The sequence below is a fragment of the Streptomyces sp. NPDC004732 genome (assembly GCF_040609235.1).
Lineage (GTDB): Bacteria > Actinomycetota > Actinomycetes > Streptomycetales > Streptomycetaceae > Streptomyces.
In genome coordinates, this window is record NZ_JBEXJR010000003.1 from 112,741 (window position 1) to 169,190 (window position 56,450).

Here is a 56,450-nt window from a genome sequence, read left to right on the forward strand (position 1 = left end):
CGACACGCAACTGGAGGCCCTCACTCTCGCGGTCGCCGCCGACCTCCCCGTACTCCTGTGGGGGGAGCCGGGCATCGGCAAGACCGCAGCTCTGACGCAGCTCTCCACTGCCCTGGACCTCCCGCTGACCACGGTGATCGCCAGCGTGCACGAGCCGTCCGACTTCTCCGGGCTGCCCATCGTGGGGGACGACCCGGCGGTGCAGGGCGTCCCGATGGCGCCCCCGGACTGGGCCGTGCGCCTGGTCAGGGCGGGTCGGGGGCTCCTGTTCCTCGACGAGCTGTCCACCGCGCCTCCGGCGGTCCAGGCCGCCCTGCTCCGCGTCGTCCTCGAACGGCGCATCGGCGCCCTCCAACTCCCGCCCGGCGTACGCATCGTGGCCGCCGCCAACCCGCGTTCCTCCGCGGCCGACGGCTGGGAGCTCAGCCCGCCCCTCGCCAACCGGTTCGTCCATGTGCAGTGGGCCCACGACCACGACGTGGTCGTACGTGGCCTCGGCGGGACCTGGCCGCGGGCCACGCTGCCACAGCTCGCACCAGACAGGCTGTCGGAGGCCGTGGACTTCGCCCGCCGCGGTGTGTGCGGGCTGCTGGCCGCCCGCCCGAAACTCGTGCACCAACTGCCCGGCAGCGAAGCGCGTCGCGGCGGCGCCTGGCCGTCGCCGCGCAGTTGGGAGATGGCGCTGCGCCTGACCGCCTTCGCGACCGCCGCCGGTTCCTCCCGTGACGTGCTCTCCCTGCTGGTCAGGGGAACCGTGGGAGACGGGCCGGGCCTTGAGCTGCTGGCCGCACTGGACCGGATGGACCTGCCCGACCCCGAGGTACTCCTCGCCGACCCCGCGCACGCCGACCTGCCGCAGCGTGGCGATCTGCGCCAGGCCGTGCTCGACGCCGTGGTGGAGGCGGTCAGGAACCGCCCGGAGAAGCCGCGTTGGGACGCGGCGTGGGCGCTCCTGGTCCGCGCGGTGGAGACCGGCGCCCCCGACCTGGTCGTCGTTCCCGCCAGCACGCTCGCCTCGCTGCGCCGGGAGGACTGGGACGTACCGGCCTCGATCGAGGGTCTGGCCGGGACCGTGTCCCTGTCCCGGCGTGCGGACCGTTCGGTCGCCCGTGTCCGCGCCACCGCCCAGGCGGGCCTGCGACCGCGGCGACCTCGGCGGCCCCCAAGTCCCCGGCGCACGCCTTGGACCGGGACAAGCTCTTCGCCGCCCGCCTCCACGCGGCCCGCGCCCGCCCCTACCTGGCCACCGCCCTGTTCGCCCTGCACACCGTGGCGTCACGGCAGGTGCCGACGATGGCCGTCGACCGGCACTGGCGGTGCTACGTCTCGCCGGGGTTCGTGGACCGCACGCCCGTGGAGGAACTGGCGGGCGTGTGGGTGCACGAGGTCTCCCACCTGCTGCGGGACCACCACGGGCGCAGTGACCGGGTCGCCAGGGAGCGCGGGCTGAGCGGCCCCGGCGAGCGGCTGCGGATGAACATCGCCGCGGACTGCGAGATCAACGACGACGTGTTCGGGGACGGTCTGGTACGGCCCGAAGGCGCCGTGGACCCCGAGACCTTGGGGCTGCCCGAGGGGGAGCTCATGGAGGACTACCTGCGCCAGTTCCGGCTCGGGCCGAGGACGCAGAGCATGTCCTGGCTGGACTGCGGAAGCGGCGCCGACGGGCTGCGACGGGCGTGGGAGCTCGGCCCGGACGGTGCGCACGGGCTCAGCGAACAGGAGAGGGACGCGGTCCGCTTCCGGGTGGCCCAGGGCATCACCGCCCGGCCGGGCAGCGCGCCGAAGGGGTGGCAACGGTGGGCGGAAGAGGCGTTCCATCCGCCGCAGCCGTGGCGGGATCTGCTGGGTGCGGCCGTCCGCTCCGCCGCGTCGGGTCCCGGCGCGGGCGAGGACTACACGTACGGCCGACCGGCGCGGCGCTCCGCCGGGGTGCCTGGGGTCGTCCTGCCGAGCCTGCGGCGCAGGCCGCCCCGGGTCTGCGTGGTCATCGACACGTCGGGTTCGGTGAGCGATGCCGAACTGGGCAGTGCGCTCCTCGAAGTGACCGCGATCTCCCGTGCGGTGGGCGGCCGCCGCGATCTGGTCACGGTGCTGCCGTGCGACGCGGCTGCCCCAGCCGTGCACACACTGTGCCGGGCGGAGGGGATCCCGCTGGTGGGCGGCGGGGGTACGGATCTGCGGGCGGGCTTCGCCAGGGCCCTGCGGGCGCGGCCCGCGCCCGACGTCGTCGTGGTCCTGACCGACGGCCAGACGCCGTGGCCGAGCACGCGGCCCTCGTGCCGGACGGTGGTCGGGCTCTTCCCCCGGCAGGGGTCGGCCGGGTCCTGGGACGAGGACGACCCCGACTACGTACCGGACACGCCGCCCGACTGGGCCCGCGTGGTGGAGATCGGGTAGGCGGCGCGTCCAGGTCGGCCCACTCACCTGGACGCGCCGGTCACCCGGCGTGTGTCACGCGATGTCGAACCGGTCGAGGTTCATGACCTTGACCCACGCCGCGACGAAGTCCTGCACGAACTTCTTCTTCGCGTCGTCGCTCGCGTAGACCTCGGCGAGCGCGCGCAGCTCGGAGTTGGACCCGAAGACCAGGTCGGCCCGGCTGCCGGTCCACTTGACCGCGCCGGAGGCGTCGCGGCCCTCGAACGTGTCCTGGGCCTCGGACGTCGACTTCCACTCCGTGCCCAGGTCGAGCAGGTTGACGAAGAAGTCGTTGGTGAGGGTCCCGGGGCTCGTGGTGAGGACGCCGAGCTTCGAGCCCTGGTGGTTCGCGCCGAGGACGCGCAAACCGCCGACGAGGACCGTCAGCTCCGGGGCGCTCAGGGTGAGCAGGTTCGCCTTGTCGAGCAGCAGGTACTCGGCGGGCAGGCGGTTGCCCTTGCCCGCGTAGTTGCGGAACCCGTCGGCGGACGGCTCGATCTCGGCGAACGACTCGACGTCGGTCTGCTCCTGCGACGCGTCGACGCGGCCCGGGGTGAAGGCCACCTCGACGTCGAAGCCCCCGTCCTTGGCGGCCTGCTCGACGGCCGCACTGCCCGCGAGCACGATCAGGTCGGCGAGCGATACCTGCTTGCCGTCCGTGCGGGACGAGTTGAAGGACTCCTGGATGCCCTCCAGGGCACGCAGCACCGTCGCCAGCTCGTCGGGGTTGTTGACCTCCCAGCCGCGCTGCGGCTCCAGGCGGATCCGCGCGCCGTTGGCTCCGCCGCGCTTGTCGCTGCCGCGGAACGACGACGCGGCCGCCCACGCGGTGGACACGAGCTGGGACACCGACAGGTCCGAGGCGAGGATCTGCGCCTTGAGCGCGGTGACGTCCGCGGCGTCGATGGTCTCGTACGACACCTGGGGCAGCGGGTCCTGCCACACCAGCGTCTCGCTCGGGACCTCGGGGCCGAGGTAGCGCACGATCGGGCCCATGTCGCGGTGGGTCAGCTTGAACCAGGCGCGGGCGAACGCGTCCGCGAACGCGTCCGGGTCGTCCTTGAAGCGACGCGAGATCTGCTCGTAGACCGGGTCGAGGCGGAGCGACAGGTCGGTCGTCAGCATCGTCGGGGCGTGGGTCTTCGAGGAGTCGAAGGCGTCGGGGACGGTGCCCGCGCCCGCGCCGTCCTTCGGCCGCCACTGGTGCGCGCCCGCGGGGCTCTTGAAGAGCTCCCACTCGTAGCCGAAGAGGATCTCGAAGAAGCTGTTGTCCCACGTCGTGGGCGTGTCGGTCCAGATGCCCTCAAGACCACTGGTGATCGCGTCGGCGCCCACGCCGGTGCCGTGCGTGCTCCGCCAGCCCAGGCCCATCTGCTCCATCGGGGCAGCCTCGGGGTCGTCGCCGACCGCGTCGGCAGGACCGGCGCCGTGGGTCTTGCCGAAGGTGTGGCCGCCCGCGATCAGGGCGACGGTCTCCTCGTCGTTCATCGCCATCCGGCGGAACGTCTCACGGATGTCGCGGGCCGCGGCGATCGGGTCCGGGGTGCCGTTCGGGCCCTCGGGGTTGACGTAGATGAGGCCCATCTGGACCGCGCCGAGCGGGTTCTCCAGCTCACGGTCGCCGGTGTAGCGCTCGTCGCCGAGCCAGTCGGTCTCGGGGCCCCAGTAGACGTCCTCGTCGGGCTCCCACACGTCGGCGCGGCCGCCGCCGAAGCCGAAGGTCTTGAAGCCCATCGACTCCAGGGCGACGTTGCCGGTGAGGATGAGGAGGTCGGCCCACGAAAGCGCCTGGCCGTACTTCTTCTTGACCGGCCACAGCAGACGGCGGGCCTTGTCGAGGCTGGCGTTGTCCGGCCAGCTGTTGAGCGGGGCGAAGCGCTGCTGTCCGGCACCGGCGCCGCCACGCCCGTCGCTGATCCGGTAGGTGCCCGCACTGTGCCACGCCATGCGGATCATGAACGGGCCGTAGTTGCCGAAGTCCGCGGGCCACCAGTCCTGGGAGGTCGTGAGCGTCTCGGCGATGTCCCGCTTCACGGACGGCAGGTCGAGGGTCTTGAACGCCTCGGCGTAGTCGAACTCCTCGCCCAGCGGGTTGGCCACGGCGGGGTTCTTGGCCAGGATCTTCAGGTTGAGACGCTCCGGCCACCACTGCCGGTTTCCACCGCCCTGGGTCGGGTGCGCCGCGCGGTGCACGACCGGGCAGCCGCCCGTTTCATCCGGCTCGGGGTCGGTGACGATTGCGTCGTGGTTCTCAGTCATGGGAATCCTTCCGGAGAGGGCGGATCGCGGTGCTCAAGAGCTGAGGGTGATGGAGCAGGTGCACGCGCGGGTCGGAAGGCGATCCGGTGAAGCCGTGTGTCGTTCCCTGCCGTTGCCCTGACCCTTGGCTGTCAGCCAGATCCGATCCTACGATGGACGAAATCCAAGTCAATACGACAGACAGGCGCACGCACATTCATTCGTAAGGACTATGCACAGTGAGGGTTGGTGGTCATGAGTGACCTGCTGCAACGGCTTCGCGGACGCGGCTGGCGGATGACCGCCCAGCGCCGCGTGGTCGCCGAGGTGCTCGCCGGTGAACACGTCCACCTGACCGCCGACGAGGTGCTCGCCCAGGCCACCCTCCGACTGCCGGAGATATCCCGCGCCACCGTCTACAACACCCTCGGCGAACTCGTCCTGCTCGGCGAGGTGATCGAGGTGGCCACGGACGGCCGCGCCAAGCGCTACGACCCCAACGCCCACCGGCCCCACCAGCACCTGGTCTGCTCGGGCTGCGGCGCGATCCGCGACGTCCACCCCGTCGGCGACCCCCTGACCGACCTGCCGCACTCCGAGCGGTACGGCTTCACCGTCTCCGCGGCCGAGGTGACCTACCGGGGCCGGTGCCCCGAGTGCGTGGCCGCCTGACCTGGGCCCTCACCAGGGCGTGACAAACCGTCACCCGAGGTCCGTCACCCGAGGAACGACAACCGCACCTGCCTCCGCGGGTTGTCCCTGTTCGTATCGACCAGGCACACCGACTGCCACGTACCCAGCTCCAGGCGGCCGTCGACGACCGGCAGCGTCGCGTGCGGCGGGACCAGGGCGGGCAGGACGTGGTCGCGGCCGTGGCCCGGGCTGCCGTGGCGGTGCTGCCAGCGGTCGTCCGCGGGGAGCAGGGTGTGCAGCGCGGCGAGCAGGTCGTCGTCGCTGCCCGCCCCCGTCTCCAGTACGGCGATTCCCGCGGTGGCGTGCGGGACGAAGACGTTGAGGAGGCCGTCGCGGCCGTCGGCCACTGCACGCAGGAAGGCCTCGCAGTCGGCGGTGAGGTCGTGGACCACCTCCGTCGATCCGGTCGTGACCTGCAGGACTCGGGTGGTGAACGCATCGGGCATACGTCCATCCTCCCCCACCCCGCCTTCCATCCGCTGATACCGGATGTCCGCCTTTCGAGACGCCATTGACCGTGTGTGGACGAAGTGGCTACGTTCTGCGGCATGTTGCGTTCAGCCCTGCTCACCACGCGCGGTCACATCGACCTGCTGCGGGTGGCCTCGTCCGCGTGTCGACGCGGCTGCTGACGCCCTTCTCCCGCTTTCGCTTTTCCTCTTTCACCGGTTCCGGCCAGTAGGCACCCGGCACTGCTCCCGCATGTCCGCGAGCCCGGATTCCCGTACACCCGCATGTGTGACGTGAGCCCAAGCCCGGCCTCAGGGTCGGGCCCTCGCCTGCGCCCCGGCTGCCGGTAACCCCTTCACACCCCCTTTCCTCCCTCCCGCCCCTCTCCCCGTGGAGCGCCTGTGAGCATCAGCCATGCCCCACCGCATTCACCTGCATCCGACATATCCCCTAAGTCATCTTCTGCTCCTGAGTCGGAACCCGGACCAGAACCCGGACCGGGACCCGAGCTCGAAGCCCTCGTGCCCTCCTCCAGCCGCCGCGCACGCGTCCCCCGCTGGCTGCGCCGCACCTCGGGACCGCTCGCGCTGCTCGCGCTCTGGCAGACCCTCAGCGCCACCGGCGCACTGACCAGTGACGTGCTCGCCTCCCCCGGAACCGTCGCCCGGGTCGCAGGCGATCTCATCGGGAACGGGTCCCTGCAGAACGCCATGGGGGTGTCCCTGCAGCGCGTCGCCCTCGGGCTGGTGTTCGGCACCGTCGTCGGAACGGCGCTCGCGCTCGTCTCCGGGCTCTTCCGCATCGGCGAGGACCTCGTGGACGCCAGCGTGCAGATGCTGCGCACCGTGCCGTTCGTCGGGCTGATCCCGCTGTTCATCATCTGGTTCGGCATCGGCGAGGCACCCAAGATCGCCATCATCACGCTCGGCGTCTCCTTCCCGCTCTATCTGAACGTGTACGCCGGTATCCGGGGCGTCGACGCCCAGTTGATCGAGGCCGGGGAGTCGCTCGGCCTGTCGCGGTGGGGGCTCGTGCGGCACGTCATCCTGCCGGGCGCGCTGCCCGGCGCCATGACGGGACTGCGCTACTCGCTCGGCATCTCCTGGCTCGCCCTCGTCTTCGCCGAGCAGGTCAACGCGGACACGGGCCTCGGCTTCCTCATGGTCCAGGCCCGCGACTTCCTGCGCACCGACGTGATCGTCGTCTGCCTGGTCGTCTACGCCTTCCTCGGCCTGACGGCCGACTTCGTCGTACGAACCCTCGAAAGGCTGCTGCTGCAATGGCGACCGACGTTCACCGGCCGGTGACCACGACCGTGTCCACCACGAAGTCAACCAAGCCGTCCGCCGTCCGCGTCGACGGGCTGACCCGCACCTTCGACGGGCGTGCCGTCATCGACGATCTGCAACTGGACGTGCGTCCGGGCGAGTTCGTGGCACTCCTTGGCCGCAGCGGCTGCGGCAAGTCGACGCTGCTCCGCATCCTGGCGGGGCTCGACCGCGACATCGAGGGCACCGTGCTCGTGCCGCGCCGGAAGGCCGTCGCGTTCCAGGCTCCCCGGCTGATGCCGTGGAAGCGGGTGTGGCGCAACGTGCTGCTCGGGCTGCCCGGCAAACCCGACCGGGAGGTCGCCGAGCAGGCCCTGACCGAGGTGGGCCTCAAGCACCGCACGAACGCCTGGCCCAAGACCCTCTCCGGCGGCGAGGCCCAGCGCGCCTCACTCGCCCGGGCCCTGGTGCGCGAGCCCGATCTGCTGCTGCTCGACGAACCGTTCGGCGCGCTCGACGCGCTGACCCGCATCAAGGCCCAGCGTCTCGTCGACGAGCTGTGGCAGCGGCGCGGCTGCGCGGTCCTGCTCGTCACACACGACGTCGAGGAAGCGGTACTCCTCGCCGACCGGGTCCTCGTCATGGACGACGGCGTCATCGCGTACGAGACGGAGATCGACCTGGAGCGGCCGCGCGGCATCTCCGACCCCCGCTTCGGTGAGCTCCGCGCGGAGCTGCTCCAGCGGCTCGGCGTCGAGGCGCCGCCCGAGGCTGCCGCCGCCTGAACAACCGGCTCCTCCCTCGTCCCTACAAGCCCCGCTCACCGCCAGCCCCGGCCCCCGTCCCCACGTATCGAAGCGAACGGAACCACCATGCGACGACCACGCCCCGCCCCCGCCGCCGCCCTGCTGCTCCCCCTGGCCCTGCTGCTCGCCGCCTGCTCCGGCACCTCGTCCGCCGACGGTTCCATCGGCGGCTCGGGCGGCGGCACCGACGGCAAGGGGTCCCTGACCCTCAACGTCGGCGATCAGAAGGGTGGTTCCGAGGCCGTGCTGCGCGCGGCCGGGGAGCTCGACGACCTCGACTACAAGATCCGCTGGTCGACCTTCACCTCCGGCCCGCCGCTCCTGGAGGCCATCAACGCCAAGGCCGTCGACATCGGCGGCATCGGCAACACCCCGCCCGTCTTCGCGGCGGGCGCGGGCTCGAAGATCTCCGTGGTGGCCGCGAGCCACGGCGCCGCGGCCGGGGACACGATCCTGGTGCCCAACGACTCCGGGCTGAAGAAGCCCCAGGAGCTGAAGGGCAAGTCCGTTGCCGTGGCGCAGGGTTCGTCGGCGCACTACCAGCTGATCGCCTCTCTCAAGAAGGCCGGGCTCGACTTCAAGGACGTCCAGGTCAAGTATCTGCAACCGGCCGATGCGCTCGCCGCGTTCAGCAGCGGCAAGGTGGACGCCTGGGCCGTCTGGGACCCGTACACCTCGCAGGTCCTGCGGTCCAAGAAGGGGCGCGTCCTGACCGACGGCGACGGGCTGGTGAACGGCCTCGCCTTCCAGGCGGCGGCGCCGGGCGCCCTCGCCGACAAGAAGAAGACCGCGGCGATCTCCGATTACCTGGAGCGGCTCCGCCGGGCCCAGGACTGGGTCTACAAGCACCCGAAGGCCTGGGCGAAGGTCTGGGCGAAGGACACCGGCCTCCCCTACGAGGTCGCGCTCGACGCGGTCAAGCGCACCAACGGCACCCGGGTCCAGGTGGCCGTGGACAAGAACGTGATCGCCTCCGAGCAGGAGATCGCGGACACGTTCACCGATCTCGAACTGATCCCGCGCCGCATCGACTTCGGCGACTTCGTCGACCCCCGCTTCAACGGCGATCTGCCGCCGTCCACCACCGAGCCGCGCTCGTACCGCAAGGAGTCCTGACCATGAACGTCCACCTGCACTGGTTCCTGCCGACCGGCGGCGACGGCCGCACCCTCGTCGACCGGCACGCCTACACCGACGGCGGCATCACGCGCTCCCGCGTCACTCCGGTGAGCGGCGTGCGCGCGCCCGACATCGAGTATCTGGCCCAGATCGCCAAGGCCGCCGAGCAGTTGGGTTTCGAGGCGGTGCTCACGCCGACCGGCACGTGGTGCGAGGACGCCTGGCTGACGACGGTCGCACTCGCCCAGCACACCGAGCGGCTGAAGTTCCTCGTCGCCTTCCGCCCCGGCGTGATCTCCCCGGTGCTCGCCGCGCAGATGGCGGCGACGTATCAGCGCATCACCCGCGGCCGACTGCTGCTGAACGTGGTGACGGGCGGCGACTCGACCGAGCAGCGGCGGTTCGGCGACCACTTGGACCACGACCGCCGCTACTCCCGCACGGACGAGTTCCTCTCGGTCGTACGAGGAGTGTGGGGCGGCACGCCGTTCGACTTCCACGGGGAGCACTTCCAGGTCGACGGCGGGCTCACCGCGCTGCCGCCGGATCCACTGCCGGAGATCTTCTTCGGCGGCTCGTCGGCCGCGGCGGGTCCCGTCGCGGCGCGGCACTCGGACGTCTACCTGACCTGGGGCGAACCGCCGGAGCAGGTGAAGCAGAAGATCGACTGGATTCGCGGGCTCGCCGAGAAGGAGGGCCGCACGGTCCGTTTCGGCATCCGGCTGCACACGATCTCCCGCGATTCGTCCGCCGAGGCATGGGCGACCGCGAACCGGCTGCTCGACGACCTCGACCCGGACACGATCGCCGCCGCCCAGGAGGCGCTCGGCCGCAGTGAGTCGGTGGGCCAGCAGCGGATGCTCGCGCTGCACGGCGGCTCGCGGGACAAGCTGGAGATCTCCCCGAACCTGTGGGCCGGTGTCGGTCTGGTGCGGGGCGGGGCGGGCACCGCCCTGGTCGGCAGCCACGCCGATGTCGCCGACCGGATCGAGGAGTACCACGCGCTCGGTGTGGAGCACTTCGTGCTGTCCGGTTACCCGCACCTGGAAGAGGCGTACTGGTTCGGCGAGGGCGTCATCCCCGACCTGGCCGCGCGCGGGCTGCTGCCGCGGATCCCGGCGTCGCCGCTGTCCGGTGTGCCCGCGGCGAACGGCCGCCCGGCCTCCGCCCCGGGCGGCGCGCCCCTCCTGGTCGCGGGCGGGCGCTGATGGTCGCGGATGGGCGCTGATGGTCGCGGGCGGGCGCTGAGAGATCCGGCCCGCCGGGAAGATCCTGGACCCCGATGAAGTTAGTAGAAACGTGAACGACATCGGGGTACGAGACGCGGCCGCCTCAGCGGCGGTACAGAACGTGGACGTGGTCGTCATCGGCGCCGGGCAGGCGGGCCTGTCCAGCGCCTACCACCTGCGGCGGGTCGGCTTCGAGCCGGACCGGGACTTCGTGGTCCTCGACCACGCGCCCCGGCCCGGCGGCGCCTGGCAGTTCCGGTGGCCTTCCCTGACGTACGGGAAGGTGCACGGGATGCACTCGCTCCCCGGCATGGAACTGACGGGTGCGGACCCCGCGCGCCCGTCGTCGGAGGTCATCGGGGCGTACTTCGAGGAGTACGAGCACCGCTTCGACCTGCGGGTTCGACGCCCCGTCGACGTGCGCGGAGTCCGCGAGGGCGACGGCGGCAGGCTGCTCGTCGAGACATCGGCGGGCACCTGGTCGACGCGGGCTCTCATCAACGCGACGGGCACCTGGGACCGGCCGTTCTGGCCCCGCTACCCGGGCCAGGACACGTTCCGTGGGCGGCAGTTGCACACCGCGATCTATCCCGGTCCCGAGGCCTTCAAGGGGCAGCGTGTGATCGTCGTCGGCGGCGGCGCGTCCGGCACGCAGCACCTCATGGAGATCGCCCCGTACGCGGCCGAAACCACCTGGGTCACTCGCACCGAGCCGGTGTTCCGCGAAGGGCCCTTCACCGAGGACTGGGGCCGCGAGGCCGTCGCCATGGTCGAGGAGCGCGTCCGTCAGGGCCTGCCGCCGCGGAGCGTGGTGTCGGTGACGGGCCTGCCCGTGAACGACGCGATCCGGCAGGCGCGGGCCGACGGCGTCCTCGACCGGCTCCCGATGTTCGACCGGATCACACCGACCGGCGTCGAGTGGGACGACGGCCGCCGCGTGGACGCCGACGTCATCCTCTGGGCGACCGGTTTCCGTCCTGCCGTCGACCACCTGGCCCCGCTGCGGCTGCGCGAGCCGGGCGGCGGCATCCGGGTGGAGGGCACCGGGGCCGCCGCGGACCCCCGCATCCACTTGGTGGGCTACGGCCCTTCGGCCAGCACGATCGGCGCCAACCGCGCGGGGCGCGCGGCGGTACGCGATGTCCAGCGGCTGCTGGCCGGGGCTTCGGTTCCGAGCTCCTAGGGCCCTGGGGACCTACAGTCCTACGGCCCTAAGCACCCGCCTAGGGCAGGTAGAGCGTGTAGAGCAGCTTGTCCGGCGTGACGGGCGGGCTGCCCTGCAGCACCCCCGTCGTGGCATTGTCGACAAGGCCCTTCTTCACCTGCGCCGGAGTGTCCGTGGGACGGAAGCCGAGATGCAGCGCCGCGGCACCGGCCGCATGCGCGGCGGCCATCGACGTGCCGCTGAGGGTGGCCGTCGCGGTGTCGCTGTCCTTCCACGCGGAGGGAATCTGGACACCCGGCGCGAACAGGGACACGCAGGAGCCGTGGTTGGAGGAGGACGCCCGGCGGTCGCCGCGGTCACTGGCCCCGACGCTGATGGTCTCCGCCACCCGGGAGGGCGAGGTGGTGCAGGCACCACCGGCCTGGCCCGAGCTGCCCGCCGCGACCGTGTACGTGACGCCGGAGCGGATGGAGCGCCGCACCGCGCTGTCGAGGACGTCGCTGGCCGAGCCGCCGAGGCTCATGTTCGCGACCGCCGGCTTGGCGGCCTTCGCCGTCACCCAGTCGATGCCCGCGACGACCCCCGAGGTGGTGCCCGAGCCCTGGCAGTCGAGGACGCGCACCGCGATCGGCCGGGCCTCCTTGGCGACCCCGTACGTCTTCCCCGCCGCGATGCCGCCCACGTGGGTGCCGTGGCCGTTGCAGTCGTCGCCGTTCCGGCCGTCGCCCACGGTGTCGGTCCCGACCGAGGCACGGCCGCCGAACTCCGCGTGCGTGGTCCGCAGTCCGGTGTCGATGATGTAGATGCTCACGCCGGGGGCGGTGGTGCGGTAGGTGTACGTGGTGGACAGCGGGAGACGCCGCTGGTCGATACGGTCCAGTCCCCAGGGCGCATTGGGCTGGGTCTGCTCCTGCGGGGCGTCGATCCGGACCCGGGTGTCCTGGCGGACGTACGCGACACGGGGATCGGCGGTGAGCCGGGCCGCCTGCGCCCGGCCCATCCGGGCGGAGAAGCCGTGCAGCGCCGCCCGGTACACGTGCCCGAGCCGCGCTCCTTCGGCCCGGCCGACGAGTTCACGCGCCACTCCGGGGACGGCGGAGGAGGCGACCGCGTGGCCCGCACCCGGCTCTTTCAGAACGACGATCCAGCCGTCCGGCACGGCGGCTTCGGAGCCGCCCGCGAGCCGCAGGTCCCCGGCCCCGGCCTCTGCGGAGGAGCCGGACGCCGCGTGGGTGGCGGGAGTGACGCCGAGCAGGCCGGTGGCCGTCAGTGCGGTGGACAGCAGCACCGCTGCCTGCCGCCGACGGGAGGACATTCTCATTCCCGGTGCACCTGAACCTTTCATCGACTGACCAGGGGTGGGGTCGGGCCATGTGCGGTGCGGTGCAGTTCATGCGATGCGGTGCGCGGTGCGGTCGTTACCGGTGGTGCGGCGCCGAGCGCATGCCAGCCTCTCGCGCCGCTCAACGCGGCACAAGAGGCCGGACCGGTCCTGCGGGAGTGCTGAAGCCGCGGTTCAGGGCGCGGCGACGTTCACCAGGCTCCTGTACGGGAGGTAGCGCGGCACGCTGGGCTGGGTGGGAGCCGGAGTGACACCCTCCAGGCCGTCGATCATCATGCCCAGCTCGACGGTGCCGCCGCTCTCGGCGAAGCGCCGCCAGGCAGACATGTCCCTCCACTCCGCGTGGTTGAGGACCCTGCGGCCGTCCTTGCTCGTGTGGAAGTGGGCCGAGAGCAGCCCCGGTGGCCTGGTCCGCTCCAGGATCGCCACGACGCCGTCGATGAACGCGCGCTGGCTGTCGGGTCCCTCGGTCTCGAACATGGGGGTGACGAGCGCCCCGGGGGTGCTTTCCGTTCCCTCGTCGGTCGCATAACTCCGGTAGAGCGAATAGCTCACCTCACCCGGCCGCTCAATGCCCAGGACCATCCGGTCGACCCTGCTGATGTCCTCGGAACGCTGGGCCGCGCGCGCCCACTCCCGGTGGGAATCGTCGTCCGTCCACTGCGCGTAGTTGAGGACCTCACGGCCGTTCTCGCTGAGGAACGTGGTGAACGAGAGCATGCCCGCCGGGCGTTCCAGGTGTTCCCATTCCTCGATCACCAGGTCCGCGGCCTGCTTCTGGACCCCCGGGGCCGGCAGGGTCCAGGAGCTGACGAGGATCGTCCCGGCGTCCGCCCGCCGGACGTCGGGAAAGGCATGTGATATCGGTGCGGCCATGGTCGGCTCCTCCTGCATACTGAGCGGTACGTTCAGAGAAAAGCGTTGTACCTGAACCACGGTTGAGGTCAAGGCGAAGCAGGCATGGCGACCGATCGGACCCCCCTGGCCCATTTGCCACTTCCGGCCACCTGCTACTTCGCCTTGTTGAACTCCCCCACGTTCTTCTGGTGTTCCTCAAAACTGGATGTGAAACGCGTGTCCCCCGGTTTCACTGTGACGAAATACAGCCAGTCCCCCGGAGTCGGGTTGGTCGCCGCCCGCATGGCTTCCTCCCCGGGGTTGCCGATCGGCGTGGGCGGCAGGCCCATACGCGCATAGGTGTTGTACGGGCTGTTGATCTTCGTGTCACGCTCGCTGGTGGCGAGCGTGGAGCGGTTGAGCGCGTAGTTGATGGTGGAGTCCATCTGCAGGGGCATGCCCTGGTCGAGGCGGTTGTAGATGACCCTGGCGACCTTGCCCATTTCCTCCTTGGAACCGGCTTCGGCCTCGATCATGCTCGCAATGGTGACGCTCTGGTAGACGTTCACGGCATTCCGGTCCGCTCCCGCCGCGACTTGGCCGACACCGAACTTCTTGCCGGCCGTGTTCACCATGTACGACAGCACGGAGGCAGGGGTCGACTGGGAGCTGAGCGGATACGTCGCAGGGAAGAGGTATCCCTCAGGATTGCCACCCGCGTCTTTGGGGAGTTTGAGGTCGGCCTTCGGCAGGGCCTTCTTCGTAGTGCCTGCGGGCACATCCAGGGCCTTGTCCACGGCCTCGTACACCTGGCCGGAACGCCACCCCTCAGGGATGGTCAGCGTTTCGGCCCTCGTGTCGTCGTCGGGCAGCAGCAGCGGCACCGCCACGGCGGCGGCCACGGCGGCGGCTCCGGTCGCGATCAGGGCGATCCGGCCCCGTCGCGTCAGTCGAATCGTGCCCCGTCTCGGAGTCTTGGTCTGCATGCGGGCACGGTAACCCGCAAATGGTCGCATTCCTGGCATATCTTCATGTCGCGGGCTCCAGTTGGGCGTCTCTGCGCACGAGGGCGGCGTAACGGCCGTCGCGCTCCAGGAGCTCCTCGTGGGTGCCGCGCTCCGCGGTGCGCCCTGCCTCCAGGACCACGATCTGGTCGGCGCCCCGGACGGTGGAGAGCCGGTGGGCGATGGTGAGGGTGGTCCGGCCCGCGGACAGCGCGTCGATCGCTTCCTGCACGGCCCGCTCCGTGCGGGTGTCCAGGGCGCTGGTCGCCTCGTCGAGGATGAGGACCGGCGGATCGCGCAGGATGGTGCGGGCGATGGCCAGACGCTGCTTCTCGCCGCCGGAGAAGCGGTGGCCGCGCTCTCCGACGACCGTGTCGTACCCGTCCGCGAGCGACGCGATGTGGTCGTGGATCTGGGCGGCGCGGGCGGCGGTGACGAGCTCCTCGTCGGTGGCGTCGGGCTTGGCGAAGCGAAGGTTCTCCGCGACCGAGGCATGGAAGAGATACGTCTCCTGGGAGACCACGCCGACGGCGCGCGCGAGCGTGTCGAAGTCGAGGTCGCGCACATCGACTCCGTCGAGGGTGACGCGGCCGCCCGTGACGTCGTAGAGGCGGGGCACGAGATGACTGAGCGTCGACTTGCCGGAGCCGGTGGACCCGACGACGGCGAGGCTGCCGCCCGCGGGTATCTCGATGGAGATGTCCTGGAGCGTGGGGCCCGCCTTCTCCTCGTACCGGAACTCGACGTCCTCGAAGCGGACCTCGCCCTTGATCTTGTCGAGGTGCACCGGCTTCTCGGGCTCGGTGATGTCGATGGGCAGGTCGAGGTACTCGAAGATGCGCTGGAAGAGCGCGAGCGAGGTCTGGATCTGCACGCCGGTCGAGAGCAGGCTCACGGTGGGCCGGAAGAGGCCCTGCTGGAGCGAGACGAAGGCGACGAGTGTCCCGATCGACACGGTCGGGCCGCCCATCTGGAAGGCGATGCCCGCGGTCCAGTAGATGACGGCGGGCATGGCGGCCATCACGATCGTGATGACGGCCATGCGCCAGCGGCCCGCCATGTTGGACCTGATCTCCAGGTCGACCAGCTGCTCGGACTCGTCGGAGAACGACTTGGTGAGGGAGTCGGCGCGCCCCATCGTGCGGCCGAGGACGATGCCGCTCACGGAGAGGGATTCGGTGACCGTCGCGGCCATCACGGCCATCTGCTTCTGGCGTTGCGTGGCGATCTTCTTGCGTTCACGGCCGACGCGGCGGCTGATCCACACGAACACCGGGAGCAGCAGCAGCGAGACGACGGTGAGCCGCCAGTCCAGGGCGAGCATGGCGACGACGGTGGCGATGACGCTGGTGAGGTTCGAGACCAGGGACGTGGCGGTGGAGGTGACCGTCGCCTGCATGCCGCCGATGTCGTTGGCGATCCGGGACTGGACCTCGCCCGTGCGGGTGCGGGTGAAGAAGGCCAGGGACATGCTCTGCAGCCGCCCGTAGACCGCGGTGCGCAGGTCGTGCATGACGCGCTGGCCCACGGAAGTGCTGATCAGGGTCTGCAGGACACCGAAGACACTCGTGACGACCGCGCTGAGGATCATGCCGAGCGCGAGCAGGCTCAGCAGGCCGGTGCGCCCCTGCGGCAGGGCGGTGTCGAGGATCTCCTTCAGCAGGAACGGGGTCGCGACCGAGACGAGCGAGGCGGCGCAGACCAGCAGGCCCACGATCGCGAGGCGGCCTCGGTACGGCCGGAAGAGGCGAAGGATGCGGCGCATCTGGCGCGGCTGGGGCTCCTCGCCGGGGGCAGGGGGCTGCGGCGTCCAGGTGGTTCCGTCGTGACGCATGGGCTCCTACGGGTTCTCGGACGACAATGACTCAGGGAGCATAGCTCACTGTTACCTATACTCACAATGCACAATGTCCTGGTAATGTTCCCGCATGAACACCCCGGACCCCGACGGCCTGCTCTCCGAACAGTTGCTGCGGCTGACCCGCAGGCTGCAGCGGATCCAGAAGCGCCATCTGGTGCCGATCGGCATCACGCCCGCGCAGTCCCGCCTCCTGCGCACCCTCGCGCACTACGAGACACCGCCGCGCATGGCGGACCTCGCCGAGCGCCTCGAGGTCGTGCCCCGCGCCGTGACCACGCTGGTCGACGGCCTGGAGGCGGCCGATCTCGTGCGGCGCGCGCCCGACCCCACCAATCGCCGGGTGATCCGCATCGAGCTCACCGACGCGGGGCTGAAGGCCCTGGGCGAGCTGCGCGGCGCGCGCCGGGCCGCCGCAGAGGACATCCTGGCTCCATTGGACGCCGAGCAGCGCGCGCAGCTGGGCGTCCTGCTGAACGCGCTGTTCGACGTGCCGGACGTCCGCCGCTGCTGAGGCACTGACGAACGGCCGCCGGGCCCGTGAGTGCGCCGCCGCAACCGCCGAGGAGAGCTCATGCCACTGCTGGAGCCCGAGCCGGACGCCCTGCGCCCCGGTGCCGCGTCGCGCACGGACGGCCCTTCCCACGACCGCGTGCCGGACGGGCGGAGCAGCGGCACCCCTGAGCCGCTCCGCTCGGAGCTGACCGCGCTGCTCGGTGCGGACAAGGTCCTGACGAAGGTCTCCGACCTGGTCCGGTACGCATCGGACGCCAGCCCCTACCGCTTCGTGCCGCAGGTCGTGGTCGTCCCCGAGGACATCGACGACGTGTCGGCCGTCCTGTCGTACGCGCACGGCAAGGGCCGCGAAGTCGTCTTCCGCGCGGCGGGGACGTCACTGAACGGCCAGGCCCAGGGCGAGGACATCCTCGTCGACGTGCGCAAGCACTGGTCGGGCGTGGAGGTGCTCGGCGACGGCGAGCGGGTTCGCATCGGCCCCGGCACGACGGTCGTGCGCGCCAACGTGACGCTCTCCCGGTTCGGCCGGGTGCTCGGTCCCGACCCGGCGAGCGCGATCGCCTGCACGGTCGGGGGTGTCGTCGCGAACAACGCGTCGGGCATGACGGCGGGCACCACCCGCAATTCCTACCGCACGGTTGCCTCGCTCACCGTCGTCCTGCCCTCCGGGACGGTCGTGGACACGGCCGAGCCGGACGCGGACGAGCAACTGGCACACGCACAGCCCGACCTGTGCGAAGGCCTGCTGGCGATCAAGTACGAAATCGAGGCCGACCCGCAGCTGGTGGCCCGCATCCGCGGCAAGTACGAGATCAAGAACACCAACGGCTACCGCCTCGACGCCTTCCTCGACGGCGCGACGCCCGTGGAGATCCTGCGGGGCCTGATGGTCGGCTCCGAGGGCACCTTCGGCTTCATCTCGGAGATCGTCTTCGACACACTGCCGCTGGACCGGCACACGTCCACGGCGCTGCTCTTCTTCCCCTCGCTGCCCGCGGCCGCCGCCGCGGTGCCGCTGTTCAACACCGCGGGCGCGCTGGCCGTCGAGCTGATGGACGGCAACACCCTGCGGGCCTCGGTCAGCGTTCAGGGGGTGCCCGCCGACTGGGCGGGGCTGCCGAAGTCGACGGCCGCGCTCCTGGTCGAGTTCCGCGCCCCGGACGAGACGGCACAGGAGGCGTGCGAAGCGGCGGCGGCGAAGGCCCTCGAAGGGCTGGAGCTGATCGCGCCCGTGCCGTCGGTGACCAATGCGTTCACGCGCGACGCCGGGACGATCGGCGGCTACTGGAAGGCGCGCAAGGCATTCGTCACCGCAGTCGGCGGCTCCCGCCCCTCGGGGACGACACTGATCACCGAGGACTTCGCGGTCCCGCCCAGCCGCCTCGCCGAGGCCTGCGAAGCGCTGCTGGACCTCCAGACCCGGCACGGCTTCGACGCCGCCGTCGCGGGCCACGCGGCCCACGGCAACCTGCACTTCCTGCTCGCCTTCGACGCGGCGATCCCCGCCGACGTCGAGCGCTACGCCGCCTTCATGGACGATTTCTGCCGCCAGACCGTGGAGCGTTTCGACGGCTCCCTGAAGGCCGAGCACGCCACGGGCCGCAACATCGCGCCGTTCCTGGAGCTGGAGTGGGGCCCGAAGGCGACCGAGCTGATGTGGCGCACGAAGCAGGTCATCGACCCGGACGGCGTGCTCGCCCCCCGGATCGTCCTCGACCGGGACCCGAAGGCGCATCTGCGGGGGCTGAAGACCATCCCCCGGGTGGAGCCGATCGCCGACCCGTGCATCGAGTGCGGCTTCTGCGAACCGACCTGCCCCAGCGAGGACTTGACCACGACACCACGCCAGCGCATCGTGCTGCGCCGCGAAATGATGCGCCAGCCCGCGGGTTCCCCGGTGGAGGACGGTCTCGTAGAGGCGTACGGCTACGACGCCGTGGATACCTGCGCAGGTGACTCGACGTGCCGCATCGCCTGCCCGGTGGGCATCGACACGGGCGCCCTGATGAAGGAGTTCCGTCACGCGCGGCACTCGCCGCGCGAGGAGAAGGCGGCCGCTCTCGCCGCGAAGAACTTCAAGGCCGTCGAGGCGTCGGCGCGGCTCGCGGTGGCCGCCGCCGACCGGATCAGCGACCGGCTGCTCACCAAGGTCACCCGCACCGCCCGCAAGGCCGTGCGCCCGGACCTCGTCCCGGAATGGCTGCCCCAGATCCCCGGGGCCGCGGCGCGCAAGCTGCCGCGCACCGCGCGCGTGGGAGCCTCCGCCGTCTACTACCCGGCATGCGTCAACCGCATCTTCGGCGGCCCGGGCGACCGCTCCCTGGCGGAGGCCGTCGTCGCCGTCTCCGCGCGCGCGGAGAAGCCGGTCTGGATTCCGGACGATGTCGCGGGGACGTGCTGCGCGACGATCTGGCATTCCAAGGGGTACGACGCCGGGAACCGGGTCATGGCCAATCGCATCGTCGAAGCGGTCTGGGGCTGGACGGCGGGCGGCCGCCTGCCCCTGGTCGTCGACGCCTCGTCCTGCACGCTCGGCATCGCCCACGAGGTCGTGCCGTATCTCACCGCGGACAACCGGGAGTTGCACCGGGAGCTCACGATCGTCGACTCGATCGTCTGGGCCGCCGACGATCTACTCCCCCACCTGACGGTGCACCGCACGATCGGCTCCGCCGTCCTGCACCCCACCTGCTCCATGCAGCACCTCGGCGACGAGGCGCAGCTCCGTGCCGTCGCCGAGGCGTGCGCGGACGAAGTGGTCGTCCCGGACGACGCGGGGTGCTGCGCCTTCGCGGGCGACCGCGGCATGCTCCACAAGGAGCTCACGGAATCGGCCACGCGCAAGGAGGCCGCGGAGGTCACGTCCCGCCCTTTCGACGCACACCTCTCGGCGAACCGCATGTGCGAGGTGGGCATGGACCACGCGACGGGCCGCGGCTATTACTCCGTGCTCCTGGAACTGGAGCGCGCGACCCGTCCGTGAGGGTCCGTTGCCCACCACGGTCTGCCCCCAGCGATAAATCCAACTCTTCGGCACCTCCAGTCTCTTGCGCCCCGGTCCCACCCCCGACCAGGGTGGCTTCCGCCCCAGTGGTAGAGACCAGCCGCCATTCAGCTACGGAGGTCCGATGCAGGACGAGAACGTCACACCGAACCCTGAAGGCACCACCCCGGACGACGGCACCGAGAACAGGGCGGGTGACGGCCATTCACGTCGCACGGTGCTCCGCACGGCGGGCCTCGCCGGCGCGGGGCTCGGAGTCGGCGCCTTCGCGAGCGGCACGGCGCACGCCGACGCCCCCGACTCCGCGGCCACCGGAGCCGCCGCCACGACCGACACGGCCAAGGCGCCCGCGCGCAAGGGCGACACCATGATCGGCGTGCCGTTCCAGCGCCGCTCGACGGTCCGGGTCGGGATCATCGGCCTCGGCAACCGCGGCGGCAGCATGATCGACCTGTTCCTGGCGATCCCCGGCGTGCGCGTCGTCGCGCTCTGTGACCCGGTCAAGGACAAGACCGCGGCCGCCGCGAAGAAGGTCACGGCCGCGGGCCAGCCCGCCCCGGCGACGTACACCAAGGGCGAGCACGACTACGAGAACCTGTGCAAGCGCGGGGACATCGACTTCGTGTACGTGGCGACGCCCTGGGACTTCCACTTCGCCATGGCGAAGTCCGCGATGCTGAACGGCAAGCACGTGGGCGTGGAGTGTCCCATCGCACTGCGCCTCGAAGAGCTGTGGGAGCTGGTCGACCTCTCCGAGCGCACCCGCAGGCACTGCATGCAGTTGGAGAACTGCTGTTACGGCAAGAACGAGATGCGTGTCCTGCGGATGGCGCACGCGGGCAAGTTCGGTGACCTGCTGCACGGCGCGGGCGCGTACAACCACGATCTGCGCGGTCTGATGTTCGATCCCGACTACTACGAGGGTCCGTGGCGGCGCCTGTGGCACACCCGGCTGCGCGGCGACCTCTACCCCAACCACGGCTTCGGTCCGGTCGCCAACTACATGGACGTCAACCGTGGTGACCGCGCCACGCACATATCCAGCTTCGGCACGCCCTCCCTCGGCCTCGCCGAGTACCGCAAGGAGCACATGCCCGCGGGCGACCCGAGCTGGAAGGAGACGTACATCGAGAGCGACCGCACCATCAGCCTCGTCCAGACGGCGAAGGGCCGGGTGATCCGCCTCGAACACGACGTCTCGACTCCGCACCCGTACAGCCGCATCAACAGCCTGGGCGGCACGCGGGGCGTCTTCGAGGACTATCCGGAGCGCATCTACATCGAGCCGGACCACACGAACGACGAGTGGGGCGACTTCGCCAAGTACGCCGACTTCGACCACTGGCTGTGGAAGGAGCACGCCAACCCGCCCGGCGGGCACGGCGGCATGGACTACATCATGATCTTCCGTCTGATGCAGACCATGCAGCTCGGCCTGGTACCCGACTTCGACGTGTACGACGCCGCCACGTGGACGGCCCCCGTGCCGCTGAGCCATCTGTCGATCAAGGCGAAGGGGGCGCCGCAGGCGATCCCCGACTTCACACGGGGCCTGTGGAAGAAGGAGCGGCCGGGAATGGACTCGGAGAAGCCCAAGGCGTAAGGGGCTAACCCGTAAGAGGTTAAGCCGTAAGAGACTTGGGGCGGGCTCGGTGGTGGCCTTCGCGTCACCACCGAGCCCTTCCCGGCCAGCAGCGCCGACGGTCCTCCGTCAGGGTTCCCTGCACGGTGGCGATCGACCGGTCGTAGCAGCCGGTGTCGCCGGTCAGCCGGTAGCGCTCGCGCGATGTGCCCACGGCGTGCCGCTGATCGCGGGGGACGTTTGACGTGTACGTCGCGTCGCCGTCGTAACGGTCGTCCAGCACGGACCAGCCAGTGCGCCGACCGCCGTTCTTCGTGACGCTCTCGGCGCGGTCGCCGAGGGAGATCTCGGTGCGCAGCCGGTCACCGGCGCCGAGGGTCGTGGTGCCGTCCATGGTGTACGTCCGGTCGGTGCGCACGGCGCGGTGGCCCGTCGTGACCGTCTCCCGGTCCGTCCACCCGGCCTTGAGCGCGTCCATCGACTCGCCCTCGGTCCAGCGGTGGACGGACGTGTTCTGGAGGCTTCGGGTCACGGTCGTCGCAACCCGGCCGTGCGAGGTGTTCACGTACCCCGAGACGCTGAGCCGGTGGCCGCCCTCCGTGTCCAGCCGGTGCGCCTGATCCCCCGTGCCGGGCGTGTACTTGGACGTGTTGGCGGGCGCGCCCTCCTGGTGGCTGGTCAGTCGGCCCGTGACGTGGTCGCTCTTCTCGTCCTGCCAGACCAGCACGTTGACCGGCGCGCTCCAGCCAGCCTGCGCCTCGGGGACACCGACTACGGAGAATTCCACCTGATGCGGGCGGCCGTCGTTGAGGACGCTCGCGAAGGGGGTCAGGTCGTACTCGATGGGCTTGATGTCGAAGGCGCGGGGCCCCGGAATGACGTACCAGAGGAAGGGGTTGGACCAGCCGCCGGTCCAGACGGTCGGGAACGGCGCGGCGATGCCCGCCAGTTGTCCGTCGACCTTGACCTGCACCTCACGGTAGGGGCCGTGGTCGGCCTTGCAGGAGTAGGGCGCGGCGTCCGGCACGGTCAGATACCAGTACTCCTCGCAGCCGCCGCCGGAGCCGGTGGCGTACACCTCGGCGATGATGCGTTCGCTGTTGCGCGGGGTCGTGAGGGTGGCGCTGCCCCCGGTGTCCCCGAGGGGGATGACGCGGTCGGGCGTGTGCGCGGCCTTCTCCGACTCGTAGAACGTCAGCGTCGCCTTGACGTCGATGATGCCGGTGTACGTGTCGTTGACTACGTTCCCGATGAGCATCTCGACCTGCTGACCGCGGCTCAGCGTCTCGCGGTAGCGGGTGACGTCCTTCTCCACGGACCAGGTGATGCCGTCGACCGACGGCTCCGGGGTCGATGTGCGCAGAACTTCGACCCCGCCGATGCGGAGGTATCCGAGACGGTCGTACTGCCGCCCCTTGACCTTCCCGTCGAGGCGCAGGACCACCTTGCCCCAGTGGCCCTTGCCGCACTTCGTCGGAGGCGTGTAGTCGCCTTTGTACGGCGTGAAGTCCTTGAACTGCGCTTCGGCGACGGTCACTTCGCAGGACTTGGTGTGCGGTTTCGGTAGGGGCGGCGCGGCGGTGACCGGGTCGTGCCAGTCGTCACCGAACTCCGCCGGGGGCGTTGCGGCGGAGGGCGTTGCGGCGGCGGCCGTGGCGTTGGCGAGAGCGGCATCGGAGGGTGTGTCGGCCGTTGCCGGTCCGGTACCGAGGAGGGTGCTCGCCGCGAGGGTCGCTCCGGCGAGCATGGACATGACGCGTCTTCTCATGGGGGATTTCTATGGGCAGTTGCCGATCACCGCAATGGCGTCGATGGCAACGGCGCTCCCCGGCGGCTCACGCGTCCAGATTCGCCTTGTCACCCATGACCACGACCGGATGCTGCTTGGGATCGAGCGTGCGCAACAGGTACTCCATGCCCGGCTTGGACAGGCTCACACAGCCCGACGTACCGCTCCCATGGTCCATGTGCAGCCAGATGCTGCCGCCCTTGGCCTGGCCCTGCGGGCGCGTCGGATCGTTCGGCGGGGTGCCCTTGGCACGGTTGTAGTCGATGGCGATGACGTAGTCGAAGTCGTGCCAGTGCGTCTTGGGCCAGTAGTGCGGGGCCTGAATGGACGCCGACTTCGTATACGGGAGCTTGGCACCCGGGTCCGCGAGGACGCCCCCCGCGTCGGTGAGCGTGAACACGCCGACCGGGCTGCGCTTGTCGTTCTCGCGGTGGTCGGTCGTCCAGCCCTTCTTGCCGTTGTGCGCGGGCCAGCTGCGGGCCTTGTCCCAGGTGGCGTCCTTCGCCCCCGACTTCGTGTAGAGCACGACGGTCGACTTCGCCGAGTCCTCACCGTCGCCGTAGACCGCCACGACCTGACGGGCTTCCTTGGGGATCTTGGACTGCAGCCGGTCGCCCACGTCGGGGATGCGCCGGAGGTCGACGGACCCGGCCTGGGCGCTCTTGCCGGGACCGGCACCCGCATCGTCCTTCTTCGAACCGTCGTCACTCCCGCTCGCGCAGGACGTCAGAAGGGCACCGCAGGCCGCTGCCGCGACCACCACTCGCGCCGCACGTGCTATTCGCATCCGCCCATGGTCGCACCCGGCCCGCGGAACCCTCGCCAAGCACCGCGGCACACGCCGGGACAGGGCCGATTCTTTACCTCAGGGCGGAAAATCGTTTGCTTCGGACCACCGCGCGAGGCGAACCTTTCACGGTTTGTTACCGCCGTTCGCTCCCGCCGCCACCTCGCCGGAGCGACGGCCGCCGCACCGATTCCTGGGACGTCATGCAGATTCGCGACCTTCCGTTTCCCGACCCCGGTGTCCCCGATGCCCGGTCGGGGCCACGCTTCCTGCTGTGGCTGGGCCGCAACCAGCTCGGCGGACAGCTCAAGTCCCTCGCCTGGGGCCTGCTGCACTTCGGCGCCATCGCGGGCCTGCCCTACATGGTCGGCGTCGCCGTCGAGGCCGTGCTCGACCGTTCCGGCGGACGGCTCGCCCTCGCGGGCGCGCTGCTCGTCCTCCTCGGCATCGCCATCGCGGTCGGCGACACGATGCTGCACCGCACCGCGGTCACCAACTGGATCACGGCCGCGGCCCGCGTGCAGCAGCTCCTCGCGCGCAAGACCGCGGCGCTCGGCTCCGCGCTCACCCGTCGCGTCGCCGCCGGAGAGGTCGTGGCCGTCTCCACCGGCGACGTCGAGAAGATCGGCTGGTTCGTGGAGGCCCTGTCGCGGTTCGCGGCAGCCGCGCTGACCGTCGTCCTCGTCTGCATCGGCCTCGTCGTGTACCAGCCCGCCCTCGGCGTCATCGTCGCCGTGGGCATCCCGGCGCTCGCCCTCGCCGTCCTTCCGCTGCTGCCACGCGCCACACGCCGGGCGGACTTCCAGCGCGAGAAGGCGGGCCGGGCCACCGAACTGGCGTCGGACACCGTCGCCGGGCTGCGGGTGCTGCGCGGCATCGGCGGCGAGGAACTCTTCCTCGACCGCTACCGCAGCGCATCCCAGGAAGTCCGCACGGCCGCCGTGCGCAGCGCCAGGATGTGGGCGGTGATCTCGGCCATCCAGGTCCTGATGCCGGGACTGCTGCTCATCGCCGTCGTCTGGCAGGGCGTGCACCTCGCCCGCGAGGGGCGGGTCACGGTGGGCGAGCTCGTCACCGTCTACAGCGCCATCATGATGCTCAATTACCCGCTGCGGCACTTCGAGGAGATCGCCATGGCGTACTCCTTCTCGCGCCCCTCCGCGAAGCGGGCGGCCCGCGTGCTCTCCCTCCAGCGGACGGCCGAGGCCGCGGGATCGCGGGACGCGGACTCTGGGGGATCGCGGGACGCGGAATCCGGGGCCGAGGAACCGCCCACCGGTGACCTGTACGACCCGGCGACAGGGCTGCTCGCCCCGGCCGGGCGGCTCACCGCCGTGGTCTGCGGCGACCCGGACGAGGCGGGACGGCTCGCCGAGCGGCTCGGGGGACATCCCGCGTTCGACGAGGCCGCGGGCCTGCCGTCCGTACGCCTAGGCGACGTACCGCTGGACGACCTGCCCCTGGCCACCGCACGAACCGCCGTCCTCGTACAGGACAAGGACCCCATCCTCCTCTCCGGAACGCTCCGTGACCTCCTCGACGTACCGGCCTCGGGAGCGGTCGGCCCCGAGGAGGCGCTGGACGCGGCGCAGTGCTCCGATGTCCTGGACGCCCTCGCGCAGGCGTCGGTGGACGACGACCCGATGGCTGCCCACCTCACGGAACGCGGCCGCTCCCTCTCCGGAGGCCAACGCCAACGCCTCGCCCTGGCCCGCTCACTGGTCACCGACCCCGAGGCGCTCGTACTCGACGAGCCGACGTCCGCCGTCGACTCACACACCGAGGCCCGGGTCGCCGACGGCATCCGGCACCTGCGCGCAGGACGCACCACCGTGGTGCTCACGTCGTCGCCACTGCTCCTGGACCGCGCCGAACGCGTCGTCTTCCTGGCCGACGGCGAGGTCACGGCGGTGGGTGCGCACCGCGAGCTGGTGCACAGCGAGCCGCGGTACCGCGCGGTCGTGACCCGCGAGACCGACGCGGAACGCGTCGCCGCGGCCCCCGGGGCAGACACACAGACCCTGACCGAATTCGACATCGAGGAGACGGCATGATCGGCCTGGCGCCCCCGGCATACGACCCGGCGGCCCCCACGACGGCAGAGACCCTGCCCGTCGGCTCGGCCGCGACCGTGCGCACCTACGTCCGCGAACTCTTCCAGCGCCACCGCCGGTCCTTCCTCCTTCTCATCGTGGTGAACACACTCGCCGTCATCGCCTCCATGGTCGGCCCCTATCTGCTCGGCGACCTGGTCGAGAAGGTCTCGGACGACGCGCGCGACCTCCACCTGGGGCTCACCATCGCCCTGTTCACGACCGCGCTCCTCGTGCAGGCCTTCTTCGTACGGGAGGTGCGGCTGCGCGGCGCGATGCTCGGCGAACGGATGCTGGCGGATCTGCGGGAGGACTTCCTCGTACGGTCCGTCGGGCTGCCGCCCGGCGTCCTGGAGCGGGCAGGCACCGGCGACCTGCTCTCGCGCATCACCACGGACATCGACCGGCTCGCCAACGCCATGCGCGAGGCCGTGCCGCAGCTCGCCATCGGTGTGGTGTGGGTGGCGCTGCTGCTCGGCGGGCTCGTCGTGACGGCACCGCCGCTGGCGCCCGCCGTGCTCGTCGCCGTGCCGCTCCTCGTCGTGGGCTGCCGCTGGTACTTCAAGCGGGCGCCTGCCGCCTACCGCTCGGAGGCCGCCGGTTACGCCGCCGTGGCCGCCGCCCTCACCGAGACCGTCGACGCGGGACGCACGGTGGAGGCCCACCGCCTCGGCCGTCGCCGCATCGAGCTCTCGGAGCGCCGCATCAAGGAGTGGACCGCCTGGGAGCGGTACACCCTCTATCTGCGGTCGGTCCTCTTCCCGGTCATCAACTTCACGCACACGGCCGTGCTGTGCTCGACACTGATGATCGGCGGTGTCTTCGTCCTCCAGGGCTGGATCGGGGTGGGGCAGCTGACCACGGGCGTCCTGATCGCCCAGATGCTCGTCGACCCGCTGGGCATCATCCTCCGTTGGTACGACGAGCTTCAGGTCGCCCAGGTGTCGCTGGCCCGGCTCGTCGGCGTGCGTGACATCGAGCCGGACGCCGGTGATTCGTCCGTGGCTCCCGACGGGCGCCACGTCCGCGCCGACGACGTGCACTTCGGCTACCGCGAGGGCGTCGACGTGCTCCGCGAGGTGTCCCTCGCCGTCGAACCCGGTTCGCGTGTCGCCCTGGTCGGCCCGTCGGGCGCGGGCAAGTCGACCTTGGGCAGGCTCCTCGCGGGGATCTACGGTCCGCGCACCGGTCACGTCACCCTGGGTGGCGCCGCGCTGTCGGCGATGCCCGCCGAGCAGGTGCGCGCGCATGTGGCCCTGGTCAACCAGGAACACCACGTCTTCGTGGGCTCGCTGCGCGACAACCTCCTCCTCGCCAGGACCGGAGCGCGGGACGCCGAACTGTGGGCTGCGCTCGGCGCAGTCGACGCGGCCGACTGGGCACGCGGCCTCGACGAGGGCCTCGACACCGAGGTCGGCTCGGGCGGGTTCGCGCTGACGCCCGCACAGGCCCAGCAGATCGCCCTGGCGCGCCTCGTCCTCGCCGACCCGCACACGCTGGTCCTTGACGAGGCGACGTCGCTCCTCGACCCCCGCGCGGCGCGGCACCTGGAGCGCTCCCTGGCCCGCGTGCTGGACGGCCGCACGGTCGTGGCCATCGCCCACCGGCTGCACACCGCGCACGACGCGGACGTCATCGCGGTGGTCGAGAGCGGGCGGATCGCGGAACTGGGCAGCCACGACGAACTGGTGGCAGCGGACGGTGCGTACGCGGCGCTGTGGCGGTCCTGGCACGGGTAGGAAGGGACGTCGGGCGAGCGGGTGGACGGCGGGGAGTGTGGGGTGTCCTGTTTTCGCTCGTACGGGGGTAGTTAAGGTACGAGAATGGCTGCACCCTCCACGGATACCGGCGTCCCCGACCGTCGCGGGCCTGCCCGCTACCTCTGGTGGGTGATCGCCAGCCAGCCGCAACGCATCGCTCTCGGTGCCCTGTTGGGCAGCGCCTGGATGGTCAGCCTGACTCTCCCCCCGTACATCCTGTCGCGCGCCATCGATGACGGCTTGCGGCCGGGCGACCGCACCGTCCTGATGGGCTGGTGCGCTGCCCTGTTCGGCATCGGGCTCCTCAACGCCTGGCTGGCGATCATGCGGCACCGCACCATGACCCGGATCCGGCTCAACGCCTATTTCCGCACCGTGCGGGTCGTGGTCGACCACGCGACCCGGCTCGGCGCGGCGCTGCCCCGACGGGTCTCGGCCGGTGAGGTCGTCACGATCGGTCACTCCGACGTGGGCGTCATCAGCCAGACCCTCACCGTGACGGGTCCGGGCGTGGGTGCGGTGATCGCCTACTTCGTGGTGGCGGCACTGCTGCTGTCCGTCTCCGCGCTGCTTGCCGTGGTGGTGCTGGTCGGCGTGCCCCTGCTCGCCGTGCTGATCGGTCCGTTCCTCGGCCGTCTGCAGGGGGCCGAGACGGCCTACCGGGAGCGTCAGGGAACACTCGCAGCGATACTCGGCGACCTCGCCGGAGGTCTCCGCGTCCTCAACGGCCTCGGCGGCAAGGGAGTGTTCGCGGCCCGCTACCGCGAAGGTTCGCGTCGGCTGCGGGACGAGGGCTACCGGGTCGGGTCGAGCATGAGCTGGATCCAGGCCTTCGGCCTCGGCCTGCCCACCCTGTTCCTGGCCGCCGTGACCTGGCTCGCCGCACGCATGGCCGCCGAGGGCACCATCACTGTCGGCGAACTGGTCGCCGTCTATGGCTACGTCGCCGTTCTCGTCCTGCCGGTGACGTTCCTCATCGAAGGCGCATACGACATCGGCCGGGGCCTGGTCGCCGCGCGGCGGGTCGTGGGCTTCTTGAACCTGGCACCGGGGGAATGGGAGACCGCCGCTCATACGGAGCCGGTGCAAGGCCCGGAGGAACCGTCCGTGCTGCGTGACCCGCTGTCCGGCGTGGAGGTCGCCCCCGGACTCCTCACCGCGCTCGTCAGCGCGCGTGCCTCCGACGCCACGGACGTCGTAGACCGCCTCGGCCGGTTCGCTCCTTCCCTGGCCACCTGGGGATCGGTGCGCCTCGACGCCGTCGCCCTGGACGAGGTCCGCACGCGGATCCTGGTCGCGGACAACGAAGCCGATCTCTTCGCCGGTACGTTGCGCGGGGCCATCTCCGGGCGATGCGCTCCGGATGAGGAGGCCATTGCCCGTGCGGTCGACGCGGCCGTGGCCCGGGACGTCGTCCTCGGCCTGCCGGACGGGCTCGATGCCCCTCTGGACTCCCACGGCCGCAACCTCTCCGGCGGCCAGCGTCAGCGTGTCCGCATGGCCCGGGCCCTCCTCGCCGACCCGGAGGTCCTCTTGGCCGTCGAACCCACATCGGCGGTCGACGCCCACACCGAGGCGAACATGGCGACCCACCTTCGCGCCGCCCGCAGCGGCCGCACCACCCTCGTCACCAGCTCCTCCCCTCTGGTCCTCGATCAGGCCGACACGGTGTACCACCTGGTCGACGGCCACGTGGCCGCGATCGGCAGTCACGCCGACCTCCTCGCGAATCACCCGGACTACCGGCGCCTGGTGTCGCGCGGCACGGACGAAGGCGACCAGGCGGAGGAGCAGCACACAGCACGACGTCAGACACGCTCCCATCCTTCTGCCGAGCCGACTCATGAGGCCCTCCGATGACGTCGCCCCACCGCGGCCCAGCCGCGGAAACCCCCGCACCCGGGCAGCTGCCCGTGGCCGACCGCCGCCAGGTCCGCCGCGCCGCCGTCCACCTGATCCGGCAGGACACCGGCGCCTTCATCACGATGATCGGCTTCAATGCGCTCGCGGCGGCGGCAGGCCTCACCGGCCCCTGGCTCCTCGGACGCATCATCAATACGGTCAAGGATGGCGGAGGCGTCGATGCCGTCGACCGCCTCGCCCTGGGCATCCTGGTGGGCGCACTCGCCCAGCTCCTCCTGGCACGTCACGCCCGCTACCTCGCCCATCGCTTCGGCGAGCGAACCCTCGGCCGCATTCGTGAACAGTTCGTCGACCGGGCGCTGACGCTCCCCGCCTCCGTCGTGGAACGGGCCGGTGCGGGCGATCTGACGGCCCGCGGCACCACCGACGTGGCGACCGCCGGACAGATGCTGCGCGACACCGGCCCCGATGTGTTCGTCGCGGCCGTGCAGGCGCTTTTCATCCTCGGTGCGGTCTTCCTCCTCGACCCGCTGCTCGGCGTCTGCGGTGTGCTCGGCCTCACCGGCATCTGGTTCGCCACGCGCTGGTACCTGCGGCGTGCGCGGGCCGCCTACCTCGAGCAGGGAGCGGCACACTCCGCACTGGCAGAGGTACTCGCGGCCACCGCCTCCGGAGCCCGCACCGTCGAGGCCCTGCGCCTGCGCGAGCGCCGCGTCGCGGACAGCGAGGCCGAGATCGAGCGGTGCGTCACCGCCCACGACCGGACGCTGTTCCTGCGCAGCGTCCTGTTCCCCTCCATCGACATTTCGTACGCCATCCCCGTCGTCGCCGTGCTGCTCCTCGGCGGGGTGCTGCACGAACAGGGTTCCGTGAGCCTCGGCACGGTGGTCGCCGCGGCCCTGTACCTGCAGCAGCTCTCCCAGCCCTTGGACACGATCCTTCAGCAGGTCGAACAGTTGCAGAGCAGCGGCGCATCCTTCGCCCGCGTCGAGGGCCTGGCCGCCGCTCCCAAGGGGCCGTCCGAGCCCTCCGAGCCCATGGCCGCGAGCACGGATGGCCTGGTCGGCGCCCCCGAGAACGACCGCATCGAGGTTCAGGGAGTGCGCTTCGCCTACGACCGCGGGGCCGATGTCCTGCGCGGGGTCACCCTTTCCGTGCGGCCAGGCGAGCGCCTCGCGATCGTCGGGCCCTCGGGGGCGGGCAAGAGCACCCTGAGTCGCCTCCTGGCGGGGATCGACACTCCCGTCAGCGGAACAGTGACCGTCGGTGGCGCACCCATCGCCGATCTGCCCCCTGACCGGCTGCGCCAACAAGTCGTCCTCGTCACCCAGGAGCACCACGTGTTCCTCGGGACCGTCCGGGACAACCTCCTGATAGCGGCGGAGACCGCCACGGACGCCGAGCTCGAAGCAGCCCTCACCGCAGTCGGCGCCGACTGGTCGGAGAGCCTGCCGGACGGCCTCGACACGGAGCTTGGCCCCGGCGGCCACCGGCTGCACGGAGCGCAGGCCCAGCAATTGGCGCTGGCCCGAGTGGTGCTCGCCGACCCCCACACGCTGATCCTGGACGAAGCCACCGCGCTGCTGGACCCGACGACAGCACGGCACACGGAGCGGGCTCTGGCCGCGGTCCTCCAAGGACGGACCGTCATCGCCATCGCCCATCGTCTGCAGACGGCCCACGACGCGGATCGCGTGGCGGTCATGCAGGACGGCCTGGTGACCGAGCTGGGTCCCCATGAGGAGCTCGTCGAAGCCGACGGCGCCTACGCCGCGCTCTGGAACTCCTGGCACGGTGAGCAGCCGGGCACGTCGTGAGCCGCGAGCGACGCGGCCGCCCTCCGGACGAACGTGCTCCCTACAGCGAGGGAGCCCCCTCAGATGAAGTTGAGGGCGGCCGCACCGCCCACTCCCCCGAGCAGCATGAACACCGGCATCAGCACCTTGAGCTCGATCCAGCTCCCGGCCCGGAACCGCAGCACCTTCGGCGGCCCGATCGGGTACCAGCGCTTGCGGCCGATGGGGATGGGCCACAGGATCGGGCATCCGGAGACGGTCAGCGCATCCCCGATGTCGTGCACCAGGGCGCCCATCACGATCGGCAGCCCCAGCCACAGATACTCCTGGCCGGGCTCGGTGAACAGCCAGTCCGCGCCGTTGCCCGGCTTGTCCAGGATCCCGGCGAGGATCCAGGCGCTCGCCGCGGCAAGCAGCCACACGAGCACATCGCTGCTCGACCCGCGGGCGGCCCGCCACAGCAGGCCTTCGATGGCGAGCACCATGTGGACGAAGAGGATCGCCAGCACCGCCCAGCGCCCGCCGAAGATCGCCAGGGCCGAGGCGCCCGCTCCGATCAGCACCGCCCACAGCCAGGTGTGCGTGAGCGTACGGTGCCCGCCCGAGCGACGCGGGTCCCCCTGTTTGCGGGTGGCCTTGTAGACGGCTGACGAGAGCTTGTCGACGATCTCGCACAGGCCGCGGGAAAGCGGCCCGAAGGCTCTGGAGATGGTCGCCGACTTGTGGTCGAGGTCGGGTGCGAGCGCCGCTCCGGCGCAGATCAGCGCCCCTACGAGAAGGACCGGCCAAGGCATGCTGTGCCCCGCGGCCGCTGCGGCAGCGCCGACGCCTAGCCAGGCCGCCGCTCCCGACAGTGAGTGTGCCGGTCCCATCATTGTTGTTGCCCGCCCCATTTCGATTGGTCTGACGCCCCGTCGGCGACACAGCGTAGCGTTCATGATCTTCGTAGGGACCTCCGGTTCCCTGATCGGGTGGGAAGGAAGGCAAGATGGGGGTGTGACCCTTATCGATCAGCTGCCGCCCGACGCCGACCCCGATGCCCTCTTCGAAGCCTTCTCGTCGTGGGCCGAGGACCAGGGCATCACTCTCTACCCGGCCCAGGAGGAGGCGCTGATCGAGGTGGTCTCCGGGGCAAACGTGATCTTGTCCACGCCCACCGGCTCCGGCAAGAGTCTGGTCGCGGCGGGGGCCCACTTCACGGCGCTCGCCCAGGACAAGGTCACCTTCTACACAGCGCCCATCAAGGCTCTGGTGTCGGAGAAGTTCTTCGACCTGTGCAAGCTCTTCGGCACCGAAAACGTCGGCATGCTGACGGGCGACGCGTCCGTCAACTCCGACGCCCCCGTCATCTGCTGCACGGCCGAGGTCCTCGCCTCCATCGCCTTGCGGGACGGCAAGAACGCCGACATCGGCCAGGTCGTGATGGACGAGTTCCATTTCTACGCCGAGCCGGACCGCGGCTGGGCCTGGCAGATCCCGCTGCTCGAACTTCCGCAGGCGCAGTTCATCCTCATGTCGGCGACGCTCGGCGACGTCTCCATGTTCGAGAAGGACCTGACGCGCCGCACCGGCCGGCCCACCTCGGTCGTCCGGTCCGCGACACGCCCGGTGCCGCTGTCGTACGAGTACCGTCTGACGCCGATCACCGAGACGCTCACCGAGCTCCTGGAAACCAAGCAGGCGCCGGTCTACATCGTGCACTTCACGCAGGCCCAGGCGGTCGAACGCGCGCAGTCGCTGATGAGCATCAACATGTGCACGCGCGAGGAGAAGGACAAGATCGCCGACCTGATCGGCAACTTCCGCTTCACCACCAAGTTCGGCCGCAACCTCTCCCGCTACGTGCGGCACGGAATCGGTGTGCACCACGCGGGCATGCTGCCCAAGTACCGCCGTCTGGTGGAGAAGCTCGCGCAGGCCGGACTCCTCAAGGTCATCTGTGGCACGGACACCCTGGGCGTCGGCGTCAACGTCCCGATCCGCACCGTGCTGTTCACCGCGCTCACCAAGTACGACGGCACCCGTGTCCGCACGCTGCGCGCGCGGGAGTTCCATCAGATCGCCGGGCGTGCCGGGCGAGCGGGCTTCGACACGGCGGGCTTCGTGGTCGCGCAGGCGCCCGAGCACGTCATCGAGAACGAGAAGGCACTGGCGAAGGCCGGCGACGACGCGAAGAAGCGCCGCAAGGTGGTCCGCAAGAAGGCGCCCGACGGCTTCATCGCCTGGTCCGAGAGCACCTTCGAGAAGCTCATCGCCTCCGAGCCCGAGCCGCTGAACTCCCGCTTCCGGGTCACGCACACCATGCTGCTGTCCGTGATCGCCCGGCCCGGCAACGCCTTCGAAGCGATGCGTCACCTCCTCGAAGACAACCACGAGCCGCGCAAGCAGCAGCTCCGGCACATTCGTCGGGCCATCGCGATCTACCGCTCTCTGCTCGACGGCGGCGTCGTGGAGAAGCTCGACGAGCCGGACTCCACGGGCCGCATCGTGCGCCTCACCGTCGACCTGCAGCAGGACTTCGCGCTCAACCAGCCGCTGTCGACGTTCGCCCTCGCCTCCTTCGAGGTCCTCGACCCCGAGTCCCCCTCGTACGCCCTCGACATGGTGTCCGTCGTAGAGTCCACCCTCGACGACCCGCGTCAGATCCTCGCGGCCCAGCAGAACAAGGCGCGGGGCGAGGCCGTGGCGCTGATGAAGGCGGACGGCGTCGAGTACGAGGACCGCATGGAGCGGCTCCAGGACATCACGTACCCCAAGCCCCTGGAGGAGCTGCTCTTCCACGCGTACAACACGTACCGCACGAGCCACCCGTGGGTCGGCGACCATCCGCTGTCCCCGAAGTCGGTCATCCGCGACATGTACGAACGGGCGCTGACCTTCACCGAGTTCACGTCCTTCTACGAACTCGCCCGCACCGAGGGCATTGTGCTGCGCTACCTCGCCGGCGCGTACAAGGCCCTGGAACACACCATCCCGGACGACCTGAAGTCCGAGGACCTGGAAGACCTGATCGCCTGGCTCGGCGAGATGGTCCGGCAGGTCGACTCCAGCCTCCTCGACGAGTGGGAGCAGCTGGCCAACCCCGAGGTCATGACGGCCGAGGAGGCCCAGGAGAAGGCCGACCAGGTCAAGCCGGTCACGGCCAACGCGCGCGCCTTCCGCGTCCTGGTGCGCAACGCGCTGTTCCGCCGGGTCGAGCTGGCCGCCCTCGACCACGTCGAGGAGCTGGGCGCGCTGGACGCGGAGTCCGGCTGGGACGCGGATGCCTGGGGTGAGGCCATGGACAAGTACTGGGACGAGTACGAAGATCTCGGCACCGGTCCCGACGCCCGCGGCCCCAAGCTGCTGCTCATCGAGGAGGATCCCGAGCACGGTCTGTGGCGCGTCAGGCAGACCTTCGCCGACCCGAACGGCGACCATGACTGGGGCATCAGCGCGGAGGTCGATCTCGCCGCTTCCGACGAGGAGGGCCTCGCCGTCATCCGGGTCACGGACGTCGGCCAGCTCTGAGGGCCCCGAGGATCCGCGTGCCCCGGACAGGAGTCGAGGAACTGCCATGAACAATCCCGCCGACAAGTTGGTCGATCTGCTGGACCTGGAGCAGATCGAGGTCAACATCTTCCGGGGCCGCAGCCCGAACGAGTCCTTGCAGCGCGTGTTCGGCGGGCAGGTCGCAGGCCAGGCCCTGGTGGCCGCGGGCCGTACCACCGAGGGCGACCGCCCGGTGCACTCGCTGCACGCGTACTTCCTGCGCCCGGGCCGCCCGGGCGTGCCGATCGTGTACCAGGTCGAACGGGTCAGGGACGGGCGCTCCTTCACGACGCGCCGCGTCACCGCCGTCCAGCAGGGCCGCACCATCTTCAACCTCACCGCCTCCTTCCATCAGCCCGAACAGGGCGCCTTCGAACACCAGCTGCCGCCGCGTCTGGCGGCCCCCGATCCGGAGTCACTGCCGACGGTCGCCGAGGAGATCAAGGAGCACCTCGGCGCACTCCCCGAGCAGTTGGAACGCATGGCCCGGCGCCAGCCCTTCGACATCCGGTACGTCGACCGGCTGCGCTGGACCGCCGAGGAAATCAAGGACGCCGAGCCGCGCAGCGCGGTGTGGATGCGCGCCGTGGGACCCCTGGGCGACGATCCGCTCGTGCACACCTGCGCGCTGACCTACGCGAGCGACATGACGCTCCTGGACGCTGTCCGCATCCCGGTCGAACCGCTCTGGGGACCCCGCGGCTTCGACATGGCATCGCTCGACCACGCCATGTGGTTCCACCGCCCGTTCCGCGCCGACGAGTGGTTCCTCTACGACCAGGAATCCCCCATCGTCACGGGGGGCCGCGGCCTCGCCCGGGGCCGCATCTACGACACCGAGGGACGCCTCCTAGTGTCGGTGGTGCAGGAGGGGCTGTTCCGCCCGTACGGGGAGCGCCACATGGACAGTCCGACAGCCGGAGCGTGACGGGCGCAGGCACGGGACGGGGAGCGCGATGCGACGGATCGATGTGGCGGAGCGCAGAGCAAGGCTGGCGCTGCGCCATCGGCTGACGGCGGACACCAAGTCGGACGATCCGGTCGAGGTGGCGCGCTCTGTGCTGGCACTGCACGGCACGGATCCGTCGTCCGTGTACGTCGGCGCCTGGGCGCGCATGCGGGACGGCAGCGTGGCGGATGTGGAGCGCGCGCTGTATGAGGACCGGGCGCTGATCCGTCTGATGGGGATGCGGCGCACGGTCTTCGTGACATCCCTGGATGTGGCGCCGGTGCTGCAAGCGGCCTGCTCCCGTGCCGTCGCCGCCCGGGAGCGCCGCCTCCTCCTGAAGATGCTCGCCGAGTCCGGTGCGGCGGGTGACGCGGCCGGGGTGGAGGCGTGGCTCGCCCAGGCGGAGGACGTGGCGCTGCGGGCTCTCAAGAAGCGCGGTGAGGCGACGGCGGCCGAGCTTGCGAGCGACGACTCTCGGTTGGCCACCGAGCTGGTCATGGCACGCGGCAAGAGCTACGAGGGGCGGCAGAAGCTGGCCAGTCGGCTCCTTCTGCTGCTCGCCGCGGAGGGACGTGTGGTGCGTGCAAGGCCTCGTGGCACGTGGACTTCCCATCAATACCGCTGGGCGCCGCTGACGGACTGGTTCCCCGACGGCCTCACCGACTGGAACACCCAGGCGGCCGAGACGGAGCTTGCCCGACGGTGGCTTCGGGCGTTCGGTCCGGGCACCGCGGATGATCTGTGCTGGTGGGCCGGGTGGACCAAGACCCAGACGAAGCGGGCACTCACCGAACTGCGCCCTGTTGAAGTGGACTTGGACGGGGCGCCCGGGGTACTGCTCCCCGATGACATCGAAGAGACCTCTCCTCCTGCCCCTTGGGCGGCCCTGCTGCCGGCGCTCGACTCCACCCCGATGGGCTGGCAGCACCGTGGCTGGTTTCTCGGGGAGCACGGCCCACGCCTCTTCGACAGGAACGGCAACATCGGCCCGTCCCTCTGGTGGAACGGCCGCATTGTCGGCGGCTGGGCCCAGGACAGCACGGGCGAGATCGTGTGCAGGTTCCTCGACGATGTCGGCGCCGATGCGCGGGCCGCGGTGCACACCGAGGCCGAGCGCCTCGCCTCGCGGCTGGGGACCGTGCGGCTCACCGCTCGCACCAGGGGACGTACATGGCTCGAGGACGAACTGGCTGGCTGACGACCGCGGGGCAGGCGCACAGCGGTATTCGACGGGCATCTGTGTCTCCGTTCGGGATAGGTTCCGGATTCGGGATAGGTTCCGGATCCGCACACGGGCGTGGCCACTGGGTCAGGTGTGGGTACAGGTTTTGAAGGGCACGGGGAATTGAGCGGGCATTCGGTTCGGGACAGGGATCGGCTGTTGTCGGAGGCCGTACGGCTTCGCGAGACAGGTCGGCGCGAGGAGGCCAGGGAGCGACTCGTCGCCCTCTCTTCGGAACTTCCCCTGGATGCGGAGGTGGCGTACCAGGCTGCGTGGGTCCACGACACGCTGGGCCTGGAGGCCGAAGCGGTGCCGTACTACGAGCGCGCGCTCGACGGGTCGGGGCTGTCGGACGACGACCGACGCGGGGCACTTCTGGGGCTGGGCAGCACCTACCGAATCCTGGGACGCTACGAGGAAGCCGTCGCCACCCTCAGGGACGGGGCGGACGAGTTCCCCGACGACGGCGGGCTCAAGACGTTTCTGGCCATGGCCTTGTACAACTCCGGCCGGACACACGACGCCATGGAACTGCTCCTGACGCTGCTCGTCACCACGACCAAGGACCCAGAGATCGCGGGCTACCGTCCCGCCATCGAGGAGTACGCCAAGGATCTGGACGCGACGATGTAAATGGCACCGTCGCGGATTGAGCGGCCCTGACTGGCTACGTCCTCCGTCGGCGCAGCCAATTCATCAAGCCTCGCGGCTCCTGCGCCGGAGGCGAACCCGAACCCGGCGCAGAAGGCAGAGCCTTGGCCATGGCTGCGGATGGGGCTGTGGCTGTCGCCGCGGCATCGCTCGGCGCCGTCCATTCCATCGTGGCGGCGGATGGTTCACGGGTGGCACGTGGTGCCGGTCGTTCCGCGCGGGCCTGAACGAGACCGATCAGAAGGCTGGAGCGCAGCCAACGGATTTCGTCGGGATCGTCCGCCGTCATGATCCTCTCCACGATGTGCGCCCCGGGTGAGTCCGGTCCGCCCTGGCTGCTGCGGGGCACGGACCTGAGCCGGTTGAGATACGCACGTTCGTAGGGGTCCCTGACGATCTCCGCGATCGAGACCGGGTCGAGCAGCGAAGCCATGGCCGCGGCTCGCTCCCATGCGTCTTCCGACTGGCGCAGCAGGAATCCGGTGTGCCGCCCCCGCCAGTTGCGCGCTCGCAGGTCCTGGCCTTCTTCCAGCCGCCCTCGCATCGTCTCGGGCATGCGTCCTTTGAGGAGTGCGGCGTGAAGTTCGGATTCGGCGAAGTGCTTCAGCTCCTCGGCGAGATAGAGCCAGACGACGGCCCGGTACCGATTCAAATAGAACTTCACGGGCGTCAGGAAGCCGGCGCGGGCCAGGCGGGTGAAGCGAGTCGAGGTGATGTGCATGAGCTCCGCGCCCTCCGCGGTGCCCACCGCTCTGACGCCCTCTCGCAAGGCCTCGACACAGCCATCACCCCCGCGCACGCGGTCGATCTCCTCGCGGGTGACGCGGCGCCGCCCGCCCGGTGTCTCCCCGACCGTGCGGATGCGTCCGAGCATCACGGCCAAGTCGAACTCCCCGCGCTTCAGCCCTAGTTCCCTGGCTGCCCAGCTCGGCGTGACGGTCGGCCGGGCGGGCATTGCCCCGACGTCATGCGTGATGGTGTCACCGGTCATGGTGGTTCTCCCCCGTGAGATGTGATTGCTCTCGGGAAAAACCGTAGACCGCCCACCACGATCCTCGCTGAGCCTGTGGATAACTCTTGACGTGACAGCGTCAATGCAGGTCAGAGGTCCACGACCGGCGTTCGCTCCGGCTGCCGGGCGTCCACGCCGAGGTGTTCTCCGACGCGGTTCACGAGCAGCGTCATTTCGTAGGCGACCTGGCCGATATCCGCCTCCGCCGAGCTCAGGACACACAGACAACTGCCGTCGCCCGCCGCGGTGACGAAGAGAACCGCGTCGTCGAACTCGATCATCGTCTGACGGACGTTCCCTGCGTGGAAGTGGCGGCCCGACCCCTTGGCGAGGCTGTGCAGCCCCGACGAGACCGCGGCCAGATGTTCCGCGTCCTCTCGCTTCAGGTCCGAGCTCGCGCCGGTCACCAGGCCGTCGTTGGACAGGACCAACGCGTGTCGTACGTGTTCCATCCGCTGGGTCAGGTCGTCCAGCAGCCAGCCGAGCCCCATGCTCTGCCCCATGTTCCTGTCTCCCCGTGTCCTGTCCCCCTGGCTGGAGGACCTGACCTGCCAGCCTTCCCCACGACCGGCGCCCCGGCAAGCATGATGAGGACATGGCACAGAAGATGACCGATGACCAATGGCGGGCTTTCGTCTCACACGGCACCCGTACCGGCAAGCTCTCGACCGTCCGGGCGGACGGCAGCCCGCACATCGCGCCGATCTGGTTCCTCCTCGACGGGGACGACCTGGTCTTCAACACCGGTAGTGAAACCGTCAAGGGCCGTAACCTCGCACGGGACGGGCGTGTGGCCCTCTGCGTCGACGACGATCAGCCGCCGTTCGCCTTCGTCGTGCTGCAGGGGCGCGCTGAGCTGAGCGAGGACATCGACCAGGTCCAGCAGTGGGCCGGTCGGATCGCCGCACGCTACATGGGCGAGGACCGCGCCGAGGAGTTCGGCAAGCGCAACGGCGTCCCGGGAGAACTCCTGGTCCGCATGCGAATCGACAAGGTGCTGGCGTATGCCGGGGTCTCCGACTGACTACTGACGAACCCAGGCCGCAGGTCTCGCAGCGGTGCGGCTGATTCGTCCGCCACCATTTCACTGAGGCCTCATCCGATCACTGAGGCCTCATCCGACGGAGTCGAGCAGCCGGGCTGTATGGAACCGCCCGGCGTACTCGACCAGCCGTATCAGCACCTCCTTCCCCGAATCACGATCGCGGGCGTCGCACAGCACCACGGGCGTTCCGCGGTCGAGGTCCAAGGCTCGTGACACATCTTGCGCACCGTACGTACGCGCGTTCGCGAAGCAGTTGACCGCCACGACGAACGGGATGCGTCGGTGCTCGAAGTAGTCCACGGCGGGGAAGCAGTCCTCGAGCCGCCGGGTGTCCGCGAGGACCACGGCACCGAGGGCGCCTTGTGACAGCTCGTCCCACAGGAACCAGAACCGGTCCTGGCCCGGAGTGCCGAACAAGTACAGCGACAAGCCGGATCGGATGGTGATGCGGCCGAAGTCCATGGCCACGGTCGTCGTGGTCTTCCGGTCGACCCCCTCGGTGTCGTCCACCGACTGGCCCACCTCGCTCAGCAGTTCTTCGGTGCGCAGCGGGCGGATCTCGCTCACCGCGCCCACCAGGGTGGTCTTGCCCACCCCGAAGCCGCCCGCGACCAGAATCTTCAGCGCCAGGGCCGTTGTCTCGGCACCCACGGCGTCAGAGTGCTCGGAGCCCATCGATCACCTCTCGGAGAATCTTTTCGTCGGGAAGCTGTGCGGGCGGCACGGGTCGGCTGACTTTGACGCAGCCCATTTCCAGCAGGTCACCGAGAAGCACCCTGACGACGCCTACGGGCAGGTCTGCACCCGCAGCGAGCTCGGCGACGGACTGTGTCTCGGCGCGGCACAGTTCGATCAGCGCCCGGTGTTCGGGGCCGAGCGCCGTGCTATCACCGGGCCCCGGAGCACTGTCGTCCAGCGTCACTAGGGCGATCAGGTCGAAGCGGACTCCGCGCGGTCCCGGCCTGGTCCGTCCACCCGTCATCGCGTAGGGCCGGACGAGCGGACCGGCTTCGTTGTCGTACCACTGGCTGCCCGGCTGCTCCGGGACGCCTTTCGTGTCCTCGGTCATGGGTACCACCGGCCCCCGGTCATCCGGCGGTCGGTGGTTGCTCAGCGAAGCGCGCCGGAGTGCTGAGGTGCTCACCCACCCGTTTGACCATGCGGGCCATCTCGTACGCCACTAGGCCGATGTCGGCCGTCACGGCGGTCAGGACGGCGAGGCAGGAGCCGTCGCCCGCGGCCGCCACGAACAGGAAGGCGTCATCCATCTCGACCATGGTCTGGCGCACGCCCCCCGCACCGAAGTGTCGGCCTGCGCCCTTGGCCAGGCTGTGGAAGCCCGAGGCGACGGCAGCGAGGTGCTCGGCGTCCTCGCGGCTGAGGGCGGTCGACGCGCCGACCGGGAGTCCGTCGTTGGACAGCACCACCGCGTGCCGCACCTCGCCGACGCGCAGCACCAAGTCGTCGAGCAGCCAGTCGAGTTCGCCGGTCCGTCCAGTGGGGATGCTCTGGTCCTGGATCATGCAGGGTCTCCTTCGATGCTGTCGCTGCCCGGTACGGGCCCCGAAGGCGTGGGGGCCGAGCCGCCGGTGCCCGGGAGCCGGCCGCCCCCGCGTGCCCAGCCGTTGCGGTATGCCGTCATCCGGTCGCGCACCTGCTCCGGGCTGCGCTCGTCCCGCCCGGCGTCTGCTGCCTCGCCGCCGCCGTTCGAGGGGTGGGGTTCGCGCAGCTGAGGGGCGAGGCTCGCCTGGCGCACTCGGCGCGGCAGTGCACTCGAGCCGTCCTGCGAGGTGTCCTGTGCATCGGCGCCCGCGACGTCGAGCGCATCGTTGTGCGTGGGCGGTGCGCCCGGGATATCGGCGGCGTCCCGACCCTGGTGCAACCGCAACGTGGTGACACCGGGCAGCGGCGGGGTCTCGACCGCGGCGGCCAGAACGGGACGGGAGGAGGTGTGCGGAATGGCGTCGGCATTCATGTGTTGGCCTGTTGCTCCCTGCACGCGCGCGTGCTCCTTTGCCAGGGCAGCCCCACGCGCCAATGGGCGGGCCTCCCCGTTGTGGGCGTCTTGGCTCTCCGCCGTGCCGCTGTGCAGGAGGGCTGTGGGCAGCAGCACGACCGCAGTGGTCCCTCCGTAGGGAGACGTACGCAGATGCACCTTGATGTCGTGGTGCGCCGCGAGCCTGCTGACCACGAAGAGGCCGAGTTGGTCGCTGCCGAACAGGTCGAGAGCCTCGGACTGCTCGACACGACGGTTGGCCTCCACGAGCATCTCCTTGCCCATGCCGAGCCCGCGGTCCTCGATCTCCAAGGCATAGCCGTTACCCACCGGCTCACCGCTGACCCGCACTTTGGTGTGTGGGGGCGAGAACTGGGCGGCGTTCTCGACGAGTTCGGCCAGGAGGTGGGTGAGGTCGGCCACCGCGGTTCCCAGGACCGATGCCGCGGGGAGTTGTCGTACCTCCACGCGCGCGTAGTCCTCGACTTCGGAGACTGCTGCGCGCACGACATTCGTCAGGGAGACAGGCATCCGCCAGGCTCGGCCGGGCGCGGCTCCGGAGAGGATGATCAGGCTCTCCGCGTGGCGCCTCATCCTGGTGGTCAGGTGGTCCAGCCGGAAGAGGTCGCTGAGCTCGTTCGGGTCATCGGCCCTGCGCTCCATGCTGTCGAGGAGGGTGAGCTGGCGGTGCACGAGTACCTGGGTCCTCCGAGCCAGATTGACGAACACTCCGGAGACGCCGCTTGCGAGCTCCGCACGCTCGATCGCGGCGCGCAGAGCCGCGCGATGGACCGTGCCGAGGGCCTCGGTGACCTGCCCGATCTCGTCCTCCGCAGGTGGCCCCGGCGGCGCCTCGGCACGGATCTCGATCTCTTCGCCCGCGCGCAGCCGTCGCATGGCGTGCGGGAGTTTGCGTCGCGCAATTTCAAGGGCTCCGTTGCGAAGGCTCACGAGTTCGACGACCAGGCCTCGCCCGATGCGTACGGAGATGACGAGTGAGCCGGCGACGGCGACCAGTCCGAGGAGAACCGCGGCGCCCGCTGGGGCGAGTACTCCGTGGGTGAAGGGGTCGGCACGGTCCGCGGCACCTCGGTCCGCCCCCTTCTTGATCGCGTGGACCCCGTCTCGCACCGCTGCGTAGGCCCCGTCCCAAGTCGTCACCGAAGCCGCGGCCAGGGCCTTCCGGCCGGGCTCGGCCACGAGGACCTTGTCCTCGGCTGCGCGAACGTTCCCGTAGGCCCTTCCGCCCTCGAGTTCGCGCCAGGCCGCTCGCTCCGGGCCGCCCAAGTCCGCGACCGCTGTTTCGGTCAGGGTCCGGCGGGTGTCGACGGCGCCGGTGAACAACCGGAGCCGTTCGCCGTCCAGGCCGCCGGTCTGCCGGGCCGCGGCAAGCACGGCGTCCTCACGGGCCAGCATTTCGCCCGCCCTGGAGAATTCGAGCAGCACGCGCGCGTGGGACCCCTGACCGGCATCCTGCAGGCCGGTCAGGGCGCCAGCTACTGCAAAGGCCTGGGAGATCGTCCTCGTGTACTGGCCGTACGCCGTGTCCCAGCCCGTACGGCGGTCCAGCACTTCGGTCCGCAGGGACCGCAGCTCTTCGGCTCCGGCCACGAATGCTTCCAGCCGGTCGGCCACCCCTTCGGGGAGACCTGCTCCTTCGGCGACGGTCTGTTTGTCACCCAGGCGCAGTGCGGCCACGGCCCGGTCGGTCCTTCTCGCCTGCCGCTCCAGCGCATCCCTGCGGTCGCCTCCGGGTTCGGCCGCCTGGCGTACCGCGGCGGCGCGTTCGGCTTGGAGCGCAGTGACGGCCGTCTCGATCGGGCCGCGCACGCCGGTGTCGGCGCGCTGCACCTGCCGCAGGCGTGCCACGTCCTGCGCCGTGGTGACGGTCGCGTACCCCCACAGGGCAAGCAACGAGACGACGGGCACCATCAGCAGGCACACGATCTTGGCTCGCACGGTACGTGGACGGGGCCTCCACCACCCCGCGTGCGTGGACGCCCTGTTCGTCGGTAGTTCCACGGACCTGTCCTCCTGGTCCGTATGTTCTTCGGCCGGCGGGCCCGCGTGGGCGCGGCGGCCGCGTGTCGGTTGCTCCGGAGGTTGAGGCCAAGGTGCGGTGCCTGCGGCTGGCTCGGGGGTGCTTCGGGTGGTGTCCATGGCCTCCTCGCTCGGTTGGGTGGGCTGGGGTGTCCCGGCCGTATCCGGGAGCCTCTTTAGGAAGCGACACCGTCCACCGGTCGCTGGGCCGAAACGGAGGCCTCGCGCTCGCCCTTGGTCGGGGACAGCGCGACGAAGGCCGAGGTCAGGAAGAGGTAGGACCCGAGGCCGACTGCGAGGGGAAAGATGAACTGCATCGTGGAGGCTCCGGGCAGGGCGGCATCGGAGGGCGTCACCCGCACGCTGACCGCGAGCATTCCGGTGTAGTGCATGCTCGTTACCGCCCCGCCCATGACCAGGGATGCCACGACGACCGCGAGTGGTGACTTGATGTGGAGGCCGGCCCAGAGCGCTGCGGTCGCCGCGACGACGGCGATGACTACGGAGAGCCCGACGAGTACGGGGTCGTACCGCACCTCACCGTGCAGGCGCAGTGCAGCCATGCCCAGGTAATGCATGCTTGCGACGCCGAGCCCTGTGGTGAGCCCGCCCAGCGCCAGGGCGCTTCCTCGATCGCGGCCGTAGCCCACAGCGAAGATGCCCGCGCCGACGACTGCCATCGCGACCAGAAGACTCAGGAACGTCAGGGGCACGTTGTAGCGGATCTCCGTGCCGGTGACGCCGAAGCCGAGCATGGCGACGAAGTGCATCGTCCAGATTCCGGTGCCGATGGCGGAGGCGGCGGTGATCAGCCAGTTCCGCCGCGATCGGCCCGAGGTGCCCAGCGCACGGACGGTGCAGCGCAGACCGAGTGCGGCGCCGATACAGGCCATCGCGTACGACAGCACGGGGGTCAGCCAGCCGAAGGTGGCGTGGTCCAGGTGTCCCATGGCCCCGGGACGCTAGTCCGACCCAGGGCGCACAACGGGGGCGCATTTCGAAAGCTGCTGCAATGTGACAGAGAGACAGCCCTGAACGATCGCGTCACGCTCGAACGAGTGCACCCAGTGCACGTGCGGCACTTTGCGGGATCATGGGTCGTATGAGCGACGACCACACGCAGGTCCAAGAGTTCTTCACGGCCCGCGCGGCTGACTGGGACACCCGTTTCCCCGATGACGGGCCCGCCTACCGGGCCGCCGTCGCCGAACTCGCCCTCAACTCCGGCTCCGCCGTGCTCGACGCCGGGTGCGGGACGGGGCGGGCTTTGCCGGCGCTCAGGGAGGCCGTAGGCCCCTCGGGCGTGGTGCTCGGCGCCGACCTGACACCGGCCATGCTGGAAGCCGCGACACAAGCGGGCAGGGGCCTTGACGGGCAGCTCCTGCTCGCCGACGTGGCGCGTCTGCCGCTGCGCGCGCAGTCAGTCGACGCCGTGTTCGGCGCCGGGCTGATTTCGCATCTGCCCGATCCTGCGGAGAACCTCAGGGAGTTGCGGCGAGTCGTGCGCCCTGGAGGGCTGCTCGCGCTCTTCCACCCCATCGGCAGGGCGGCGCTCGCGGCGCGTCAGGGGCGGCAGATCACTCCGGACGACCTGCGGGCGGAGGGCAACCTCGGGCCGCTGCTTGCCGAGTCCGGCTGGCGCATGACCTCGTACGTCGACGAGGACGCCCGCTTCCTCGCCCTGGCGGTACGCCAGGACTGAACCCACTCCCCGGCGACAGGCGATAGGCGACAGGCCGGACAGGTCCGACCGGCCTGTCAGGGGCAACCGGCGATCGCGGCGACGAAAGCATCCGGGTTGTCGAACATGACGTTGTGTCCCGCTCCCGGCACGGTCACCACGCGCACTCCTGACGCCGTCAGTTCTTCGTACCCGGCGAGTTCTCCGCTCGAAGCACCCTGCAAGTAGACGCGGTCGACGGGGAGTTCCATCAGCATTCGACGCATGGTCGGGTGAGTTCCCGCGACGAGTCCGGCAGCGCTGCGATGGAGTGCCAGAGGGTCCGCGAGGCGCATGGTGGCCGCCCAGGTGGCACCGATATCCTCGAGCACGCGCACGTAGCCACGGGCGACGAAGTCCTCCTCCGTGTAGGCGGCTATGCCGCTGCTGCCCGCCGTGGCGGGAGGATGCGGATCGAGGTTGGCCTCCGTGAGGACCAGCCTGGTCACTAGCTCGGGACGCCGATGTGCGAGCACGATGGCCACGGAGCCGCCCATGCTGTGCGCGACGATCTCCGCCCCGACCACCCGAGCCTCGTCGAGGACGGCGGCCAATGCGTCGGCGTGGCTTTCCAAGGAGTAGGCGAAGTCGGCGGGCCGGTCACTGAGGCCGTGTCCAGGAAGATCCACGAACAGTGAGCGTCTGCCTGCCAGTTCGGGCCTGGCCGCTATGTGCGCGTGGTAGACCGTCGACGCCGCTCCGAGGCCGTGAACGTAGACCCGCGCCGGTCCGTCCCCGTCCGCCTCGGTCCACCGCACACGGCTGCCTCGCGCATCGAACCGCGCCTCCTTCATCGCCCTACCCCGTTTCCCTCGTCACGTCGTCCACCTCGCCCGCCGCGAGCGGACCTCGGAGACAATACATCGGTGACGATGTATGGCGCATCAGGGGTACAGCGGGTGAGAAGGCCGGATGCGGCAGAATGCAGTCCATGCTCGAACTGGCCATCCTCGGATTCCTCTACGACGCCGCCCTGCACGGCTATGAACTGCGCAAGCGCATCACGGCACTGACCGGGCACGTGCGCCCCGTCGCGGAGAGCACGCTGTACCCCGCCATCAAACGGCTCGAAAAGGCCGGCCTGCTGGCCAGGGAGACTCAGCCCGGCGCCGTGGCCGCGCCGCGCCACGTCCTGACCCTCACTTCGGCCGGAAGGCAGGAGTTGCACAAGCGGCTCGCGGAACCGGCACGGGGAGACATCACGGACGAGAACCGCTGGTTCACGCTCCTTGCCTTCCTGCGCCACCTCGACGACGCAAGGGCACAAGCAGGGGTGCTGCGGCAGCGTCTGGCCTTCCTGGAAGAACCGGCCAGCTTCTTCTACGACGGCGAGCGTCCCATGAGCGCGGAGGAGCTCGACGACCCCTTCCGGCGCGGGATCCTCACGATCGCGCGCGCGACGAGCCAGGCCGAACTCACCTGGCTGCGGGCCACCTTGGCGTCACTCGACGGGAGTCACCGCTGATCCGCCCTTGTACGGCACCGGGCACCCGCGAACGCCCGGCATGGGGAACGAACCGAGCTCGGCAACCTCGTATCCGTCGGGGTAGCCCTTGATCTCCCGGTTCTGCCGTGCGTAGTGCGGCGTCCGGCGCGGCGGCATGAGGCGCACCGCGCGCCCCCGCAACCGCACCGCGCCCCGAACCAGGGAGCGGGTGACAGCTTCCGGCTCTTCGTATCGGAACGCCCGTAGCAAGGGCTCGTCCAGCAACGCGACAGTCGCCCTTCGCAGCATGGGCGCCAGCGGGCTCGGGTACCACGAGGCCATCAGGTCCAGGGTCGCGTCGGACACGCCACGAGCCCCTTGGTCCCAGCCGAAGTTGGCCTCTTCGTAGTCATCGAGACACTTCTCGAACTCTTCGTAGGAGCCCGGAATCTCCGCGATGCCCATGTGCTGCCCGAGGGTGCGGTAGTACACGGCAGCGGCGGCCGACTCGTGACGTGAGAGCCTGCGCCAGCCGTAGGTGTCGATCCACCGCTTCGGCACCACCACGAACGTGCACAGCACGTATCGCATGTCGTCGTTGCTGATGTCGTAGCTGCGGTGCATCTGGTTGATGCGACGGATGGCGGTGCGGCCCTCGTCGCTTGCGAAACCGTGTTCCACAACGGTGTCGAGCAGAAGGGCCGTGTCGTCGTACCGCTTCTGCGTACGATCCGTCAGTTCTGCTGTCTGCGCGAGCAGTCGACCGATGCTGGGCACCGCGTACGTGCGGTAGAGCGCGAGTTCTAGTGCGCGCGTATAGTCCCACGGAAACTCGAACGTCGTGGTGAGCCGGTAGATCTCAAGGAAGTCCCGCTCCGGATCGAGGCGCCTGATCTGCTCGAGTCGCTCGAAACGCTTCACCGCGCGGTCCCCCTTCTGCCACCGGAGCATTAACTCTACGTTGGCGAACGGCAGATGCAGGGATCAACGGTGGTGGGCACGCTCCCGGGGGAAGGTAGACCACATGTTTGACGCACTCCGAAAGTTCTGGCGAGCCGATAAGCCCCCAACGATTGAGGACGGGGCCGTGCGCGGCCCACAGAAGCAGGGGCGCCCCCACAACCTCTTCGAAGCGGCCGCCGTCTATGTGGCGGCATCTGCCGAGGACGACCAACCCAAGATGGACGAAGCGCGGGGATGGGTCTCTCCGGAGGCACTGTCCTTCGGTGTCAATGAGCTCGCGTGCCGCGCTGTCATAGCCCTTGCGCGCGAACGCGACGAGTCACCACGGGATGTGGCCCGTTTGCTCCTCGGACTGCCCGCCGCTTGAGCCCGCTTCCGTCGCGTACCTGTCGTTCAAGGCGGTCCGCTGGTGATTTTCCTGGTCATCCCCCTCTCGACGATCTCTGGGGCCAGTGGTTAGGGTGCGCCGACGGGTGAAGCGATGGGGAGGCTGGCATGGCCGGGACGGACGACGCTGTCGCCGCCGATGACGACGCACTGTACGTCCTCACGGCGGTACTGCTGACGCCCGCGAAGTTCCCCAGCGTGCTGGGCGACGACTATCCGGAGGCCTGCGCGACGCTGGATCTGGCGCCGCTGGCCGCCGGGTACGGGCTGGTGCTCGGTCAGGACGGCGAGGGCGCGCGCTGGACGGTCGTCGTCGACGATGTGTCGCTCGTGGCCGTGGCGATCGCCTCGTGGGACTGCGGCATGGAGTACGACCTGTCCCCCGACGAACGCACCGTGGTCGCCGCGCTGCCCGGCTGGCCCCTCGCGGTCGCGGTGGCGGCGCCAGGAGTGCCCGCTCCGCACGACCCGGGACCCGATGACGCGGGCCGACCTCCGCTCGCACCACCGGAAGCCGGGGCCTGGGGTCCGGCCCAGCGGCGGCTGGGAGCGGACGAGATAGCGCTGCAGTGGGCGGCATGGCGGGGACAGATCGACGACGGCGACTTCGCGACGGACGGCACCCAGGAGACACCCCCAGCAGACGCCGGGGCAGCACCTCTTACCGGTGTCAGGCGTGTCCTGGCAGAAGCGCGCGCCTATGTGGACACGCCGCCGCCCCTGGGCCGGGTGCGGTCGGCCTTCGCCTCAGGTGACGCACGTACTTTGCGGGCCGACGGCCCTGGCTGGTCACTGGTCGCCAGGACCGACGACATCGCGTTCGTGCTGCTGGACGAGGAGCCGGGGGAGGTGCTTCCGGTGGGCCGTGGGCCCGAGCTTCCCTCGCTCCTGGAGGCCCTCGACAAGATGGCGGTGCGTCCTTCCTGAGTCGGCTGACGGGTGGCCCGTCGCTCTTACCCGCCCGAACGGCCGGGTGCCGACTTCAGGGCTCAGTGACCTATCTCCTTGCGCGTGACACGGCGCAGCCGACGCCGCTGGCCCGAGTCGAGCGTGAGATAGGCGGCCGCGGGGACTCCGAGCACGAGCAGGAGCGTGGCCCACCACGGCAACCAGAACAGCAGAATGATTCCGGCCGCCACACCACCTGCGGCGATCTTCGCCTTCTTCGACATGTGCGTCGCCTCCTTCGCGGCGTGTGCCGCTCTCTTTCTTGGAGAACGGGAACTGCTCCTCTTCGGTTCCTGGTCGCAACCCTGAGAGACCCCTGAGACTCGACCCCTACTGGTCCCTGACCTGCTCGGACCCGAGTGTTGAGCTGCTCGATCGACGTCCTCCGGCCTACTCGACCCGGAGCGGCTCGCCGACTTCATACATGTGCCGCAGAACCTGCCGGTAGGAGTCGACGAATCCAGCTTCTGTATAGGGCATGCCCACAGCCGCGCAGTGGGCGCGCACGACAGGCTGGGCGAGTCGTAGGTTGGGCCGGGGCATGCTCGGAAACAGGTGGTGCTCGATCTGGTAGTTGAGGCCGCCGAGGAACCAGTCGGTCACCGGGCCGCCGCGGACGTTGCGGGAGGTCAGCACCTGGCGCTGCAGGTGCCCCCACCGTTCGCCGTTCGGGTCCGGCATTTCCATGCCCTTGTGGTTGGGCGCGAAAGCCAGCCCGAGGTGCAGGCCGAACAGTGCCTGGTGGACCGCGGCGAAGGCGATGGCGTGGCCGAGGGGCATGGCGGCGAGGAGCAGCGTCGTGTAGCCGACGAGGTGAGCGACCAGCAGAAGGCCTTCCACCACGCGTTCGCGCGGGGCCTGGCGCCGCAGATCCTGGAAGCCGTAGATCTTCATGGCGACGCCCTGGAGAAGCGTCAGCGGGAAGAAGAGCCAGGACTGGTTGCGGGTGAGCCAACGCTGGAAGCCGACCCGGACCTTGGCCTGCCTACTGGTCCACACGAGGACGTTCGCGGCGACGTCGGGGTCCTTGTCGACGTGGTTGGGGTTGGCGTGGTGTCTGTTGTGTTTGTCGTTCCACCAGGCCGAGCTCATCCCGAGCAGGAGATTGCCGTGCACGAGGCCGATGGTGCGACCGACGGACCGGTTCGCCGATATCTGCGAATGGCCCGCGTCATGACCGATGAACGCCGTCCGTGCACACAGGACGGACAACACCGGGGCGAGCAGCAGCACCCACCACGAGCCACCTAGAAGGAACATCCCCACGCCCACAGCCGCCAGCGCGAAGGCATTGACCGCGATGGTTCGCGTGTACCAACCGATGCGCCGGTCCAGGAGGCCCTGTTCCTTGACCGTGCGCAGCAGAGGGGCGAAATCACTTCCGGCACTTTTTTTGCCAGTGCTGACTGGGGAGCGTTCCGCTACCGCGGCGGCCTGGGACATGGTGGGTCTCCGGTCTTCATGACAACGGGCTGACCTGATAAAACGTACGGATCGGTGACCTTGGGCAACCATGGCGGCACCACCCGTTTCCCACCGGGGGTCAGCACCGCCCGACAGGGGGGCTGGCTACACCCCCCGACGCGAAGTGACCTGAATCACCACCGAATCGCTCCCGCGAAAGCCCCACCTTGCTGTACTCTCGGCCGCTCCGGTCTCAGTAGTCAAGTTTGAGGAATGCGCCATCGCTGTGCACAGGCTCCCTGTCGTGTCCCCCTCCGAGATCTCCGAACTGTCCCGCTGCTCCGTTCTCTTCGTGCCTGCCGACCCGCCTCGCGACGGACGCATTGCGTTCTGGCGCACCGACGGCACCGAGCCCCCTGCCACGGCTGCCGGTGACCATGAAGAACTGACCCTCGTCGTGCCGGGGGATTACGGCGTCGAGCTCGCGACCGTGCCCGCAGTACTGGTTCCCGTCCGCGCCGCTCTGCCGGTCCTCACGCGCGGGCGTGCCACTACGGAGACACATCCGACGGGCGCCTTCTGGGGGACGGCAGGGGTGCTGGCCCTGCAACTGGCGGCTCGTGGTCTGCTGTTGCCGGGACTGACCGTCAGCGATCACGATGCGTGGCGTACCGGCCCGCTAGGCTCCGGGGACCTGGAGCGGCTGCGGGAGCTGGCCGCGGCGATGCCACCGGCCGCCCACGCACTGCCGCTAGGCGACAGCGTGCCGCTGCGACTGCCCGAGCCCGAGCATTTGCTGCGCCAATTCCTCGACGCCGTGGCCGACACGCTCCCCCGCTCCGCCGCCGCGCCACTGGCCTCGGGCGGACCTGTGTTCGCCTCCGCCGAGGCCCAGCACGTGCCGGAGCAGCGCGCCTGGGCGCTGGACGTCGCTGCCGGACACGACGCCGGAGTGCGGATCTCGCTGCGCCTGGAAATTCCCGGTCTCGCCACGGTCGCCGAAGACGGCACGCGGCTGCCCTTCCGTGCCGTGCTGCAGTTGCACAGTGTCAGCGATCCCTCGCTCGTCGCGGATGCCGCCGAGGTGTGGGCCGGGTCCGGCGCCTCGGGCCAGGCCTTCGGGCCGCGTGCGCGCATGGATGCACTGCTCGCGCTGCGTCGTGCCACGCGCGCGTGGCCGCCGCTCGCCCCGCTGCTGTCGGCCACCGTCCCCGACGCGATCGAGCTGGCCGACGAGGACGTCACCGCGCTCCTCAGCGAGGGCGCCCGCATGCTGACAGCCGCGGGCGTCGACGTGCACTGGCCCAAAGAGCTGGCGCGCAATCTCACCGCACACGCGGTCATCGGCCCGGCGGACGATGACGGCGAGGACGACCGCAAGGGCCCGCACAAGCTCTCCTCGGACACGCCGTCATTCCTCTCGGCCGATGCCCTCCTCGCCTTCAACTGGCGTTTCGCGTTGGGCGACCAGCAGCTCACCCGGACAGAGCTGGACACCCTCGCGGAGTCCAACCGTCCGGTGGTGCGCCTGCGTGACCAGTGGGTACTGGTCGACCCTTCCGAGATCCGGCGCGCCCGCGACCAGCAGGATCACAAGGTCACCCCTATCGATGCCCTAGGGGCCGCGCTGACGGGCACCACCGAGGTCGGGGGTCAGCGAGTCGACGTACAGCCGACGGGCTGGCTCGCCACCTTGCGCGAGCGGCTCGCCGACCCGGAGGGTATGGAGTCTGTCGGGCAACCCGAGGCGCTTGCTGCCGAGTTGCGCGACTACCAGCTGCGCGGCCTGAACTGGTTGGCGCGGATGACATCGCTCGGCCTCGGTGGCTGTCTTGCCGACGACATGGGTCTCGGCAAGACGATCACACTGATCTCTCTGCATCTGCATCGCCAGACCCAGGAGGAGTCCGCAGGGCCCACGCTGGTCGTCTGCCCGACGTCACTGATGGGCAACTGGCAGCGCGAGATCGAAAGGTTCGCGCCGGGCACCCGCGTACGCCGCTTCCACGGTTCCCAGCGCAGCCTCGATGACCTGGTGAACGGCGAGTTCGTCCTCACCACCTACGGCACCATGCGGCTCGACGCGGAGAGACTCGGTCAGACCTCCTGGGGCATGGTCGTCGCCGACGAAGCACAGCACGTCAAGAATCCGTACTCGGCAACAGCGAAGCAGCTGCGGACCATCGCCGCACGCGCGCGCGTGGCACTCACCGGCACGCCCGTGGAGAACAACCTCTCCGAGCTGTGGGCCATCCTCGACTGGACGACACCTGGCCTACTCGGCAGGCTCGGCACGTTCCGTATTCGCTATGCCCAGGCCGTTGAGGGCGGTACGGATCCCGCCGCTGCCGAGCGGCTCGGACAGCTCGTGCGGCCGTTCCTGTTGCGTCGCCGCAAGTCGGATCCGGGCATCGCGCCCGAGCTGCCGCCGAAGACGGAGACCGACCGCGCCGTCTCGCTCAGCGCGGAACAAACGGGCCTCTACGAAGCAGTCGTGCGGGAGACGCTCGCAGACATCTCCGGCTCCGACGGGATCGCGCGCAGGGGCCTGATCGTCAAGCTCCTCACCGGGCTCAAGCAGATCTGCAACCACCCCGCGCAGTACCTCAAGGAGGACGAGCCCCGGATCCCGGGCCGCTCCGGAAAGCTGGAGCTGCTCGACGAGTTGCTCGACACGATCCTCGCCGAGGACGCGAGCGTGCTCGTCTTCACGCAGTACGTTCAGATGGCGCGCCTCATCGAGCAGCATCTGTCGGCGCGCGGAGTTCCCTCGCAGTTCCTGCACGGGGGTACCCCTGTGGCGCAGCGGGAAGCCATGGTGCAGCGCTTCCAGGACGGCGACGTGCCCGTCTTCCTGTTGTCTCTCAAGGCTGCGGGAACGGGCTTGAACCTGACCCGTGCCGAGCATGTGGTGCACTACGACCGTTGGTGGAACCCCGCCGTGGAGGCGCAGGCCACCGACCGCGCGTACCGCATCGGGCAGACGCAGCCGGTGCAGGTGCACCGGCTGATCGCGGAGGGGACCATCGAGGACCGCATCGCCGACATGCTGCTGCGCAAGCAGGAGTTGGCGGACGCCGTCCTCGGGTCGGGCGAGGCCGCTCTCACCGAGCTGACCGATGCCGAACTGTCGGATCTGGTGGAGCTGCGAGGGGGCACGCGATGAGTGACATCCATGACGACACGTACGACCACGCGGACGACGAGCGCGGGGGCGCGCAGGAGCAGGAGCGCACGTTCGCGGCGTTGCCTCCCGCCCACGGACGGGGCTTCGCTCAGAGCTGGTGGGGTCAGGCCTGGTTGAAGGCCCTTGAGGACACCGCTCTGGACCTGCAGCAGCTGAAGTCCGGGCGCAGGCTCGCGCGCGCGGGTGCGGTGGGCGCGGTCTCCGTACGCCCCGGCCGCATCACGGCAGTGGTCAAGGACCGGGACGGTACGCCGCACCGTTCCGATGTCCTGCTGCAGGAGTTGGGCCCGGAGGACTGGGACCGCTTCCTGGAGATGGCCATCGAGCGGGCCGGGCACATCGCCGCGCTCCTGGACCGGGACATGCCGCCGCACCTGGTGGAGGATTCCGCGGCGGCGGGCGTCGAGCTCCTGCCCGGCATCGGCGATCTGGAGCCCGAGTGCGACTGTGAGGCATGGGACCACTGCGGGCACACGGCCGCACTCTGCTACCAAGTGGCGCGTCTTCTCGATGAGGACCCGTTCGTGCTGCTGCTGATGCGGGGGCGCGGGGAGCGGGTGCTGCTCGACGAGTTGCAGGCGCGTAGCGCTTCGAGAGCCGAGACACCGGAGGCTCCGGAGGGTGCCCAGGATGCCGGTCCAGCGGGCGTCGACGCCGCGGAGGCGTACGCGGACGGCGCCATCCTCCCGCCGCTGCCCGCCCTGCCTCCGCTGCCCGCAGAGCCCGGTCTGCCGCCGACTCTCGACACCGAGGCGGAGCCCGCTCCGGGGCTCGACGTGCAGGCGGTCGAGTTCCTGGCCGCGCAGGCCGCCGTCGAGGCGTACCGGATACTCGCCGACGCTCTCGCCCCCGGTCACGAACACCTGCCCGTCGAAGGTGAGTTGACCGGCAGCGAGGACGCCGTGCGTCTGGCAGCGGCGCAGCCCGGAACCGCGGTCGAGGCACGGCTCGCGGTGGCATCCGAGCGTGGTCGGGACGGCCTCGCTCTCGCCGTCCGGGCCTGGAAGTACGGGGGCCGGGCCGCGCTCCACGTCCTCGAAGAGGAGTGGACGCCGAAGGAGGAAGCGCTGGCACGCGCGCGTGCCGCGCTCGACACGGCCTGGGACGAGGACGAGCGGCCACAGCTGCGGGCGGCCCACAACCGCTGGACCGTGGTCGGCGGGGACGTACAGCTGCGCCATGGCCGAGACGGCCGTTGGTGGCCCTACCGGAGGGAACGCGGCCGATGGGTTCCTGCGGGGCCCGCGGCCCACGACCCTGCGACGGCACTGGCTGTGGCGAGCGGAGGCGAGTGACGCTGCCCGTCGCTTTCGGAGTGACGTGGCCCATCGTCCCGAAGCGTGACGCGGGCCGTCATCGCGAACGTCGAGCACGTCGGCGCCGAGGAGAACGCTGGGCCGAGGACCCGGGCGGCGCCCACCGGCGCTTTCCGGCCGGACCCGCGCGCGCCGGGAACACCGGCGTGTGCACTCCCCCAGCCCGGTGATTGAGCGCGGACAAGCCGTCCGCGATGGTGGGTCACGTCGGTTCAGGGAGGTCCGACACAGGCCTTCCCGGACTCATCAGCGGGGACATCGGGTTCGTCAGCTCTGCTCGCGTGACCGATCTGAAGGGGGTTGACCGAGGCACTGCGCCCGCACGGGTACTGATCGGACCAGTGGTCGCCGGCGGCGCCTCCTGCCCCTCGCAGGAGGCGCCGTCGGCACGTCTCCCGCAGTTCACCCGCAGGCCCCCTCGCGTTCGTGACGGCGGCGAAGTCTGACCGCTGTCAACGCACCCGTGCACCAGGAGGCCCCGATGTCCCCGCACGCCGCCCGTAGGGGCCGTGTCCGCCGTTCTGCAGCCGTCGGTCTGCCGCTCGCCCTGATCGCCGCTCTTGCGGTGGCAGGCACCGCCACAGGCCGCACGACCGCCGGGCACGGCGAGGCGCGGGTCACCGCGACCGCGACTCTCGGCGACATTCCGCTCGGCACCTTCAGCAACGCACTGCTTCCGGGCACGGTGAAGAACGACCGTGGGGTCGATCTCGGCGGCATCGGCAGCGACCTCTACCCGGCGGGTCGCAAGGGCGAGTTCTGGACGGTGACCGACCGAGGGCCCAACGGACAGATCAAGGTGGACGGCAAGAAGCGCCGCACCTTCCCGGTGCCCGGCTTCGACCCGGCGATCGTGAAGATCCGGGTACGCGGGGACAAGGTCAAGGTTGTCTCCGCGCTGCCGCTCACGACCTCGTCCGGCAAGCCCGTCACCGGCCTGCCCAACCAGGAAGGGCGCGACGAGGCCCCGTACTCGTACGACGCGAAGACCTCCGTCTCGTACAACCCGAACGGGCTCGACACGGAGGGGCTC

General features: G+C 70.2%; 47 protein-coding genes and 1 pseudogene (2 of these 48 only partly in view). 28 read left to right on the forward strand and 20 right to left on the reverse strand.

All coding sequences use genetic code 11. The annotated features are described in order from the left end of the window. Positions 1 to 1,102 (forward strand): annotated as a pseudogene (locus tag ABZV77_RS09615) (MoxR family ATPase); its annotated part reaches 95 nt to the left of the window's first position; the annotation flags it as partial. A gap of 80 nt (positions 1,103 to 1,182) precedes the next feature. Further along, a complete protein-coding gene (locus ABZV77_RS09620) occupies positions 1,183 to 2,400 on the forward strand; it encodes a VWA-like domain-containing protein (RefSeq protein ID WP_356252734.1) in 1,218 nt (405 codons plus the stop codon). 54 nt (positions 2,401 to 2,454) lie between these two features. Here the strand turns inward: ABZV77_RS09620 and katG are convergent, their stop codons facing one another. Beyond that, on the reverse strand, positions 2,455 to 4,680 hold the full coding sequence (katG, locus tag ABZV77_RS09625) for a catalase/peroxidase HPI (RefSeq protein WP_356252737.1): 2,226 nt from the start codon (positions 4,678 to 4,680) through the stop codon (positions 2,455 to 2,457). 234 nt (positions 4,681 to 4,914) lie between these two features. Between katG and ABZV77_RS09630 the strand changes: the two genes are divergently transcribed. Next, positions 4,915 to 5,331, forward strand: a complete 417-nt coding sequence (locus ABZV77_RS09630; protein WP_356252739.1) for a Fur family transcriptional regulator — start codon at positions 4,915 to 4,917, stop codon at positions 5,329 to 5,331. Between the two features lie 44 nt (positions 5,332 to 5,375). Here the strand turns inward: ABZV77_RS09630 and ABZV77_RS09635 are convergent, their stop codons facing one another. Further along, the gene (locus ABZV77_RS09635; RefSeq protein WP_356252742.1) at positions 5,376 to 5,798 is read right to left on the reverse strand and encodes a secondary thiamine-phosphate synthase enzyme YjbQ; all 423 of its coding nucleotides are present in this window, start codon (positions 5,796 to 5,798) and stop codon (positions 5,376 to 5,378) included. A 102-nt stretch (positions 5,799 to 5,900) separates the two neighbouring features. Between ABZV77_RS09635 and ABZV77_RS09640 the strand changes: the two genes are divergently transcribed. The 6 genes from ABZV77_RS09640 to ABZV77_RS09665 all read left to right on the forward strand — a co-directional run bounded on the left by ABZV77_RS09640 (position 5,901) and on the right by ABZV77_RS09665 (position 11,407). Beyond that, positions 5,901 to 5,984, forward strand: coding sequence for a putative leader peptide (locus ABZV77_RS09640; protein WP_355809829.1), 84 nt, complete (start codon positions 5,901 to 5,903; stop codon positions 5,982 to 5,984). A gap of 219 nt (positions 5,985 to 6,203) precedes the next feature. Continuing rightward, a complete protein-coding gene (locus ABZV77_RS09645) occupies positions 6,204 to 7,109 on the forward strand; it encodes an ABC transporter permease (protein ID WP_356252745.1) in 906 nt (301 codons plus the stop codon). Next, on the forward strand, positions 7,082 to 7,855 hold the full coding sequence (locus tag ABZV77_RS09650; RefSeq protein WP_356252748.1) for an ABC transporter ATP-binding protein: 774 nt from the start codon (positions 7,082 to 7,084) through the stop codon (positions 7,853 to 7,855). Before ABZV77_RS09645 ends, ABZV77_RS09650 begins: the two co-directional genes overlap by 28 nt. 87 nt (positions 7,856 to 7,942) lie before the next feature. Continuing rightward, entirely contained in the window at positions 7,943 to 8,992 is a 1,050-nt protein-coding gene (locus ABZV77_RS09655) for an ABC transporter substrate-binding protein (protein WP_356252751.1), read from the forward strand. A 2-nt stretch (positions 8,993 to 8,994) separates the two neighbouring features. Next, positions 8,995 to 10,203, forward strand: a complete 1,209-nt coding sequence (locus ABZV77_RS09660) for an LLM class flavin-dependent oxidoreductase (protein ID WP_356252754.1) — start codon at positions 8,995 to 8,997, stop codon at positions 10,201 to 10,203. Positions 10,204 to 10,294: 91 nt separating this feature from the next. After that, a complete protein-coding gene (locus tag ABZV77_RS09665) occupies positions 10,295 to 11,407 on the forward strand; it encodes an NAD(P)-binding domain-containing protein (protein WP_356252757.1) in 1,113 nt (370 codons plus the stop codon). Between the two features lie 40 nt (positions 11,408 to 11,447). Here the strand turns inward: ABZV77_RS09665 and ABZV77_RS09670 are convergent, their stop codons facing one another. The 4 genes from ABZV77_RS09670 to ABZV77_RS09685 form a co-directional block, all read right to left on the reverse strand. Further along, positions 11,448 to 12,710, reverse strand: a complete 1,263-nt coding sequence (locus tag ABZV77_RS09670; RefSeq protein ID WP_356252760.1) for a S8 family peptidase — start codon at positions 12,708 to 12,710, stop codon at positions 11,448 to 11,450. Positions 12,711 to 12,905: 195 nt separating this feature from the next. Further along, positions 12,906 to 13,607 (reverse strand): antibiotic biosynthesis monooxygenase, encoded by a 702-nt coding sequence (locus ABZV77_RS09675; RefSeq protein ID WP_356252763.1) that lies wholly within the window; start codon positions 13,605 to 13,607, stop codon positions 12,906 to 12,908. 134 nt (positions 13,608 to 13,741) lie between these two features. After that, entirely contained in the window at positions 13,742 to 14,554 is an 813-nt protein-coding gene (mltG, locus tag ABZV77_RS09680; protein ID WP_356252766.1) for an endolytic transglycosylase MltG, read from the reverse strand. A 43-nt stretch (positions 14,555 to 14,597) separates the two neighbouring features. Next, positions 14,598 to 16,406, reverse strand: coding sequence for an ABC transporter ATP-binding protein (locus ABZV77_RS09685; protein ID WP_356252769.1), 1,809 nt, complete (start codon positions 16,404 to 16,406; stop codon positions 14,598 to 14,600). A 94-nt stretch (positions 16,407 to 16,500) separates the two neighbouring features. Between ABZV77_RS09685 and ABZV77_RS09690 the strand changes: the two genes are divergently transcribed. The 3 genes from ABZV77_RS09690 to ABZV77_RS09700 all read left to right on the forward strand — a co-directional run bounded on the left by ABZV77_RS09690 (position 16,501) and on the right by ABZV77_RS09700 (position 21,553). Next, entirely contained in the window at positions 16,501 to 16,944 is a 444-nt protein-coding gene (locus tag ABZV77_RS09690; RefSeq protein WP_055567801.1) for a MarR family transcriptional regulator, read from the forward strand. 60 nt (positions 16,945 to 17,004) lie between these two features. Continuing rightward, positions 17,005 to 19,929, forward strand: coding sequence for an FAD-binding and (Fe-S)-binding domain-containing protein (locus ABZV77_RS09695; RefSeq protein WP_356252772.1), 2,925 nt, complete (start codon positions 17,005 to 17,007; stop codon positions 19,927 to 19,929). A 145-nt stretch (positions 19,930 to 20,074) separates the two neighbouring features. After that, complete coding sequence (locus ABZV77_RS09700; protein WP_356252775.1) at positions 20,075 to 21,553, forward strand: Gfo/Idh/MocA family oxidoreductase; 1,479 nt, start codon at positions 20,075 to 20,077, stop codon at positions 21,551 to 21,553. 64 nt (positions 21,554 to 21,617) lie between these two features. Here the strand turns inward: ABZV77_RS09700 and ABZV77_RS09705 are convergent, their stop codons facing one another. Next, positions 21,618 to 23,300, reverse strand: a complete 1,683-nt coding sequence (locus ABZV77_RS09705) for a peptide-N4-asparagine amidase (protein ID WP_356252778.1) — start codon at positions 23,298 to 23,300, stop codon at positions 21,618 to 21,620. Between the two features lie 67 nt (positions 23,301 to 23,367). Beyond that, on the reverse strand, positions 23,368 to 24,108 hold the full coding sequence (locus ABZV77_RS09710) for a L,D-transpeptidase family protein (RefSeq protein WP_356252781.1): 741 nt from the start codon (positions 24,106 to 24,108) through the stop codon (positions 23,368 to 23,370). Positions 24,109 to 24,311: 203 nt separating this feature from the next. Between ABZV77_RS09710 and ABZV77_RS09715 the strand changes: the two genes are divergently transcribed. The 4 genes from ABZV77_RS09715 (at position 24,312) to ABZV77_RS09730 (ending at position 31,641) form a co-directional block, all read left to right on the forward strand. Then, the gene (locus ABZV77_RS09715; protein ID WP_356252784.1) at positions 24,312 to 26,162 is read left to right on the forward strand and encodes an ABC transporter ATP-binding protein; all 1,851 of its coding nucleotides are present in this window, start codon (positions 24,312 to 24,314) and stop codon (positions 26,160 to 26,162) included. Further along, positions 26,159 to 27,940: an ABC transporter ATP-binding protein gene (locus ABZV77_RS09720; RefSeq protein ID WP_356252786.1), complete on the forward strand. Its 1,782-nt coding sequence runs from the start codon at positions 26,159 to 26,161 to the stop codon at positions 27,938 to 27,940. Before ABZV77_RS09715 ends, ABZV77_RS09720 begins: the two co-directional genes overlap by 4 nt. Positions 27,941 to 28,024: 84 nt before the next feature. Continuing rightward, positions 28,025 to 29,821: an ABC transporter ATP-binding protein gene (locus ABZV77_RS09725; RefSeq protein ID WP_356252789.1), complete on the forward strand. Its 1,797-nt coding sequence runs from the start codon at positions 28,025 to 28,027 to the stop codon at positions 29,819 to 29,821. Beyond that, complete coding sequence (locus ABZV77_RS09730; RefSeq protein WP_356252792.1) at positions 29,818 to 31,641, forward strand: ABC transporter ATP-binding protein; 1,824 nt, start codon at positions 29,818 to 29,820, stop codon at positions 31,639 to 31,641. The genes ABZV77_RS09725 and ABZV77_RS09730 overlap by 4 nt, the downstream gene beginning before the upstream one ends. A 59-nt stretch (positions 31,642 to 31,700) precedes the next feature. Here the strand turns inward: ABZV77_RS09730 and ABZV77_RS09735 are convergent, their stop codons facing one another. Continuing rightward, the gene (locus tag ABZV77_RS09735) at positions 31,701 to 32,495 is read right to left on the reverse strand and encodes a metal-dependent hydrolase (protein WP_356252795.1); all 795 of its coding nucleotides are present in this window, start codon (positions 32,493 to 32,495) and stop codon (positions 31,701 to 31,703) included. Positions 32,496 to 32,556: 61 nt separating this feature from the next. Here ABZV77_RS09735 and ABZV77_RS09740 point away from each other — a divergent pair, with 61 nt between their 5' ends. The 4 genes from ABZV77_RS09740 (at position 32,557) to ABZV77_RS09755 (ending at position 37,955) form a co-directional block, all read left to right on the forward strand. Next, positions 32,557 to 35,130: a DUF3516 domain-containing protein gene (locus ABZV77_RS09740; RefSeq protein ID WP_356252797.1), complete on the forward strand. Its 2,574-nt coding sequence runs from the start codon at positions 32,557 to 32,559 to the stop codon at positions 35,128 to 35,130. 46 nt (positions 35,131 to 35,176) lie between these two features. Then, the gene (locus ABZV77_RS09745; protein WP_356252800.1) at positions 35,177 to 36,079 is read left to right on the forward strand and encodes an acyl-CoA thioesterase II; all 903 of its coding nucleotides are present in this window, start codon (positions 35,177 to 35,179) and stop codon (positions 36,077 to 36,079) included. A 28-nt stretch (positions 36,080 to 36,107) separates the two neighbouring features. Beyond that, the gene (locus ABZV77_RS09750; RefSeq protein ID WP_356252803.1) at positions 36,108 to 37,298 is read left to right on the forward strand and encodes a winged helix DNA-binding domain-containing protein; all 1,191 of its coding nucleotides are present in this window, start codon (positions 36,108 to 36,110) and stop codon (positions 37,296 to 37,298) included. A gap of 183 nt (positions 37,299 to 37,481) precedes the next feature. Continuing rightward, the gene (locus tag ABZV77_RS09755; protein ID WP_356252806.1) at positions 37,482 to 37,955 is read left to right on the forward strand and encodes a tetratricopeptide repeat protein; all 474 of its coding nucleotides are present in this window, start codon (positions 37,482 to 37,484) and stop codon (positions 37,953 to 37,955) included. A 34-nt stretch (positions 37,956 to 37,989) separates the two neighbouring features. On the opposite strand, the gene ABZV77_RS09760 is transcribed toward ABZV77_RS09755, so the two are convergent. After that, entirely contained in the window at positions 37,990 to 38,964 is a 975-nt protein-coding gene (locus tag ABZV77_RS09760) for a DUF6397 family protein (protein WP_356252809.1), read from the reverse strand. Between the two features lie 110 nt (positions 38,965 to 39,074). Continuing rightward, positions 39,075 to 39,488 (reverse strand): roadblock/LC7 domain-containing protein, encoded by a 414-nt coding sequence (locus ABZV77_RS09765; RefSeq protein WP_356252812.1) that lies wholly within the window; start codon positions 39,486 to 39,488, stop codon positions 39,075 to 39,077. Positions 39,489 to 39,580: 92 nt separating this feature from the next. On the opposite strand from ABZV77_RS09765, the gene ABZV77_RS09770 reads away from it, so the two are divergent. Beyond that, positions 39,581 to 40,009, forward strand: coding sequence for a PPOX class F420-dependent oxidoreductase (locus ABZV77_RS09770; protein WP_356252815.1), 429 nt, complete (start codon positions 39,581 to 39,583; stop codon positions 40,007 to 40,009). Positions 40,010 to 40,099: 90 nt separating this feature from the next. Here the strand turns inward: ABZV77_RS09770 and ABZV77_RS09775 are convergent, their stop codons facing one another. From ABZV77_RS09775 to ABZV77_RS09795, 5 genes are read right to left on the reverse strand one after another with little or no spacing between them, the layout of a single operon-like run. After that, positions 40,100 to 40,705, reverse strand: coding sequence for an ATP/GTP-binding protein (locus tag ABZV77_RS09775; protein WP_356252818.1), 606 nt, complete (start codon positions 40,703 to 40,705; stop codon positions 40,100 to 40,102). After that, entirely contained in the window at positions 40,686 to 41,099 is a 414-nt protein-coding gene (locus ABZV77_RS09780; RefSeq protein WP_356252821.1) for a DUF742 domain-containing protein, read from the reverse strand. Before ABZV77_RS09780 ends, ABZV77_RS09775 begins: the two co-directional genes overlap by 20 nt. Positions 41,100 to 41,118: 19 nt before the next feature. After that, positions 41,119 to 41,553, reverse strand: coding sequence for a roadblock/LC7 domain-containing protein (locus tag ABZV77_RS09785; protein ID WP_356252824.1), 435 nt, complete (start codon positions 41,551 to 41,553; stop codon positions 41,119 to 41,121). Then, positions 41,550 to 44,186 (reverse strand): nitrate- and nitrite sensing domain-containing protein, encoded by a 2,637-nt coding sequence (locus ABZV77_RS09790; protein ID WP_356252827.1) that lies wholly within the window; start codon positions 44,184 to 44,186, stop codon positions 41,550 to 41,552. Before ABZV77_RS09790 ends, ABZV77_RS09785 begins: the two co-directional genes overlap by 4 nt. A 56-nt stretch (positions 44,187 to 44,242) precedes the next feature. After that, the gene (locus ABZV77_RS09795) at positions 44,243 to 45,016 is read right to left on the reverse strand and encodes an MHYT domain-containing protein (protein WP_356252829.1); all 774 of its coding nucleotides are present in this window, start codon (positions 45,014 to 45,016) and stop codon (positions 44,243 to 44,245) included. Between the two features lie 152 nt (positions 45,017 to 45,168). Between ABZV77_RS09795 and ABZV77_RS09800 the strand changes: the two genes are divergently transcribed. Next, positions 45,169 to 45,768, forward strand: a complete 600-nt coding sequence (locus tag ABZV77_RS09800; RefSeq protein WP_356252832.1) for a class I SAM-dependent methyltransferase — start codon at positions 45,169 to 45,171, stop codon at positions 45,766 to 45,768. A 56-nt stretch (positions 45,769 to 45,824) separates the two neighbouring features. Here ABZV77_RS09800 and ABZV77_RS09805 read toward each other — a convergent pair whose 3' ends face one another. Further along, positions 45,825 to 46,580, reverse strand: a complete 756-nt coding sequence (locus ABZV77_RS09805) for an alpha/beta hydrolase (RefSeq protein WP_356252835.1) — start codon at positions 46,578 to 46,580, stop codon at positions 45,825 to 45,827. A gap of 137 nt (positions 46,581 to 46,717) precedes the next feature. On the opposite strand from ABZV77_RS09805, the gene ABZV77_RS09810 reads away from it, so the two are divergent. Continuing rightward, complete coding sequence (locus tag ABZV77_RS09810) at positions 46,718 to 47,251, forward strand: PadR family transcriptional regulator (protein WP_356252838.1); 534 nt, start codon at positions 46,718 to 46,720, stop codon at positions 47,249 to 47,251. Here ABZV77_RS09810 and ABZV77_RS09815 read toward each other — a convergent pair. Further along, a complete protein-coding gene (locus ABZV77_RS09815) occupies positions 47,228 to 48,133 on the reverse strand; it encodes an oxygenase MpaB family protein (protein WP_356252841.1) in 906 nt (301 codons plus the stop codon). The two genes, ABZV77_RS09810 and ABZV77_RS09815, sit on opposite strands and share 24 nt — an antisense overlap. Positions 48,134 to 48,236: 103 nt before the next feature. Here ABZV77_RS09815 and ABZV77_RS09820 point away from each other — a divergent pair, with 103 nt between their 5' ends. Together ABZV77_RS09820 and ABZV77_RS09825 are read left to right on the forward strand one after the other, a co-directional pair. Continuing rightward, positions 48,237 to 48,542, forward strand: coding sequence for a hypothetical protein (locus ABZV77_RS09820; RefSeq protein ID WP_356252844.1), 306 nt, complete (start codon positions 48,237 to 48,239; stop codon positions 48,540 to 48,542). 128 nt (positions 48,543 to 48,670) lie between these two features. Beyond that, on the forward strand, positions 48,671 to 49,489 hold the full coding sequence (locus ABZV77_RS09825; RefSeq protein WP_356252847.1) for a hypothetical protein: 819 nt from the start codon (positions 48,671 to 48,673) through the stop codon (positions 49,487 to 49,489). Positions 49,490 to 49,551: 62 nt separating this feature from the next. Here ABZV77_RS09825 and ABZV77_RS09830 read toward each other — a convergent pair whose 3' ends face one another. Further along, positions 49,552 to 49,734, reverse strand: a complete 183-nt coding sequence (locus ABZV77_RS09830; RefSeq protein WP_356252850.1) for a hypothetical protein — start codon at positions 49,732 to 49,734, stop codon at positions 49,552 to 49,554. 166 nt (positions 49,735 to 49,900) lie between these two features. After that, positions 49,901 to 50,953: an acyl-CoA desaturase gene (locus tag ABZV77_RS09835; RefSeq protein WP_356252853.1), complete on the reverse strand. Its 1,053-nt coding sequence runs from the start codon at positions 50,951 to 50,953 to the stop codon at positions 49,901 to 49,903. Positions 50,954 to 51,200: 247 nt separating this feature from the next. On the opposite strand from ABZV77_RS09835, the gene ABZV77_RS09840 reads away from it, so the two are divergent. The 3 genes from ABZV77_RS09840 to ABZV77_RS09850 all read left to right on the forward strand — a co-directional run. Next, positions 51,201 to 54,080, forward strand: a complete 2,880-nt coding sequence (locus ABZV77_RS09840) for a DEAD/DEAH box helicase (protein WP_356252856.1) — start codon at positions 51,201 to 51,203, stop codon at positions 54,078 to 54,080. Then, positions 54,077 to 55,396 carry an SWF or SNF family helicase gene (locus ABZV77_RS09845; RefSeq protein WP_356252858.1) on the forward strand — a complete coding sequence of 440 codons (1,320 nt, stop codon included), beginning with the start codon at positions 54,077 to 54,079 and terminating at the stop codon, positions 55,394 to 55,396. The genes ABZV77_RS09840 and ABZV77_RS09845 overlap by 4 nt, the downstream gene beginning before the upstream one ends. A 502-nt stretch (positions 55,397 to 55,898) precedes the next feature. After that, positions 55,899 to 56,450 carry the 5' end (the start) of an esterase-like activity of phytase family protein gene (locus ABZV77_RS09850; protein ID WP_356252861.1) on the forward strand. 798 nt of this gene lie beyond the right edge of the window, so 552 of the gene's 1,350 nt are visible here — the first part of the coding sequence; it begins with the start codon at positions 55,899 to 55,901; its stop codon lies beyond the right edge, outside the window.

Bases quoted from the DNA above. Each gene is read 5' to 3' on its own strand.
- katG (WP_356252737.1), bottom strand. From the start codon at position 4,680: ATGACTGAGAACCACGACGCAATCGTCACCGACCCCGAGCCGGATGAA.
- ABZV77_RS09630 (WP_356252739.1), top strand. From the start codon at position 4,915: ATGAGTGACCTGCTGCAACGGCTTCGCGGACGCGGCTGGCGGATGACC.
- ABZV77_RS09635 (WP_356252742.1), bottom strand. From the start codon at position 5,798: ATGCCCGATGCGTTCACCACCCGAGTCCTGCAGGTCACGACCGGATCG.
- ABZV77_RS09640 (WP_355809829.1), top strand. From the start codon at position 5,901: ATGTTGCGTTCAGCCCTGCTCACCACGCGCGGTCACATCGACCTGCTG.
- ABZV77_RS09650 (WP_356252748.1), top strand. From the start codon at position 7,082: ATGGCGACCGACGTTCACCGGCCGGTGACCACGACCGTGTCCACCACG.
- ABZV77_RS09655 (WP_356252751.1), top strand. From the start codon at position 7,943: ATGCGACGACCACGCCCCGCCCCCGCCGCCGCCCTGCTGCTCCCCCTG.
- ABZV77_RS09660 (WP_356252754.1), top strand. From the start codon at position 8,995: ATGAACGTCCACCTGCACTGGTTCCTGCCGACCGGCGGCGACGGCCGC.
- ABZV77_RS09670 (WP_356252760.1), bottom strand. From the start codon at position 12,710: ATGAGAATGTCCTCCCGTCGGCGGCAGGCAGCGGTGCTGCTGTCCACC.
- ABZV77_RS09675 (WP_356252763.1), bottom strand. From the start codon at position 13,607: ATGGCCGCACCGATATCACATGCCTTTCCCGACGTCCGGCGGGCGGAC.
- mltG (WP_356252766.1), bottom strand. From the start codon at position 14,554: ATGCAGACCAAGACTCCGAGACGGGGCACGATTCGACTGACGCGACGG.
- ABZV77_RS09685 (WP_356252769.1), bottom strand. From the start codon at position 16,406: ATGCGTCACGACGGAACCACCTGGACGCCGCAGCCCCCTGCCCCCGGC.
- ABZV77_RS09690 (WP_055567801.1), top strand. From the start codon at position 16,501: ATGAACACCCCGGACCCCGACGGCCTGCTCTCCGAACAGTTGCTGCGG.
- ABZV77_RS09695 (WP_356252772.1), top strand. From the start codon at position 17,005: ATGCCACTGCTGGAGCCCGAGCCGGACGCCCTGCGCCCCGGTGCCGCG.
- ABZV77_RS09700 (WP_356252775.1), top strand. From the start codon at position 20,075: ATGCAGGACGAGAACGTCACACCGAACCCTGAAGGCACCACCCCGGAC.
- ABZV77_RS09705 (WP_356252778.1), bottom strand. From the start codon at position 23,300: ATGAGAAGACGCGTCATGTCCATGCTCGCCGGAGCGACCCTCGCGGCG.
- ABZV77_RS09710 (WP_356252781.1), bottom strand. From the start codon at position 24,108: ATGCGAATAGCACGTGCGGCGCGAGTGGTGGTCGCGGCAGCGGCCTGC.
- ABZV77_RS09715 (WP_356252784.1), top strand. From the start codon at position 24,312: ATGCAGATTCGCGACCTTCCGTTTCCCGACCCCGGTGTCCCCGATGCC.
- ABZV77_RS09720 (WP_356252786.1), top strand. From the start codon at position 26,159: ATGATCGGCCTGGCGCCCCCGGCATACGACCCGGCGGCCCCCACGACG.
- ABZV77_RS09725 (WP_356252789.1), top strand. From the start codon at position 28,025: ATGGCTGCACCCTCCACGGATACCGGCGTCCCCGACCGTCGCGGGCCT.
- ABZV77_RS09730 (WP_356252792.1), top strand. From the start codon at position 29,818: ATGACGTCGCCCCACCGCGGCCCAGCCGCGGAAACCCCCGCACCCGGG.
- ABZV77_RS09735 (WP_356252795.1), bottom strand. From the start codon at position 32,495: ATGATGGGACCGGCACACTCACTGTCGGGAGCGGCGGCCTGGCTAGGC.
- ABZV77_RS09740 (WP_356252797.1), top strand. From the start codon at position 32,557: ATGATCTTCGTAGGGACCTCCGGTTCCCTGATCGGGTGGGAAGGAAGG.
- ABZV77_RS09745 (WP_356252800.1), top strand. From the start codon at position 35,177: ATGAACAATCCCGCCGACAAGTTGGTCGATCTGCTGGACCTGGAGCAG.
- ABZV77_RS09750 (WP_356252803.1), top strand. From the start codon at position 36,108: ATGCGACGGATCGATGTGGCGGAGCGCAGAGCAAGGCTGGCGCTGCGC.
- ABZV77_RS09760 (WP_356252809.1), bottom strand. From the start codon at position 38,964: ATGACCGGTGACACCATCACGCATGACGTCGGGGCAATGCCCGCCCGG.
- ABZV77_RS09765 (WP_356252812.1), bottom strand. From the start codon at position 39,488: ATGGGGCAGAGCATGGGGCTCGGCTGGCTGCTGGACGACCTGACCCAG.
- ABZV77_RS09770 (WP_356252815.1), top strand. From the start codon at position 39,581: ATGGCACAGAAGATGACCGATGACCAATGGCGGGCTTTCGTCTCACAC.
- ABZV77_RS09775 (WP_356252818.1), bottom strand. From the start codon at position 40,705: ATGGGCTCCGAGCACTCTGACGCCGTGGGTGCCGAGACAACGGCCCTG.
- ABZV77_RS09780 (WP_356252821.1), bottom strand. From the start codon at position 41,099: ATGACCGAGGACACGAAAGGCGTCCCGGAGCAGCCGGGCAGCCAGTGG.
- ABZV77_RS09785 (WP_356252824.1), bottom strand. From the start codon at position 41,553: ATGATCCAGGACCAGAGCATCCCCACTGGACGGACCGGCGAACTCGAC.
- ABZV77_RS09790 (WP_356252827.1), bottom strand. From the start codon at position 44,186: ATGGACACCACCCGAAGCACCCCCGAGCCAGCCGCAGGCACCGCACCT.
- ABZV77_RS09795 (WP_356252829.1), bottom strand. From the start codon at position 45,016: ATGGGACACCTGGACCACGCCACCTTCGGCTGGCTGACCCCCGTGCTG.
- ABZV77_RS09800 (WP_356252832.1), top strand. From the start codon at position 45,169: ATGAGCGACGACCACACGCAGGTCCAAGAGTTCTTCACGGCCCGCGCG.
- ABZV77_RS09805 (WP_356252835.1), bottom strand. From the start codon at position 46,580: ATGAAGGAGGCGCGGTTCGATGCGCGAGGCAGCCGTGTGCGGTGGACC.
- ABZV77_RS09810 (WP_356252838.1), top strand. From the start codon at position 46,718: ATGCTCGAACTGGCCATCCTCGGATTCCTCTACGACGCCGCCCTGCAC.
- ABZV77_RS09820 (WP_356252844.1), top strand. From the start codon at position 48,237: ATGTTTGACGCACTCCGAAAGTTCTGGCGAGCCGATAAGCCCCCAACG.
- ABZV77_RS09825 (WP_356252847.1), top strand. From the start codon at position 48,671: ATGGCCGGGACGGACGACGCTGTCGCCGCCGATGACGACGCACTGTAC.
- ABZV77_RS09830 (WP_356252850.1), bottom strand. From the start codon at position 49,734: ATGTCGAAGAAGGCGAAGATCGCCGCAGGTGGTGTGGCGGCCGGAATC.
- ABZV77_RS09835 (WP_356252853.1), bottom strand. From the start codon at position 50,953: ATGTCCCAGGCCGCCGCGGTAGCGGAACGCTCCCCAGTCAGCACTGGC.
- ABZV77_RS09845 (WP_356252858.1), top strand. From the start codon at position 54,077: ATGAGTGACATCCATGACGACACGTACGACCACGCGGACGACGAGCGC.